Annotated in this window: 52 protein-coding genes (2 of these 52 only partly in view); 25 read left to right on the forward strand and 27 right to left on the reverse strand. The window is 58.3% G+C overall.

Annotated elements, in window-relative coordinates; genetic code table 11:
* The 5 genes from JAO29_RS00945 to JAO29_RS00965 form a co-directional block, all read left to right on the forward strand.
* A protein-coding gene (locus JAO29_RS00945) for a patatin-like phospholipase family protein (RefSeq protein ID WP_334266293.1) crosses the window boundary here: on the forward strand, positions 1–1818 show its 3' portion. It extends 432 nt beyond the left edge of the window; only the last 1818 of its 2250 coding nucleotides appear in the window; its start codon lies beyond the left edge, outside the window; the stop codon is at positions 1816–1818.
* Between the two features lie 62 nt (positions 1819–1880).
* Positions 1881–2912 (forward strand): threonine ammonia-lyase, encoded by a 1032-nt coding sequence (locus JAO29_RS00950; RefSeq protein ID WP_334266294.1) that lies wholly within the window; start codon positions 1881–1883, stop codon positions 2910–2912.
* Between the two features lie 56 nt (positions 2913–2968).
* The gene (locus JAO29_RS00955; RefSeq protein WP_334266295.1) at positions 2969–3979 is read left to right on the forward strand and encodes a tetratricopeptide repeat protein; all 1011 of its coding nucleotides are present in this window, start codon (positions 2969–2971) and stop codon (positions 3977–3979) included.
* Complete coding sequence (locus JAO29_RS00960) at positions 3960–4433, forward strand: GNAT family N-acetyltransferase (RefSeq protein WP_334266296.1); 474 nt, start codon at positions 3960–3962, stop codon at positions 4431–4433. Before JAO29_RS00955 ends, JAO29_RS00960 begins: the two co-directional genes overlap by 20 nt.
* Positions 4434–4476: 43 nt before the next feature.
* Positions 4477–5358 (forward strand): undecaprenyl-diphosphate phosphatase, encoded by an 882-nt coding sequence (locus JAO29_RS00965; protein WP_334266297.1) that lies wholly within the window; start codon positions 4477–4479, stop codon positions 5356–5358.
* Positions 5359–5417: 59 nt separating this feature from the next.
* Here the strand turns inward: JAO29_RS00965 and JAO29_RS00970 are convergent, their stop codons facing one another.
* The gene (locus tag JAO29_RS00970; protein ID WP_334266298.1) at positions 5418–5876 is read right to left on the reverse strand and encodes a PA2169 family four-helix-bundle protein; all 459 of its coding nucleotides are present in this window, start codon (positions 5874–5876) and stop codon (positions 5418–5420) included.
* Between the two features lie 355 nt (positions 5877–6231).
* Between JAO29_RS00970 and JAO29_RS00975 the strand changes: the two genes are divergently transcribed.
* Complete coding sequence (locus tag JAO29_RS00975) at positions 6232–8862, forward strand: DNA translocase FtsK (RefSeq protein ID WP_334266299.1); 2631 nt, start codon at positions 6232–6234, stop codon at positions 8860–8862.
* 9 nt (positions 8863–8871) lie between these two features.
* On the opposite strand, the gene JAO29_RS00980 is transcribed toward JAO29_RS00975, so the two are convergent.
* Positions 8872–10164, reverse strand: a complete 1293-nt coding sequence (locus JAO29_RS00980; protein WP_334266300.1) for a hypothetical protein — start codon at positions 10162–10164, stop codon at positions 8872–8874.
* Positions 10161–12269, reverse strand: a complete 2109-nt coding sequence (locus JAO29_RS00985) for a DUF2339 domain-containing protein (RefSeq protein WP_334266301.1) — start codon at positions 12267–12269, stop codon at positions 10161–10163. The genes JAO29_RS00980 and JAO29_RS00985 overlap by 4 nt, the downstream gene beginning before the upstream one ends.
* Before the next feature lie 66 nt (positions 12270–12335).
* Between JAO29_RS00985 and JAO29_RS00990 the strand changes: the two genes are divergently transcribed.
* The 3 genes from JAO29_RS00990 to JAO29_RS01000 are packed head-to-tail and all read left to right on the forward strand — an operon-like array spanning position 12336 to position 14878.
* Complete coding sequence (locus JAO29_RS00990; RefSeq protein ID WP_334266302.1) at positions 12336–13112, forward strand: Hpt domain-containing response regulator; 777 nt, start codon at positions 12336–12338, stop codon at positions 13110–13112.
* On the forward strand, positions 13109–13816 hold the full coding sequence (locus JAO29_RS00995; protein ID WP_334266303.1) for a response regulator transcription factor: 708 nt from the start codon (positions 13109–13111) through the stop codon (positions 13814–13816). The genes JAO29_RS00990 and JAO29_RS00995 overlap by 4 nt, the downstream gene beginning before the upstream one ends.
* Positions 13817–13852: 36 nt before the next feature.
* Complete coding sequence (locus JAO29_RS01000) at positions 13853–14878, forward strand: YpdA family putative bacillithiol disulfide reductase (RefSeq protein WP_334266304.1); 1026 nt, start codon at positions 13853–13855, stop codon at positions 14876–14878.
* A gap of 19 nt (positions 14879–14897) precedes the next feature.
* Here JAO29_RS01000 and JAO29_RS01005 read toward each other — a convergent pair whose 3' ends face one another.
* The gene (locus JAO29_RS01005; protein ID WP_334266305.1) at positions 14898–15767 is read right to left on the reverse strand and encodes an ABC transporter permease; all 870 of its coding nucleotides are present in this window, start codon (positions 15765–15767) and stop codon (positions 14898–14900) included.
* Positions 15768–15781: 14 nt separating this feature from the next.
* Complete coding sequence (locus tag JAO29_RS01010; RefSeq protein ID WP_334266306.1) at positions 15782–16723, reverse strand: ATP-binding cassette domain-containing protein; 942 nt, start codon at positions 16721–16723, stop codon at positions 15782–15784.
* A 254-nt stretch (positions 16724–16977) separates the two neighbouring features.
* Here JAO29_RS01010 and JAO29_RS01015 point away from each other — a divergent pair, with 254 nt between their 5' ends.
* Complete coding sequence (locus JAO29_RS01015; RefSeq protein ID WP_334266307.1) at positions 16978–17199, forward strand: hypothetical protein; 222 nt, start codon at positions 16978–16980, stop codon at positions 17197–17199.
* Positions 17200–17252: 53 nt separating this feature from the next.
* Here the strand turns inward: JAO29_RS01015 and JAO29_RS01020 are convergent, their stop codons facing one another.
* From JAO29_RS01020 to JAO29_RS01030, 3 genes are all read right to left on the reverse strand, one after another.
* A complete protein-coding gene (locus JAO29_RS01020) occupies positions 17253–18026 on the reverse strand; it encodes an SDR family NAD(P)-dependent oxidoreductase (RefSeq protein WP_334266308.1) in 774 nt (257 codons plus the stop codon).
* Positions 18027–18097: 71 nt separating this feature from the next.
* Complete coding sequence (locus JAO29_RS01025) at positions 18098–19738, reverse strand: OmpA family protein (protein WP_334266309.1); 1641 nt, start codon at positions 19736–19738, stop codon at positions 18098–18100.
* A 221-nt stretch (positions 19739–19959) separates the two neighbouring features.
* Entirely contained in the window at positions 19960–20694 is a 735-nt protein-coding gene (locus JAO29_RS01030) for a GvpL/GvpF family gas vesicle protein (RefSeq protein ID WP_334266310.1), read from the reverse strand.
* A 453-nt stretch (positions 20695–21147) separates the two neighbouring features.
* Here JAO29_RS01030 and JAO29_RS01035 point away from each other — a divergent pair, with 453 nt between their 5' ends.
* The gene (locus JAO29_RS01035) at positions 21148–22365 is read left to right on the forward strand and encodes a DUF481 domain-containing protein (protein WP_334266311.1); all 1218 of its coding nucleotides are present in this window, start codon (positions 21148–21150) and stop codon (positions 22363–22365) included.
* Between the two features lie 101 nt (positions 22366–22466).
* Here JAO29_RS01035 and JAO29_RS01040 read toward each other — a convergent pair whose 3' ends face one another.
* A complete protein-coding gene (locus tag JAO29_RS01040) occupies positions 22467–23015 on the reverse strand; it encodes a c-type cytochrome (protein ID WP_334266312.1) in 549 nt (182 codons plus the stop codon).
* A gap of 161 nt (positions 23016–23176) precedes the next feature.
* On the opposite strand from JAO29_RS01040, the gene JAO29_RS01045 reads away from it, so the two are divergent.
* A complete protein-coding gene (locus tag JAO29_RS01045) occupies positions 23177–23860 on the forward strand; it encodes an outer membrane protein (protein WP_334266313.1) in 684 nt (227 codons plus the stop codon).
* A 40-nt stretch (positions 23861–23900) separates the two neighbouring features.
* Here the strand turns inward: JAO29_RS01045 and JAO29_RS01050 are convergent, their stop codons facing one another.
* Together JAO29_RS01050 and JAO29_RS01055 are read right to left on the reverse strand one after the other, a co-directional pair.
* Positions 23901–25301: an aspartate ammonia-lyase gene (locus JAO29_RS01050; RefSeq protein WP_334266314.1), complete on the reverse strand. Its 1401-nt coding sequence runs from the start codon at positions 25299–25301 to the stop codon at positions 23901–23903.
* 44 nt (positions 25302–25345) lie between these two features.
* Entirely contained in the window at positions 25346–25792 is a 447-nt protein-coding gene (locus JAO29_RS01055; protein ID WP_334266315.1) for a hypothetical protein, read from the reverse strand.
* Positions 25793–25845: 53 nt separating this feature from the next.
* Between JAO29_RS01055 and JAO29_RS01060 the strand changes: the two genes are divergently transcribed.
* Positions 25846–27381 carry a fumarate hydratase gene (locus JAO29_RS01060; RefSeq protein ID WP_334266316.1) on the forward strand — a complete coding sequence of 512 codons (1536 nt, stop codon included), beginning with the start codon at positions 25846–25848 and terminating at the stop codon, positions 27379–27381.
* Between the two features lie 381 nt (positions 27382–27762).
* On the forward strand, positions 27763–29421 hold the full coding sequence (locus tag JAO29_RS01065) for a hypothetical protein (protein ID WP_334266317.1): 1659 nt from the start codon (positions 27763–27765) through the stop codon (positions 29419–29421).
* A gap of 277 nt (positions 29422–29698) precedes the next feature.
* On the opposite strand, the gene JAO29_RS01070 is transcribed toward JAO29_RS01065, so the two are convergent.
* Entirely contained in the window at positions 29699–30472 is a 774-nt protein-coding gene (locus JAO29_RS01070; protein ID WP_334266318.1) for a biopolymer transporter Tol, read from the reverse strand.
* Between the two features lie 284 nt (positions 30473–30756).
* Between JAO29_RS01070 and JAO29_RS01075 the strand changes: the two genes are divergently transcribed.
* Entirely contained in the window at positions 30757–32346 is a 1590-nt protein-coding gene (locus tag JAO29_RS01075; protein WP_334266319.1) for a hypothetical protein, read from the forward strand.
* A 114-nt stretch (positions 32347–32460) separates the two neighbouring features.
* On the opposite strand, the gene JAO29_RS01080 is transcribed toward JAO29_RS01075, so the two are convergent.
* From JAO29_RS01080 to JAO29_RS01090, 3 genes are all read right to left on the reverse strand, one after another.
* Positions 32461–33408 carry an amidohydrolase family protein gene (locus JAO29_RS01080; RefSeq protein WP_334266320.1) on the reverse strand — a complete coding sequence of 316 codons (948 nt, stop codon included), beginning with the start codon at positions 33406–33408 and terminating at the stop codon, positions 32461–32463.
* A 113-nt stretch (positions 33409–33521) separates the two neighbouring features.
* Positions 33522–34223: a CDP-diacylglycerol--glycerol-3-phosphate 3-phosphatidyltransferase gene (gene pgsA, locus JAO29_RS01085; protein ID WP_334266321.1), complete on the reverse strand. Its 702-nt coding sequence runs from the start codon at positions 34221–34223 to the stop codon at positions 33522–33524.
* A gap of 122 nt (positions 34224–34345) precedes the next feature.
* Positions 34346–34978 (reverse strand): hypothetical protein, encoded by a 633-nt coding sequence (locus JAO29_RS01090; protein WP_334266322.1) that lies wholly within the window; start codon positions 34976–34978, stop codon positions 34346–34348.
* 94 nt (positions 34979–35072) lie between these two features.
* Here JAO29_RS01090 and JAO29_RS01095 point away from each other — a divergent pair, with 94 nt between their 5' ends.
* Positions 35073–36524, forward strand: coding sequence for an Ig-like domain-containing protein (locus JAO29_RS01095; RefSeq protein WP_334266323.1), 1452 nt, complete (start codon positions 35073–35075; stop codon positions 36522–36524).
* Between the two features lie 221 nt (positions 36525–36745).
* Here the strand turns inward: JAO29_RS01095 and JAO29_RS01100 are convergent, their stop codons facing one another.
* Positions 36746–37150: a (R)-mandelonitrile lyase gene (locus JAO29_RS01100; RefSeq protein ID WP_334266324.1), complete on the reverse strand. Its 405-nt coding sequence runs from the start codon at positions 37148–37150 to the stop codon at positions 36746–36748.
* Between the two features lie 27 nt (positions 37151–37177).
* Entirely contained in the window at positions 37178–38491 is a 1314-nt protein-coding gene (locus JAO29_RS01105; protein ID WP_334266325.1) for a Glu/Leu/Phe/Val family dehydrogenase, read from the reverse strand.
* Positions 38492–38832: 341 nt separating this feature from the next.
* On the opposite strand from JAO29_RS01105, the gene trpE reads away from it, so the two are divergent.
* Positions 38833–40368 carry an anthranilate synthase component I gene (gene trpE, locus JAO29_RS01110; RefSeq protein ID WP_334266326.1) on the forward strand — a complete coding sequence of 512 codons (1536 nt, stop codon included), beginning with the start codon at positions 38833–38835 and terminating at the stop codon, positions 40366–40368.
* A gap of 193 nt (positions 40369–40561) precedes the next feature.
* Here trpE and JAO29_RS01115 read toward each other — a convergent pair whose 3' ends face one another.
* On the reverse strand, positions 40562–40849 hold the full coding sequence (locus tag JAO29_RS01115; RefSeq protein WP_334266327.1) for a hypothetical protein: 288 nt from the start codon (positions 40847–40849) through the stop codon (positions 40562–40564).
* Between the two features lie 71 nt (positions 40850–40920).
* On the opposite strand from JAO29_RS01115, the gene JAO29_RS01120 reads away from it, so the two are divergent.
* From JAO29_RS01120 to JAO29_RS01145, 6 genes are all read left to right on the forward strand, one after another.
* The gene (locus tag JAO29_RS01120) at positions 40921–41508 is read left to right on the forward strand and encodes an anthranilate synthase component II (protein ID WP_334266329.1); all 588 of its coding nucleotides are present in this window, start codon (positions 40921–40923) and stop codon (positions 41506–41508) included.
* An 8-nt stretch (positions 41509–41516) separates the two neighbouring features.
* Positions 41517–42593 (forward strand): nuclease, encoded by a 1077-nt coding sequence (locus JAO29_RS01125; protein ID WP_334266330.1) that lies wholly within the window; start codon positions 41517–41519, stop codon positions 42591–42593.
* Positions 42594–42720: 127 nt separating this feature from the next.
* The gene (efp, locus tag JAO29_RS01130; RefSeq protein WP_334266331.1) at positions 42721–43281 is read left to right on the forward strand and encodes an elongation factor P; all 561 of its coding nucleotides are present in this window, start codon (positions 42721–42723) and stop codon (positions 43279–43281) included.
* Positions 43282–43389: 108 nt separating this feature from the next.
* Positions 43390–43671, forward strand: coding sequence for an acylphosphatase (locus JAO29_RS01135; RefSeq protein ID WP_334266332.1), 282 nt, complete (start codon positions 43390–43392; stop codon positions 43669–43671).
* A gap of 7 nt (positions 43672–43678) precedes the next feature.
* Positions 43679–44224 (forward strand): adenine phosphoribosyltransferase, encoded by a 546-nt coding sequence (locus tag JAO29_RS01140; protein ID WP_334266333.1) that lies wholly within the window; start codon positions 43679–43681, stop codon positions 44222–44224.
* A 123-nt stretch (positions 44225–44347) separates the two neighbouring features.
* Entirely contained in the window at positions 44348–45388 is a 1041-nt protein-coding gene (locus JAO29_RS01145) for an NAD(P)-dependent alcohol dehydrogenase (RefSeq protein WP_334266334.1), read from the forward strand.
* A gap of 2 nt (positions 45389–45390) precedes the next feature.
* Here JAO29_RS01145 and JAO29_RS01150 read toward each other — a convergent pair whose 3' ends face one another.
* The 7 genes from JAO29_RS01150 to JAO29_RS01180 form a co-directional block, all read right to left on the reverse strand.
* Positions 45391–45687 carry a hypothetical protein gene (locus tag JAO29_RS01150; protein WP_334266335.1) on the reverse strand — a complete coding sequence of 99 codons (297 nt, stop codon included), beginning with the start codon at positions 45685–45687 and terminating at the stop codon, positions 45391–45393.
* A 12-nt stretch (positions 45688–45699) separates the two neighbouring features.
* On the reverse strand, positions 45700–46905 hold the full coding sequence (locus JAO29_RS01155; RefSeq protein WP_334266336.1) for a lactonase family protein: 1206 nt from the start codon (positions 46903–46905) through the stop codon (positions 45700–45702).
* 5 nt (positions 46906–46910) lie between these two features.
* Complete coding sequence (locus tag JAO29_RS01160) at positions 46911–47324, reverse strand: hypothetical protein (RefSeq protein ID WP_334266337.1); 414 nt, start codon at positions 47322–47324, stop codon at positions 46911–46913.
* A 104-nt stretch (positions 47325–47428) separates the two neighbouring features.
* Positions 47429–48799, reverse strand: a complete 1371-nt coding sequence (gene glmM / locus JAO29_RS01165) for a phosphoglucosamine mutase (RefSeq protein ID WP_334266338.1) — start codon at positions 48797–48799, stop codon at positions 47429–47431.
* On the reverse strand, positions 48796–50349 hold the full coding sequence (xseA, locus tag JAO29_RS01170; protein WP_334266339.1) for an exodeoxyribonuclease VII large subunit: 1554 nt from the start codon (positions 50347–50349) through the stop codon (positions 48796–48798). Before xseA ends, glmM begins: the two co-directional genes overlap by 4 nt.
* 104 nt (positions 50350–50453) lie before the next feature.
* The gene (locus JAO29_RS01175) at positions 50454–50678 is read right to left on the reverse strand and encodes a DUF2905 domain-containing protein (protein ID WP_334266340.1); all 225 of its coding nucleotides are present in this window, start codon (positions 50676–50678) and stop codon (positions 50454–50456) included.
* Between the two features lie 12 nt (positions 50679–50690).
* Positions 50691–51098 (reverse strand): response regulator, encoded by a 408-nt coding sequence (locus tag JAO29_RS01180; RefSeq protein ID WP_334266341.1) that lies wholly within the window; start codon positions 51096–51098, stop codon positions 50691–50693.
* 85 nt (positions 51099–51183) lie between these two features.
* On the opposite strand from JAO29_RS01180, the gene JAO29_RS01185 reads away from it, so the two are divergent.
* Positions 51184–52389: a potassium channel family protein gene (locus tag JAO29_RS01185; RefSeq protein ID WP_334266342.1), complete on the forward strand. Its 1206-nt coding sequence runs from the start codon at positions 51184–51186 to the stop codon at positions 52387–52389.
* Between the two features lie 6 nt (positions 52390–52395).
* Here the strand turns inward: JAO29_RS01185 and JAO29_RS01190 are convergent, their stop codons facing one another.
* Positions 52396–53130, reverse strand: a complete 735-nt coding sequence (locus tag JAO29_RS01190; RefSeq protein ID WP_334266343.1) for a tetratricopeptide repeat protein — start codon at positions 53128–53130, stop codon at positions 52396–52398.
* A gap of 330 nt (positions 53131–53460) precedes the next feature.
* On the opposite strand from JAO29_RS01190, the gene JAO29_RS01195 reads away from it, so the two are divergent.
* A complete protein-coding gene (locus JAO29_RS01195) occupies positions 53461–54699 on the forward strand; it encodes a GGDEF domain-containing protein (protein WP_334266344.1) in 1239 nt (412 codons plus the stop codon).
* On the opposite strand, the gene polA is transcribed toward JAO29_RS01195, so the two are convergent.
* Positions 54692–57449: the 3' portion of a DNA polymerase I gene (polA, locus tag JAO29_RS01200; protein WP_334266345.1), read on the reverse strand. Its footprint extends 251 nt past the window's final position; 2758 of the gene's 3009 nt are visible here — the last part of the coding sequence; its start codon lies off the right edge, out of view; it ends in the stop codon at positions 54692–54694. The two genes, JAO29_RS01195 and polA, sit on opposite strands and share 8 nt — an antisense overlap.

The raw sequence follows: 57449 nt of genomic DNA on the forward strand, positions 1-57449 counted from the left end.
CTGATTCATGGCATTACGTTGCCGACGGCGCTAAATTCCGGAGCCGCCGTAGGCCTGCTTTTCGACCGCGTAGTTTTGCCCTATTGGGATCTAAAGACCTTCGATGACCTTCCAATTCCCTTCCGGTGTGTCGCGACAGAACTGAATACAGGCCAGCCGCATGTCTTCGAGGATGGATCGCTCTCACAGGCGCTTCGAGCGACCATGTCGATTCCCGGGCTGTTCTCTCCAGTGCACCACGGCAATGACGTTTACTCGGACGGGGGCGCTGTCGACAATCTGCCCGTGGATGTAGCACGGGAGATGGGTGCACAGGTGGTGATCTCGTCTTATCTGAATGCGGGTCCAGTCCACAAAGACGTGCTCACTTCCCTGACCGGAGTGGTGGGACGGAATGTGTCCATCATGGTGGCGAGCAATGAGATCGAGAGTCTGAAGAACTCAGATGTCGTTGTATCGTCCGACGTCAGTAAAGTCGGCACGCTCGATTTTGAGAAGAACGAGGAGATCATTCCCCTCGGTTACAAAGCCGCAGGGCTGGAGTCGCAGGATCTGGAGAAGTACGCGCTAAACGATGCCGACTGGGCTGCTTATATGGCGGAGCGGGAGGCGCGCAGAAAGACCCAGGTTCCGGCCCCGCAGTTTGTCGAGGTTTATGGGGTCGGAGGCACGCAACAGACCGATATCCATGCTCATTTTCAGGAGTACATCGGTAAGCCAATCGACATTCCGAGTCTCCAGAAGAGCATCGCAGACCTCCAGGGAACCGGACTTTACTCCACGATCAACTACAACCTGACGGAGAAGGACGGCAAAGTCGGCCTGTTGATCCGACCGCGAAACAAGACATGGGGCCCTCCGTTCATGAATCTCGGAGTGCCGATTCTAGCCAACGATGCGAATAATGTGGCGCTGGGCATCGGGGTGCGCGCGACCTTCTTCAATGCGGTCGGTCCGGGATCTGAGATTCGACTGAATGGGCAGCTGGGACAACCGGCAGGTCTAAATGCCGAGTTGTTCAAGCCACTGAAGGCCGGTTCCCGTGCCTTCGTTGCGCCCCATGCCTACCTCTTGCGACAGACGAATCCATATTATGTGGGCAACCAGCAGCTCGAGCAGTATCGGGAGAATCGGAACGGACTGGGCGTCGATCTGGGTTATATCTTCAATGCGCGGACGGAGTTACGGGTGGGCGAAGATGTTCAGTGGTACAACGAACACCGGACCATCGGCACCGATGAGCAGCGGGAGTTCAGCCTTGTACCGCTTGTTAGCAGGGTGAGCTTTCAATACTTGGGCCAGAACGATTACATGGTTCCCACCGCTGGAAGTATGGCATCCGTGACGTACCACTACTCCACAAAGCGACCGAATGATGCGGGCGGCCTGTCACAGATGTCGGGCCGTCTCGAGAAGTTCATTCCGATCAAAAGTCGAGGCGTGCTGTTTGGCACGGCCGAGGGAGGAACCAGCTTCGGGGCCGATAATCTCGGTCTTGCTGGTCTGACCCTGGGGGGACCACTGCGCCTGAGTGCGTATGCAAGAAATGAGCTGCTTGGAACGGACTATTTCCTGGGCCAAGTGGGTTATCTCCACCTTCTGGCAAGGCTGAATCCGCTCTTTGCAGATGCCATCTACGCTGGCGGCCTGTACGAGATTGGCAAGATGTATGGCGGAAACCCGCAGACACCCGAAACCCCTAACGACGTGGCGGGCACGGTTGTCATCAAGACGCTGATCGGCCCTGTAGCCGGCGGTCTGAGCATAGGAGACAGCGGTCATCGGCGCTGGTTCTTAGGAGTGGGACGCGTCTTCTAACTCCGGAGAATCGCCCTGCGTGGGCGGTGCATTCGTGGAGGGTCCATTTATGATGGCCTTCTATGAGCGAGTTTGTGACGCTGAGCGAGATACGGGAAGCCAAAGACAGGATTGGCGGGGTTGCAGTTCGGACACCGCTGTACCGCGTTGAGAGAGCGCGACTGAAGATGCTCGAATTGCCCGAGCCGGAGTTCGACCTCTATATCAAGGCAGAAAACGAGCAGCCGATCGGCAGCTTCAAACTGCGCGGCGCCTACAACATGGTTTCGCAGCTTTCGCCTGAGGCAAGATCGCGAGGCGTGATTACCTACTCGAGCGGAAACCACGCGCAGGGAGTGGCCTATGCTGCGCGTGAGGTGGGCAGCAAGGCAGTCATCGTTATGCCATCCAATGCACCTGAGGTGAAGAAGGTTGCTACAAAGGCGCTTGGCGCGGAGATTGTCGAGGTTGGCCCCGCGTCGTCCGAGCGCCGCCTGAAGGCGGAAGAGCTTGTCGCCGAGTACGGGTACAACATGATTCCTCCTTACGATGCGCTGCAGATTATCGCGGGACAGGCGACATGTGGGCTCGAGATTGTGGAACAGCTGCCGGATGTCGACCTGGTGCTATCGCCAGTCAGCGGTGGAGGCCTGCTGAGCGGAGTCGCGAGTGCGGTGAAGCTGGCAGCCGAGGCAGGTCTGGCTTCGCCGAATGTGAAGGTGTGGGGCGTCGAGCCGGAGCTGGCCGCGGATGCCAGAGAGAGTTTCTATTCGAAGAAGCTGGTTGAGTGGCCGGCAGAGAAGACGGTGCGCACCATTGGCGATGGTCTTCGGACCCAGAGCATGGGCGTGCTGAACTTCGAACATGTGCTGCGGTACGTCGATGGAATCGTTACCGTAAGCGAGGAGGAGATCTTTGCAGCGATGCGCGCGATCCTGATGGCGACGAAGCTGGTGGCGGAGCCCAGCGGAGCCGTTACTCTCGCGGCGGCGCTGTTCCACGCGAGAGAGCTTCCGCCCGCGCGCAAGGTTGTCGTCATCCTGAGCGGAGGAAACCTGGAACCTGCTCTGCGAGAACGGCTGGAGGCCGAGATGACACCTTCGCATGACGCTTGAAGCGAACGAAATGCTTCCAGCACGGCGAGGGTGCCGTCTAATCTGATATGTCGAATATGCGAATCAACTGGTTGCGTTGGCTAAGTGCGGGTGCGGCAGTGGTGTTGCTGTCATCAGGTGCGTTGGCGCAGAAGCCGAAGAACGGTGCCGGATACGATCTTGCAGCTCGGGCGACAGTCCTGCACGAGGCTAGCGTCTATGTGGCGGCGGATGCGAACTCGCAGCGACTCTCCATGGTCGAGCCAGGACACGAGGTTGTGATTGTGGAGCGCAGTACTCCTTGGGTTAAGGTCTTTGCGAATACGGATGTCCAGGAAGATCCGGAGGACAAACCCGAGTTCGGAGATGAGTCCGCTCCTACGCCTGCATCAGGATGGATCCGCGACAAGGGCGTCGTGGGACCGACGACGCCAAGCGGCGACACGATTCTTTATGGAGCTGCCGCCGATCTCGAAGATGCTGCCAGCCGGCCGAATGCGCCGAAGAACGCAGCAATGGAGGCGCATCTGCTCTATCGCCGCGTCTCCGATTACTTTCCTCAATCGAGTCTCGCGCCAGAGGCCGCATGGCGCTCGGCCGATATCCGCTGGCAGCTGGAGAAGCGCGATATCAGCTCCCTTCCCTCGGCCAAGGAGCAGGACGCTTCTCTCCGTCCCACCATCTTCGAGGGTGAGATGAAGAAGATTCTGAAGAACTACCCCGGGTCGAAGTATGCCGCGATGGCTGCCTATGAGATGTTGGACAACAAGATCTGTGGCGACTGGCAGGGTCTGCCGAAATGTCCTGAAAAGGAAGCTGAGCTCTATGAGAAGTATGCGCGCCAGTTTCCCGATGGTCCCCGAACCGCCCAGGCTCTTTATAACGCCATCTATCGTGAAGCTACGGTTGTGACCATGTATACGGTCCAGGACGAGAAGAAGAAGGCCGACTCGGCTGCTTCAAAGACACAGGAGCTGGCGACGGAGATGAAGGCCAAGTTCCCGCAAACGGACTTTACGGCTCGCGCAATCAGCATCGCCTACAAAGTCAATCAAGGGATTCCCCTCTATGGCAATGATCGCGATTGATGGGCAGGAGATCGTCACACGTCCAATTGCGATGGAAGACGCCGAGGCAGTTGCGGCGCTAAGCGGCCAGCTCGGATACGAGGTTTCAGCCGAGACGATGAGAGAGCGGATAGCTCGTCTGCTTCCGCTTCCGGCGAACCACCTGGCTCTGGTCGCCACGGTGCAGGACAGGGTAGTCGGCTGGATCGAAGCTGAGGAGGTCAAGCACCTGCAATCGGAACCTCATGCCCTGATTACGGGATTGGTGGTAAAGGACGACGTTCGCTCGCTTGGCATAGGCAAGAGGCTGTGCGGTGAGGTTGAGCAATGGAGCCAGGAGAGAGGCATCTCCGTGGTCCGGGTGACCTCCCGGATGACTCGCGAGGGGGCGCACCGTTTCTATCTGCGGGAGGGTTTCGTCCAGACGAAGACCTCTGCCGTGTTTGAAAAGATACTCCTGAACGAGACGGAGTAAAGGTCTTAACAGAATCCTAAGTTTGAACATGTAGCATGAGACCATGCCGATTTTGAAGGTTATTGTGCTCGCCATTGTGCAGGGACTCGCCGAGCTTCTGCCGGTCTCGAGCTCTGCTCACGTCGTGGTAGCGGAGAAGCTGATGGGCCTGGATCCATCCTCTCCCCAGATGACTATGCTGCTGGTGATGCTGCACACAGGCACGATGTTTGCCGTGATCGCCTACTTTTGGAAGCAGTGGAAGCGGACATATTTTTCAAGCGGCGATGCCTTCAAACGCTTCCTGATTCGCATTGTCTGGGCGACTCTTCTTACAGGAATTATTGGCGTGATCGTAAAGACCGCGATCGAGAAGACGATGTTCCACGGAGCTCCCAAGGCGGAGATTGAAGAGCTGTTCGGAAGGCTGGATCTGATTGCGCCTGCGCTTCTCGCTGCGGGAGTGCTGATAATCATCGCCGGGCTTCGGGAACGTAAGGGACCACCACCTCAGCAGGTGTACGGCAACAGCGTGACGATGGGACAGGCGGGGTGGATGGGAGCAGTTCAGGGCCTGTGCCTTCCCTTCCGTGGATTCTCAAGGTCAGGAGCGACGATCTCCACAGGGATGCTTGCTGACGCCAGCAAGGACCGTGCGGAGCGATTCAGCTTCGCGCTTGCTGTCGTGTTGACTCCGCCAGTGGTGCTACGTGAGGCGATGCGCCTCCTGAAGGCTTCGCATGAGGCGGCGGCGACAGGAGCGGCTATCGACCTGCAATCCAGTGTGGCAACGAGCCTGATCGGCATGGTGCTCGCATTCTTCGCGGGACTGGTGGCTCTCAGATGGTTGAGCGCCTGGCTGGAAGAAGGACGCTGGTATCTGTTCGGTATCTATTGCCTGCTGGCATCCGCTGTAGTGTTTTACCTCCACCACCTTGGCTATTAAAGGTTGAAGGGCGAGTTTCGAACTCGCCCTTCAACACCATCTCTGATCGCATCGAAGTCTTAGTTTTGCTGATTCCGATGGCTCTTTACGTAATCGTGTGCCGTTAAGATGTGGGCCTGCTGTTCTGCCAGAGTCTGGCGTACTGGTAGGGGTAGATCCTGTTTGAGAACGTCGGCATAGGCTTCTTTGGCAGCGTCCTCCCCGTCTTCGGCGGCGGCCAGCAGGCTGTGATCTCCACCGCCCAGCTTTGCCTTCAGGTCGCTCCATACACGATGAAGCGTGCCGGCAGTCGTGCCCGACTCTTTGATGTCGTGAAAACCGTTTTGATGAAGGACCTCTTCGAGGTCTCCACGGAAGCGCGCCCGCTTCAGCGACTCAGCGAGGAAATAGCGCTTGAGGGTCTCGTCTTTGAGGTGATCTCCGATATCGGCGAAGCCTTTTTGGCCGTCGATAAGAATGTTAATGACAGACATCAGAGCAAGATGCAGTTCGTTCCGCTTGCCGGCGTCCGTGGGCATGCAAACCTCTTTCTTTGGATTAGGGTTCCAGTGGAGCAGGGTCCGCCGGCTGTCAGCGATTCTCCTTCGCCGGCGGCAAGCAGGAGAAATCGCGAAAACCCCACTCCCCTGCTCACTGGATAACTAAGGGCCGCCGGAGATATCCCGGCGGTATGTTGAACAGATAGATGCAGGTTTGTGGCCCCGGTTTGCATCCGGATACCTCGAGTCAGTTTTTCGTTTTGGTGCGCGTCGCGGTCGACCGTGTCTGGGATAATCGAAGTTGCTCTGGTGATTCAAGCCTCGGTAGCCAACAGCTACGACCGGCCGGCACGGAGGCTCGGCCGCCGGCGTGAGAGAGGCTGTGCAACTCCCCATGAAGACGCTTAGACTTGTTTCGACCCCGACCCGTAATCGCCGTCTGAATGAAGTCATTGGACTTACGGTCCTGGTGGCTGCGAGTCTGCTCTGTCTTGCCCTCGTAAGCTATACACCGACAGATCGCTCCTTCAATACAGTTGGTAGCTATATAACGGGAAGACCCGCTCATAACTGGACAGGAATTGCGGGCGCCTATGTCTCAGACGCGATGCTGCAGGCGATCGGCGTAGCCGCTTTTCTTCTGCCACTCGTGCTTGCTCGTCTTGGAATCTGCTGGATGATGTCCAGACCAGCCGGATCTCCAGTCGCCAAAGCTGTCGGTCTGGCTATGTGGGTGGTCTTTGGGCCAGCGGCGATTGCGCTGCTGCCGGGCCATCTGCTCTGGCGGGGGACGCTCCCGATTGAAGGCACCAGCGGACGCCTTCTGGCGGACATGCTCGTGGCCTATCTCAACCTGCCTGGGGCTTCGATTGTCCTCGCGCTTATGGTCGCTCTTTCGCTTTATCTCGCGACTACTTTTACCTTCAACACGGCCCGGGAATGGACCACGATGCGCTTCGGCTTCGCACAGCGGATGTGGGACCGCTGGGTGCGTTGGCGTGAGAGCCGCCAGGGCGAGGATCTGCCTGCGGAGCAGTACGGCAGCAAGCGGGAACGCGCAGAGCTTCGTGCGAGGCGAGAGCGTGAGCTGGCAGAACGGAAGGCTCATGAGGCTGAAGCACGCAAGAGCGCGTCGAGCTCGACTTTGCTTGGAGGCCTCTTCGGATGGCTGAGCCGAAGAAAGAGAACGGCTGTTGTGGCCGAGCCGGAAGAACCCCTGGCAACTGCGGAATCTTCCGTGTGGGGCGCTATGCCGCGAACCATGGTCGATGCGCCCCCGGTGACGGCAATCAGCACAGCAACAGCAGCGGCGGCACCCTATACCGAAGAGCTTGCCAAAGCTGCGACCGCGCTTCGAGCGATCGACGATGTCTCCAATTTTGACTACGAGAGGGTGAAGCCGGAGCCCCCGGCGCACGCCGATCCAGCGCCGGTGAGGAAGCGGATCGAAGAAGTTCCAGCGGCAGCACCGGCTTCGCATACACCCTCCGAGAGCGGAATCTCATTCGGCAAGCGGGCCGATGCCGATATCAAGGCGGTCGCCATTACGCCGAAGAGTGTACGCGGCTATAAACTTCCACCTTCTTCCCTGCTACACCGCAGTGAGGAACAGTCGACCATTCGAGAGGACGCTCTGCGTGAAGAAGCTCGCGTGCTGGTCGAGAAGTGTGCCGAGTTCGACGTCGATGGACAGGTGACCCACATCAACCCAGGACCCGTCGTGACCACGTTCGAGTTCAAGCCGGATGCCGGGGTCAAGTACTCGCGCGTGACGGGTCTGGCTGATGACCTCTGCCTAGCGATGGCCGCCGAGAGCATTCTGATCGAGCGGATGGCCGGGAAATCGACCGTCGGAATCCAGGTGCCGAACTCCACACGCGAGACGATCTGGCTGCGCGATGTGGTGGAGTGTGAGAGCTTCGCGCAGTCGAAGTCAAAACTTCCGATTGCCCTGGGCAAGGACATCAATGGGCGCATCGTGACGGGCGACCTAGCCGCAATGCCACACGTTCTGATCGCGGGTTCGACCGGCTCCGGTAAGTCGGTTGCGATCAATGCCATGATTATGAGCGTCCTGTTCAAATCGACTCCTGAACAGGTTCGCATGATCCTTGTGGATCCGAAGCGGGTAGAGCTGGGGATGTACGAAGGCATCCCGCATCTCTTTACACCTATCATCACTGAAGCCAAGCTCGCGGCCAATGCATTGCGCAACGCAGTTCGCGAGATGGAACGCCGCCTGAAGCTGCTGGCTGCGAATCACGTTCGCAACATCGACCAGTTCAACAAACTCTTCGAGAGTGGCAGCGGACATCTGTTCGAGGATGTAAACCAGGAGCCACTGCCCTACATCATGATCATCATTGATGAGCTGGCCGACCTGATGATGCTGGATCGAGCCAACGTGGAAGAGGCCATTACGCGACTCGCCCAGATGGCGCGCGCGGTTGGCATTCACCTGGTTCTGGCGACGCAGCGGCCATCGGTCGACGTGATCACGGGCCTTATCAAGGCCAACGTTCCGACACGTATGAGCTTCCGTCTGGCAACCAAGGTAGACTCCCGCACGATCATCGACTCCAATGGCGCTGAGAGTCTACTGGGGCGGGGCGACATGTTGTATCTACCTCCCGGAACCAGCCGGGTCCAGCGAGTCCATGCCCCCTTCGTAACGGAAAAGGAGATTTCAGCCGTCACCGATTTCTGGAAGGCTCAGGGCGAGGCGGAATACGTGGAGGGCTTCCTTGAGGGTCCGAAGGACGAGGCTGGCCGGGATCTCGATGGAAGCTCGGATGGAGAGGCAGACGATCCCATGTACGATGATGCAGTTCGTCTCGTCTTTGAGTTCGGGAAGGCCTCGACATCGCTTCTCCAGCGGAGGCTGCGGATTGGCTACGGCCGTGCCGCTCACCTGATCGATATGATGTACAACGACGGTCTGGTAGGCCCGGCGGATGGTTCCAAGCCACGAGAGCTGCTGAAGTCCGCGAACTGGCTGAAGGAAGCTGACGCTGCGATGCGGTAGAGCTACACCTCAACGCGGGAGATGCCTGGACGAGCGGATCGCAACGACTGCAAGGATGCAAACGACGGCCAGAAACGCTACCCATACCAGCTCCGGATGTCGTTCCGTAAGAGATCGCGTATCGGGGCGATGCGTGTAGGCCGGATTCCTTTGCTCAGGACCTACGCGGGCGGGCGCGCTCTGGTTTGTGAACTGGATCGTGCGAGCAAAATCGTACTCGGGCGCGGCAAGGGTTGAGTCTCCGTAGAAGAGTGTCAGGGAATCCATCGAGGTGGCGTTGAAGCAGAGCCTTCGCTGGCGCATCTGCAGCTCTACCGCAACGATGGGCAGCGGCTGGTCGTCCCCATTGTTGACGGTCACCTCTACCTCGGCCGAGCTCTGCAGATTAGATCCGAGCGTGGCCGGTACGCTGAGCTGCTGCTGATTGATCTCCGTTCCAGCCTGCGTCAGGCGCACCCGGAATATATTTCCGGAGAGTACCTCTCCCGCCGAAGCCGGCATGCCGGAGGCGTGATCGCTGATGACCACGTTACGACTGAAGTTATCTCTATACCCCGAGCTCAGAACGAAGTAGACCCGTTCGATTGGGACATGTTTCGGAAGTGCGAAACGGGCAACCGTTTGACGTCCACGCTGGCTGACGGAGCGCGTTTCCACAGCAGGCACAAAGACGGTCTGAGCCTCGCGGCTGGGCGGAACAGATGCTCCTCGCACTATGCGAGGTGAGAGTTGAAGACGGCGCACTCCAGGAGCAGGTGAGATTCTGAGTTCTACATGCAGATAGGGGAAGGTGGACTCCTGCAAGGGCAACGTGGTGCTGCGGGAGAGATGCTGAGAGGTGAGATCGAAGAGAGTAAATTCGCCGAGCCAGGTTCCGGAGATCTTACCGGGCTGATCAACTCCTGTCACCGTTGCCACTGCCACATAGTCGGTGGCAGCGAGATCCAGCACGACCGCAGTATAAGGACGGCGAGGCATAACAAGGTCGAAGCTGACCAGGTGTTCCCTGATTCCAAGATTCAAGACACGTGCCGGTTCGGCATCGGGCTGAACAGGCTCGCTGAGCGTGATGGCGTAAGGAACCTCTCGCGGGGCTGCCGTCTGCGCGAACAATCTGAGGTCTCGGAGTGATCCCGCCGCATGCGCGAAGGTCGCGGCGTCCAGTACCGCACAGTTTTGCCCCACTGCCGTTGGCACAATTGCGCGCTGATACAGAAAATACTGCCGCTGCGCCGTGACGGTCGTTGCTGGATTCGCACCAGCCTGCCAGAACAGCAGAAGGAGGAGAGAGATCAGTTTCACCGGCTGTTTCCTATGTCTTCCGATCCTCGTTGTGGATTCTGTTCCTTCAAGGCGAGCCAGTCTTTCTGATACGCGAAACTTACCGTCATCAGAAGGACACCCAGACCCAAGAAGCTGACAACGCGGTATCCCTGGCTCAGGTTACGCATGTCGTAGAGAAAGGTTTTGCCGATGCTAAACACCAGAAGGATCAAAGCCTGCCAGCGAATGAAGGAGCTACGCTTCCAGAAGCCTGCCGCAAGAAGAACCGCTCCGTATGCCATTAAGAATGCAGAGACGGCGAGTGCCCGCTGAAGCTCCGAGTCGAGATTTGCCAGCGTCGCTGGCCAGAGAGATCTGATCTCGCGAACGCCTGTCAGAATCGCAACCAGGTTAGCTGGTATTACCGAGCCTCCGGAAAGCTGCAGCCAAACCAAGCTCGCCCGATCTGTCAAAGCGACGCGCAAACAAATCCAGGCCATCCCCGAAAGAGTTGCCAGACCCAGCAGAGCCATCGCGAAGTCAGTGTTCCAAAACGGGGTACTACTTCGTGCGCTCATGGTTGACGCAATCTCGCGCAGGCTGATGAGGACAGCGAGCGCATCGAGCGCAAGTGCGGCTGCCAGCGCAAATCGTGCCCAAACATCCTGACCGGGATTGGTCTGTTTCGCCCGCCATGCGAGCCAAAAGGCTAGCGAGAAGGCTACAGCGGCGCTGATTGCAGTAGCGAGGTTGCGGTTAAACAGTGTTGCCCTAGTCCCAGTGTCATACCAGAATGGCAGTGCGAAGACACTGGAGAGCCCCAGGACCAACGAACCCGCCGCAAGCCAGAGCAGGACCTTGCCGGATTCAGAGGACGACAGCGCCGCTTCGACGGAGGTGTCACGCGAAAGGGAGATGCGAACCGCGACCCAGAGGAGGGCTACTCCTTCCATCAGCCAGCCGACCGTTATCCAATGGCCACTCGCCTTAAGCGGTATGGCGATGGTGAGGAAGACGACCGCAAGCGAGAGGTGAATCGCAGCAGGGGTGGCAGATTGTGGAAGCCGGGCGATTAATAGATAGATCGCGGCGAAGATGAGCATAAGCCACGGCAGGAACCAATGACGACCCGAGTCCTGCATCACGGAGTACATCGCGAGGGAGCCGAATGCTGCATCCCCAAGAGGAAGGATGACGGAACGAAAGGAACGTGCGAAACGCCCGGGCAGATATTGAGAGGCAGCCTCGTTGCCACGGGTCTCAAGTGGGACGGTTGCAAACAGCAAGAAGAATAGCCCCACGAACACTGATGTGATCGAGAAGGCCGACTCCTCATAGAAGCTGGCATACCAGAAGATGAAATACAGGACGGTTGCCGGGAATGCGCCTGCAAGCAGTCGGTACCACGGCTTTATTCGCGCCAGCGCGACCGTCGCTGCATCGATGGCCAGGAGATAGGTGAAGAGAAAGACTTCATGGTTGCCGCCACTTGAAAGCAGCAACGGCGTTGCCAGACCACCAGCCAGGGCGTAAGCAGCAAGAAGCTCAGCATCCTGTGCCCAAGCCATATAGGCATTCCAGGCAGTAACGAGAATCATCCCTCCCAACGCAGCCGAGGGCGGTAACAGATGGTAAAGCTGTTGCGCCGCCCACAAGGTCAGATAAAGCACACCCGAGCCAATCGCCTTCAGCGAAAAGGAGAAGACAGGGAATCCCCTGCGCCGGAAATGTTCTGACCAGAGCACGACCCCGGCTCCTGCGATGAGCCCGATCAGAACCCGGCCAATCGGACCGATCCACTGGTTATCAATCGCCAGCTTCAGAAACCAAGTGACACCGATCATCAATGCGATGATGCCGATGCGATTGAAGACCTGCGCTCCCAACCTATTTTCCAGTGACAGCGACGGGGCAGCTATCTCCTCTGTGACTGGTTGAGTCTCCACCAGCGGAGGTTCGAGCCGTGGAGGAGGCGCCGGACGTTCAGGGCGGGTCTTGGGTTCGCGAATCGCGCCTGTTGACCGCATATCGGCCAGCTCTCGCTCCAGCGCTTCAACACGAGCGGTAAGCAGCCGCAACTCTGATGCGACGGAACTCTCGTCCTTACTACTCTCATTCGGCTGCCCGAGGTGCTCCAAGCCCATGGCAACTACTCTACTGCGTGCGCCGGTCGAGTGGCATGGAAAACTCGCAGTTGATAATCTTCACGCATGGCAGAGCAACCTTCCCGTCGAATTCTCATCGTCGATGACGAGGCGATGATCCGCGAACTGCTGGAACTTCTGCTGGCACGAAGCGGCTATATCACTGATCAGGCGGAGTCCCCCGAGGACGCGCTGAAACTCCTCGAACAGACGAGCGAGCCGCCAACTTCCATGCTCATTGATATACAGATGCCTGGGATCTCCGGAGGCGCCCTTGCGAACCGGATTCGTTCCGTATGCGGCAGCAACATGCGGCTGATTGCCATGAGCGCCAGCGAGCCCGAGGAGACCCAGCTGAAGCAATTCGATGCCTTCCTCAGAAAACCGTTCAACGAAGACGAGCTCAACAAGGTCCTCAAGGGCGACAGAGTTGTTGTTTCGGAGCCGGCGCTCAAGCCACACACTACCCCAGTTCTGAATCCAACGATTTATCAGAAATTAGCTGGATCCATGAGCCGAGAGAATCTCGATCAGCTGTACCAACTCTGCCTAAGCGACTGCCGACGGCGGATGGATCTCCTTCATCAGGCATTCAAGAGGAGTGACGAGGTGGAATACAGAAGCCAGGGGCATGCAATTCGGGGTAGCTGCGGGATGGTTGGAGCGGCAGAGATGGAGTCGCTCGCATGGTCTATCGAGAAGGAAGGTTTCGCAGCTGATTCCATGGATACACTCAAAGATTTGATGTCCGCCTGCCAACGCCTTGAAGGTATATTGGGCGAACGCAGAGTTTCCATCAACGATGACGACTATATAAGAGGGGGCGAGGAGAAGACGGTATGAAGGAGTCCGAAAAGACGCTTGTTGAGAGATCAAACGGAAATTCGCGGATTCGAGTCGTCATTGCGGACGATCACCCGGTCGTTCGGTTTGGAGTCCGCAACATGGTTGAGCACGATTCAGCGTTCGAGATTGTCGGCGAGGCGGAAGACGGAGATGTGGCCATCACCGAGACGCTGGAACTCGAGCCGGACATCCTGCTTCTGGATCTGCTGATGCCACGGCTTCCAGGCCTGGAGGCGATGCGCGCCATCATGGACCGCTCGCCGCGAGTGAAGATCATCCTCTTGACCAGCACCATCTCAACGCAGCAGATTATCGAGGCCCTGCAGATTGGCGCGCGCGGAATTATCCTCAAGGACTCTGTAGCCGGAGACCTCACAAAGGCGATGCGAGCCGTCCAGTCAGGTGACTACTGGATTGGCGGAGAGCGAGTGATGAACCTGGTCGCGGCTCTCAATGACCTGGTCAAGAGAGCGGCTGCCGCCCCTGAGAAGAAGACCTACGGTCTGACTCCTCGCGAGCTTAATGTCGTCACCTGCATTGTGGAAGGCTGCAGCAACAAAGACGTCGCCAAGCAGTTCTCTATCAGCGAGGAGACCGTGAAGCGCCATCTTTCGAACATCTTCGACAAAACCGGCGTGTCAACGCGCCTGGAGCTGGCATTGTTCGCCATCGCACATAAACTCGTCAGCCTGGATGCCTAGCTCGAACGCGTCGATCTACTTCAGTAAGATAAGTACATGAGCGAGCAACCTGTCCCTACTGAAACGATCGTCGATCTGGCGGTCATTGGCGCTGGCCCGACCGGTATGGCTTGTGCTATCGAAGCCCAGCGAGCAGGATTCAGTGCGATTCTGATCGATAAAGGCTGTCTGTGCAATTCGCTCTTCCACTATCCGTCCAACATGACATTCTTTACCACTCCGGAGTTGCTGGAGATCGGAGACATCCCCTTCCCCAGCCCCAACCAGAAGCCTAACCGGGACGAGGCGCTGGAGTATTACCGCAAGGTTGCGGAGCACTATCAGCTCGACATCCGCGCCTACCAGACTGTAAAGCAAGTCACCGGGAGCGACGGGAACTTCACGGTTCACACACTGGACCGCTTTGACCGTCCGCTGGCGCATAGGGCACGCAAGCTGGTCATCGCAACCGGCTACTATGATCTGCCGAACTATCTGAATGTTCCCGGCGAAGAGCTGAACAAGGTCTCCCACTACTACCATGATCCTCATCCCTACTTCGACATGGATGTCCTCGTCATCGGAGGCAAAAACTCAGCTGCGATTGCGGCGCTCGATCTGTGGCGACATGGAGCGAAGGTCACTCTGGTTCATCGCGGGGCAGAGATGCATCGCCATGTGAAGTACTGGATCCTTCCGGACATCAACAATCGGATCAAAAATGGTGAGATTACGGCCTATCTCTCCAGCGCAGTCGCTCGTATCAATGAAGACACGGTGACCTTGGCAACCCCTGAAGGGGAGCGTACGCTGCCAAATCAGTTTGTATTTGCGCTTACCGGCTACCAGCCCGACTTCAGCTTTCTCGAGGGTCTTGGCGTTCGGCTGGATGAGAAGAACGATCGCTGCCCCGCATGCGATCCACAGACTCTGGAGAGCAATGTGCCCGGGATCTATCTCGCCGGTGTAGTCATCGCCGGCGAGCGTACGAACGAGATCTTCATCGAGAATGGCCGTTTCCATGGCAAGCAGATCGCAAACGATCTCGTGTCCAGGAATGTCTCGGCTGTGGCGTTCGATTAGCGGTAGGCCTGCTGGAACGCTACCCAATTACTCTGCGCAGGAATCCACGAATCCCAAGCCAGGTCAGCAGCAGCAGGAAGAACACCAGCATGCCGAGAATCAGGAATGGATTCATGTGCGGCAGCGTCGGTGTAAGCGCAGAACGCAGGCCTTCGCTCATATAGACGATCGGGTTCACCAGCACACCAATCTGCAGCCAGCGGATCTGGCCCAGCGCAGTCCAGGGATAGTAGACACAGCCCAGGAAGGTGATCGGCATAACGACGACGCCGAAGATGAGGCCAATCTGTTTAGGTTCGACGGTCGTCCCGATCGTCAGACCGAGTGCGCCGGAGGTGACGGAGGCCAGAATCAGAATCACGATCAGATAAGGCCAGTTGTTGACGTGTGCTACCACCGGCGTCGAAGGGATGTAGTATGCCAGCGGGAACACGACGATGGCAGCAATGATGCTTTGCATCGCGGAGAACAGAATCTTCTCGATCGCCACAGCCGGGACAGGCAGCGGGCACATCACGCGATCATCGATCTCTCGGGTAATTCCAAACTCCTGTGCCAGCGGAAGCGCCACCGCCGCGATGCCACTGAACATAATGGCGACGGCCATCAGCCCTGGCAACAGGATCGTGCTGAAATTATTACCCATCGCCGCAGCGGTGGGGTTCATCGAAGCGCCTCCGCTCATATGCGGCATGATGAAGGTGAAGACGAAGAGGAAGAGCATCGGGTTCATGCAGACGCGAATCACAAACGGAAAGATCTCCCGTCGCAGAACGTGCAGGTCGCGCAGAAACAGTCCAAGGAAGGCGCGCAGATACTGCATCTTTACAGACCCGCCCGCAGTGACGGGAGAGGGCGCTTCAGTTTCGATGGTAGCCAGCTGGGTCATAGGGAGATCTCAGATTACTCGCGAAGCTCTCGTCCGGTTAGACGGATAAAGACCGTCTCCAGACTAGGCTCTGTGATGGTAAGGTCGCGGAGACCATAGGGGTTCGCAGCATGAACGACCTCCGACAGCAGCCCTTCGGTCCCTTCGGCGAAGATACGCAATCCCTTCTGTGTAGTCTCTACACTGGCAATGCCGGGCTGCCGCTCAAGCTTTTGAAGAAGTTCGGGAGCGTTCTGCAGGCTGCGGAGATCCAGTTCATAGATCCGTTGCGCACCGACAGAGTTTTTCAGGGCTGACGGCGTATCTTCCACCAGAATCTTGCCATGATCGATGATGGCAACGCGATCACAAAGCTCATCCGCCTCTTCCATATAGTGGGTCGTCAGCACCACCGTAATCCCCTCTTCCCGCAGGTTCTTCACCGCCTCCCACATCGCAATCCGGCTCTGCGGGTCGAGTCCGGCGCTCGGTTCGTCGAGAAAGAGCACCTTTGGATGATGTGCAATCGCCCGGGCGATCTGCACACGCTGCGCGAGGCCGCCGGAGAGTTGCGAAGGATAGGCCTGGGCGCGCTCGGTCAGGTGAAACTGCTCCAGAAGTCTTTCCGTACGCTTATGAGCGTCGAGGCGGGAGAATCCGAAGTAGAGGCAGTGGAAGTGGATGTTCTCGTAGATGGTGCAAGCACGGTCGAGAGTGTTGTATTGGGGAACAACTCCGATGCATCGTCTTGCCTGCGACGGCGACTTCACAACGTCGATACCTGCAATCCGAACGGTTCCGGCCGTCGGGAGTGCGCGAGTGGTGCAGATACTGATGGTCGTGGTCTTGCCCGCGCCATTGGGGCCCAGAAATCCATAGAGCGCCCCTTCGCGTACGGAAAGGTCGATTCCATCGACAGCCACAACCCGCTGCTTGCTGTCGTAGACCTTTCTTAGACCTTCTATTTCAACAATCAAGGCATCCTCCGCCGTAAGCACCTGTCGCGCTAGTTGAAGTGTAGGCCCTCTCTTGACGTGTTGGAGTGAGGCCCAGCCGATTCCCAGATGCCTGCCTCAAGCCGCGACGACACCAGATTGTACTCGGAAAGGCAAAGGGCTCTTTGTCACCCTTTCCAGAGATGCCCGGTCGTGCTTGGATGTTGCAAAACCAGCGGGAACTTTACCGATCGGCGTAGAATATACCAATGTCGCGTGGATGGGAGAGTAAATCCGTGGAAGAACAGCAGGCAGAAGCCGCCGCTCCAAAGCCGGAAGCCCGGGACAACAGTGCAGAGATTGCCGAGCGCAAGCGCCGCGTACAAGCGCTCGAAATGCAGCGCGAACGCATTCTCTCCGAGCGCACGTCGAGTCCACATCGTCGCTCTGCCCTGACCTATGCTTTGGCGGATATTGAGGAGAAGCTCGCCGAGCTCGGCTGGACTGTGCATATGTAACCTGCACCAGCCCTGCCGACTCGCCGGTAAAGCCCGCCGCTTCTCGCGCGCGATCAGCCGTGGCGATGAAATACCACTGAGTTTGCCTGGTCGATCGTAGTCATCACGACCGTGTGGATATTTACATGTGGCGGGCGCGATGCCGCCCACACGATTGCATCCGCAACATCTTCCGGCTTGAGCGGTGTAATGTTCTGGTAGACCTTCGCTGCTCTCTCTTTGTCCCCTCGAAAACGAATCTCGCTGAATTCGGTCTCAACCATGCCTGGATCGATAGAAGTCACTCTGACGGCTGTTCCCATTAGATCAATCTTCAATCCTTCACTGATGGCTTTTTCCGCCGCCTTGGTCGCGCAGTACACCGCACCGTTGGCGTATGTCATATAGCCAGCAGTCGACCCCATGTTCACAACGTGACCGCTCCCGCGCTCAACCATGCCAGGGACGATCGCACGAGTGACATAGAGAAGACCCTTCACATTTGTATCGATCATCTCTTCCCAGTTTTGCGGATCGTCCTCGTAGACCTTCATCAGGCCGCGGCTGAGGCCGGCGTTGTTCACCAGCACATCGATCGCCCTCCACTCCTCAGGCAAGGCCTTCAGCGTCTGCTCCACCGCACTCCGCTGGCTGACGTCCAGGCTGAAGGTATGAACTCCGGCCGCACCGGCTTCCGTCAACTCCGTTTCAAGGTCTTTCAGCCGATCTTCACGACGAGCACAGACCGCGACCCGTGCTCCCTCTCGTGCGAACGCAATCGCCGTCGCGCGCCCAATGCCGGAGCTCGCCCCAGTCACCAATACCGTTTTTCCACTTAGATATCCCATATCTATCCTTTATAAACAAAAGGCCGGGGAGTGGATAAGCTCCCCGGCATTGTTCGAGCGTTAGCCTGAAGTTAGGGCTGCGGTGGATTCGAGACTCCTCGGGAACCCGGAGCCGGTTCTGGAGCGGGAGCAGGAGCAGGAGTCGTATCTGCATCCGGTCCCTGTTGCTGCACGCCGATAGCCTCTCCCGAGACCACCAACTGCACGCGCCGGTTCAGCGCACGGCCTTTTGCCGTATTGTTGTCGGCTACGGGCTTGGCCATCCCATAGCCCGTAGCAACAATGTTGTTTGCCGATACACCCTGCGTCACAAGGAAGTCCCTTACGGCGCCAGCACGATTCTCCGAGAGCTTCTGGTTGAACTCCGGGCTGCCGGTGCTATCCGTATAGCCCTCAACCTGGAGCTTGAGACCGGGATACGCCTGAAGGATTCCCGCAACCTTTGCCAGGCTTATCTGCGTAGCGGGTTTCAGAGTGTATTTGCCCGTATCGAACAGAACATCCGACATGTTTACGATCAGGCCGCGAGCTGTCTCGCTGGTTGCCAGGACGCTATTGAGCTGGGCCAGCAGACGCTCTCGGGCCTCCTTGGCGGTGTCGGCGTTCTTCTGCGCCATATTGGCCTGGGCCTGAGCCTGCGCCGCCTGCGCTTGAGCCTGGGCTGCAGCGGCCTCGGCGCGGGCACGCTCTGCATCGGCCTGAGCCTGGGCTGCTCGTGCTCTCTCTGCATCCAGCGCCGACTGTTGTGCCTGCAGTTGCGCCTGCTGCTGCGCCATCTCTGCGTTGTGCTGCCGTTCCGCCGCCTGCCGACGAAGCGTTACCAGCCGCGCATCTTCAGCCCGCTGGACCGCCTGCCGAGCATAAGTAATGCCCATCTTTGTGTCGCGCTTTTTGCCCGAGAGGATGTCGGTGGCATTTTTCAGATCCAGCATGGCTTCGCCGTAAATATCCTTCGCGTATTTATCGGCGCCTGCCTGCTGCGCGATTCGCAGCGCATTGTTCGCCTCATACAACTCCAGAGGCATGTGCTCGTCCCGTGTGATCGGATCGATCACCGAGTTGGCGCCGCCCGTCTCCGCGTAGGTTCCTCGCGGCAGCAGCATGTAATGTGCGTTAACCTTCTCGAGCACGCCGTTTGTCTTGTCCTGGATGATCTGATTTTCCAGCACCACAAGATCACTGGGTTGCGTGACCGAAAAGTAAGGCTCGGCTGTAACCACCAGACCAAAAGATTGCAGTGCCGTCGTCACCGTAATGTTGTTTTTCGTCCCAGCGGGCAGAATCTCGCCAAGATTATTAGGACGTCCATCCGGCGTGATCGCCCACAACACGTAGGTAAGGTATTCGCGGCCGAAGCCATTGGCCGGAGTCAGACCTTCGAACCGGGCGTCGATCGTGATGCCCCCACGTTCGCTTGTAACTTTGGCTTCCCCCTTGGCCATAGGGAGCAAGGGCGTTCCCTTGAAAGCGATTCTGGTCGACCCGCTGCGATGCAGGTAGTTCACCGCATCCAGATCGCGTTGCACGACTTTGACCCGATAGAGATAAACGCCTTCCGACGATTTCGTAATCTTGTTGTCATCCGGAGGAGCCTGCTGCGCCATAGGATTGGGCTCCTGGGCGCGTAACTGAACTCCACGAACCTCTATGAAACCAATAGCAGCAAATATGAGAGCAGCAACCAGGGCCGCTCCAGACTTCGTCTTCGACATTTACGTTCTCCTTCGATCAAAGGCAGTCTACAAAGCGAACGTCTCCATATCTTCTTTCGGAGCGGCGCCTGCTGGTCTTTCCTTTTATGTTGCGATGCCCGACCGGAGAAAAAAGTAGTCTGCTGAACGCTTTGCCGGTTGCCACGAGGCTGTCTGCAAAAACAAGAAGGAGCGAATCTCACACCTCGCAGGATGAGATTCGCTCCTTTTTGCCGGCTGTACTAAGCCGAGTGCTGATGGCCGTTTGGGCGGTGAACAAAGTGGTAAGGGGGCCAGGGACCAGAGAGCTGCATCTGGCATTCCTTCATCTGCTGCATAGCCGAAGTGTACTTGTTCTGATAACGCTCGATCGTCTTGTTGTCGATCAGGTGGGCGATATCCAGAAGCATCTTGCCGGATTCCATCCGTTTGCACGTAATCTCTTCGGCGAGCGGGAGGAACATGCGATGCATCTGTACGGAAAGAGCGCGCGCCTTGGACTGACGCTCTCTCTGCCGGCTGGCGCTCTCGCGAAGACTGGTCAGGTATTGCTGGCCCACAGTCATATCGCGCAGAGTGTTTCCCGGACATGTGTCATCAACCAGAACCTTCAGGTGCATCTCCGCCTTACCCCGTAGCCGTTCTACATTGGCCAGGAAGTGGCGTTGATTGGAACGGACGGAGCGCCGCAGAGCATCGTCATCCTCAAACGTGGTTCCGAAGCGAAAAGGTAGGACCGTGGAATGCTTAAAGCAGTCAGCGATCACGCGTGCGTGGTCTTTTTGGGATTGCTGATCAATCCGGGCGCTATCTTCAGCATTATGCTCCGAAACGATCACTGCAAGATCACTGGCTGGAAAGAGAAACGTCTGATTTCCAAACAGACCCGTAACTCCGGCCAGCGGCATCGGACGACGATGCCTACAAAGCTCCGGAAAGGCCTGTCTTTCTGCAATGCAATAGGCGTACCATGCCATCGTTTTTTACCTTCCCATGACGCACGCAGGGCTTGAACCACCCCTGCAGGCAGTTGGTTATGTAATTCATACTGAAACGAAAGGTTTCGACAAGCTGTTCATTTACGACGCTTTCGCCTCCTGCACTTTGCGCGATAAGCGCACTGTACCGAAGCCGAAACGGATAGTAAGCCGATGGAACAACGGTTGGCAAGCGTTTTTACCTGAAAAAATGCACCGAAAGCCGAGCACATGCATCTTTGGCAACCTGCAAGCGTCTCGTTCCGTTCACTTTTCAACAATAAAGAGGGCTGAGCCGTCCATCGAACGGCTTCCTGGCTGGCAACTTCTATTTACCGTCCGATCCTTCGCCCTGGAACAACCTGTGAGCCGTAAGATGCTTCCAATCCAAACAGTTACCCCATTCAACCCGACAATGGTCCCCCTAACTCTATTGCAACCAAAGTAGGAAGAATGAAGCTATCCCTAAATCTCGAGCTCGTCCTTCGCCGTCTGCGCCCGTTGCGCCCGTTCCTGGCGATCAGCCTGTTGGCAGCCCTCCCCCCTGTCGCCGTTCACGCGCAGGACAAACCAGCAACGCCAGCCCCGGACGTCATCATCTTCAAGAACGGCGACCAACTCAGCGGCAAGCTGGAACGTGGTGTGGGAGACAGTGTTGTCTTCAAAAGCGATGTGGCGGGCGAAGTCACCGTATCGATGGATAAGGTGAAAGAGCTCAGATCCAGCAGCAACTTTGTCATTCTGCGCAAAGACGAGAAGATCACCCACGCTCCGAAGCAGGCTACGAATATCACGATCGAGAACGGCGAGGTCAAACAGACCACCCCCACCGGAGCCCCTGAGACCGTAGCCGGAAAAGATGTGGGCTACATCGTCGACGGGGAGACCTATAACCAAGAGCTGAACGGTCATCCGGGTTTCTTCAGCGGATGGGATGGCTCCGTGACCGGCGGCGCTACGGTCCTGCAGTCAAGTTCCTATGGACAGACTTACACCGCCGCCGTCTCCTTGATACGTGCCATACCCTCTGTCGCTTATCTTCCGCCCAGAACCCGCACCACATTCAACCTGCTTGAGACCTATGGGAAGTTGACGCAACCGGTCATTCCGAATCCGACAAACCTGCCGGCATCGGAGGCGAAAACCAGCATCTTCCATACGGATTTCGAGCACGATAAGTACATCACGCCGCGTTTCTACATGCTGGGCAACCTGTCCTACGATCATAACTTCTCACAAGGCCTGAACTTCCAGCAGATCTACGGTGTTGGTGCCGGTTACACCGTCTTCCAGACCGCGGTCCATCAGCTGGACCTGAAGGCCGATATCCACTACGAGCAGCAGAAATTCATTCAGCCCATCCAGCCTGCTCCTCCTGCGGTGCAGTTTCCGCTCACCCCCGACCAGAACCTGATCGGTTCAACCTTCGGCGAAGCCTACCGGCGCGCGCTTCCCGGTAAGATTCAGTTGACCCACAGCGGCACCTACATTCAATCCTGGAATAACACGAATGCATGGTCCGCGATCGGTTCTCTCGGCCTGGCTCTTCCGGTCTACCATCGGTTCAGCCTCAGCGTGAATCTGCTCGATAACTACCTGAACAATCCGGCACTTGGATACAACAAGAACAGCCTGCAGTTCGTCACGGGAGTTACTTACAACTTCCACTAAACGACCGGATAGCAAAGAATGGGCGGTCTGGATCAGATTTCCGGACCGCCTTTTCTTTGGGATCTTCTGATTCTGGAGTCAAATACCAGGACCGAACGACCTTACTTCCCTCTCAGGATGTGCTCTACCGGGTCAGGCATATCTTTATCGGCATTCTTCAGAAGAAGGCTGACCTGCCACATCTCGGTATCGGAAAGGACATGCTTGAAAGCCGGCATTCCGGTAAGCCGTATTCCATTGGACACTCGCCAGTACGTCTCTCCCGGGTCGTCATCGCTTACACCGACCACCCCTTTGCTGCCATGCTTCTTCCAGAGTTGCGGAGCTGAAGGATACATGTATCTTGCATAGGGGACGTCGTGTCCCGGGGTGCCGTGGCATTCCGCACACTGTGTCCGATAGATCTTGGCGCCTGATTCGAAGACATCTTCACTGATCCCGAACGGCGGGTCCTTCTTCTCGCTCTCGATCCGACTATGGAGCGGAATCCGGACAATCTGCTTCTCCATCAGAAAAGGGGCGTCGGCGACCGCGACCGGAAGACTGCCGAAACGCATGTAGGCATACCCTGCCGCCACCACGGCCAAAACGCCCAGGAGAAATCCCAACACCAGCTTGCCGAAACCGCCGCCTCCACCCTTTTTAGCCAATTTGATGTCCTTTCCACGCCTTAAAACGAGAGGGAAGCCCTGCTCTGTCCGTCGAACGGATGTTGCGGATGTTCTAATAAGAGTTGGCCGCAGTTCGACTTCCGGCGGCGCGCCGCAGTTCCACCATAGCAAGAGCTCAGCTTGTGCAGGAGTAATCGTTGATGTTCGGTTTCAGGTTTAGTGTGAAGTTTGCGGCAGCCGCTTTGGCCGCCGTGTTCGTTGCAGGCGGAGCGGCCCCTCTTCAGGCCCAGTTTTCGCGCAGGCGTGAGACGAATGCGAATCGTAGAGCCCGCATCGAACGTACCATTCAGGACACCTATTCCCACCAGTGGGAGCTTGGAGGCGGCGGCGGTTATCTTCGCTTTCGTTCCGGAGAACTCCTGCAGAAGAATAATGAAGTGACCTTCTGGATGTCGGCAACCCGCTTCATGACCCCGAAGTTCGGTATCACGGGAGACGTTCGCGGAGCCTACGGCCACGCCAAGGTCGGCAACACGATCTACAACATCAAGAACCCGCAGATCTCGCAGTACACCTTCATGGCCGGTCCGCTCTACCGCTTCTACACCGGCGAAAAGGCCGCGGTGAGCGTCTTCGGCACCGGGGGTGCCGGAATCGGCAAATTCGATAGTGGATCCAAAGGCATCCCCGCAGAGAACCTTGGCCTGTGGCCGTCAGAGACTCGCGCGGTGTTTTCCGTCGGAGCCAACCTGGATTACAACTTCTACCCGAATCTTGCAGTCCGCATCACGCCAACCTATCTGGGCTCCACCTGGGGTGGAACGATTCAGAACAATATCGGCGTAAACATGGGTGTTGTCTACCGCTTCGGACGCATCAAGTAGGCTTCGTAGCTTAGATTGGAAACACGACCGAACCGCAGCCTCAAGAGATCTTGGCATGCGGTTCGGTCATGTTTTTGGGGTCTAGAATCTCGGCTATCTGTTCTTCACTGAGCAGCTTCTTCTTTCGCGCCAGATCGACGATCGAGCGGCCCGAGGCAACCGACTCCTTCACCAGCTCCGCGGCCTTGCGATAGCCAATATAAGGATTCAGCGCAGTCGCGAGCGCAATCGTGCTGGAGGCGTAAAACGCATTGCGTTCCTTGTTCGCCGTGATACCCCGAATGCAGTAAAGATCGAGCTGGCGCAAGGTATTGGTAAGGACAGTGATGGACTGCAAGGTCGCGTGCGCCATGGCAGGCATCATCACGTTCAACTCCAACTGGCCTGCCTGCACCGCCATCGCCACCGCAGTGTCGTTGCCGACGACCTGGAAGGCCACCATCGCCGTCAGCTCTGCAAGCACGGGATTCACCTTGCCGGGCATGATGCTCGACCCGGGCTGCAGACTGGGCAAGTGAATCTCGTTGAAGCCGGTATTCGGGCCGGAGGAGAGCAGCCTGAGATCATTGGAGATGCGGATCATCTCCAGCGCTAAACCCCGTAGTGCTCCAGAGATGTCAGCCATGGGAGCGCACGACTGCATTGCGTAACGCAGATCGTAAGCCGGATGTAGCTCCAGCCCTGACAGCTTTGCGAGCCTTGCCACGGCCTTGAATCGGTAGTCAGGATGAGTATTGAGGCCGGTTCCGACCGCTGAACCTCCAAGACCGAGTGCGTGTAGCGTGACGGCGTTGCGCCGGATGCTGGCGGAAGCCTCTTTGATGGCCACCGAGTAGGCGGCGAACTCCTGACCAAGCGTGATCGGCACGGCATCCTGCATGTGGGTGCGTCCGGCTTTGAGGATGTCCTTGAACTCCTCGGCTTTGGCGGAAAAGCTTCCGGCGAGTGATTCAAGTACAGGGTAAAGCTCCTCGAGAGCGAGCAACGCGCTGAGACGCATCGCTGTCGGAAAGACATCGTTTGTCGATTGCCCGTAGTTCACATGGTCGTTCGGGTGAACTTTCTTATAGCTCCCTAGCTCCTCCCCGAGGATCTGGTTGGCGCGATTCGCCAGCACCTCGTTGGTGTTCATGTGCAGGCTCACGCCCGCTCCCGCCTGAAAGACATCCACCATGAAGTGCTCATGATGCCTGCCGTCGAGAACCTCCTGCGCGGCCTCGACGATGGCTCTACCCTGCTCCTCTGTAATCAGGCCCAGCTCGGTATTGGCCTCTGCCGCCGCAAGCTTGATCATCGCGAGGGCACGGATCAGGAAAGGGCTGGCCTTCAGTCCGCTGATGGGGAAGTTTCCGACCGCGCGGGTGGTCTGGGCTCCATAGAGCGCCTCGGCCGGGACCTCGACCGGGCCTAAAGAATCGCTTTCGTTTCGCAGCTTTGACATCGCTCAGTCTCCTGCAAATTGGATGTCGCAACATTGCGCAAGGCTTACAAGCTAAACCTCAGAAATGCATGGGTGCCCACCTCGTCATTCATTCTCATCAGTTCTGACACGAAATCATCAACCGCCGCAGCCTCAATCGCTGAATGCATCGTGACGATTTGACCGGTTCCTCGTAGAGTGCCTGCTAATAAGGTGAGTGTTATCGCCATGTGGCCTGCGCGATCAACCATATATAACCGCACGGTGGCGCCCCCGGATCCATTGTTATCGAGATCGCCTATTTCGACGTCACGAGCATCGGCCGATGCAGTCGGGAAGCTCCTTAATCCTTCTGCAAGCTCTTTCAGAGCACCATAGGAGAGGTACATATCGGCAGTTCCGGCAAATTCGCCATTCGACGCGGACACTCGCGCTTCAACGATATCGTTATCTCTCCAGATCAGTTTGATCAGTAGTCCTCGCTTCATCATGCCCTTTCGATAAACGCGCATCTGCGCCAAAGTCCACGACAACGATACTTGGAAAACTCTAAAATGATGGTGCCATGGCCACCATCAAGCAATCCGACTTCATCCAGTCTGTCGCCGATGCCCTTCAGTACATCAGCTACTACCACCCTGAGGATTTCATCACCAACCTGACCCGCGCCTGGGAGCTCGAGCAGTCGCCTGCGGCCAAGGACGCGATGGCACAGATTCTGATCAACTCGCGCATGTGCGCCGAGGGTCACCGTCCCGTCTGCCAGGATACCGGCATCGTGACGGCGTTCGTGAAGGTCGGGATGGAGGCGCGCTGGGACAATGACGGCCAGCCTCTCAAGACCGTGCAGCAGATGGTTGACGAAGGTGTGCGCCGCGCTTACATGCTTCCGGACAACAAGCTGCGGGCCAGCATCCTGGCCGATCCAGCATTTTCGCGGAAGAACACCGGCGACAACACGCCGGCGGTCGTCTCGGTCGAGATGGTCGAGGGCGGCGATGTTGACGTGACGGTCGCGGCCAAGGGCGGCGGCTCGGAGGCGAAGTCGAAGTTCGTGATGCTGAATCCGTCGGATTCGATCATCGACTGGGTGGTGAAGACGGTTCCGACGATGGGCGCCGGCTGGTGCCCGCCGGGGATGCTGGGCATCGGGATCGGCGGGACGGCGGAGAAGGCGATGGTGATGGCGAAAGAGTCCCTGATGGACCCGATCGACATGCAGGAGTTGATCGCGCGCGGACCGCAGAACAAACTCGAGGAACTGCGGATCGAGCTCTACAACCGGATCAACCAGCTCGGCATTGGAGCGCAGGGCCTGGGCGGCCTGACGACCGTGCTCGATATCAAGATAAAGGACTACCCGACGCACGCGGCGAATCTTCCAGTGGCGATGATTCCGAACTGCGCGGCGACGCGGCATGCTCACTTCCATCTCGATGGATCAGGTCCAGTGGCACTGGAGGCTCCGTCGCTCGATGCCTGGCCGGAGCTGACCTACGACGCATCGAGCGCCCGGCGGGTCGACCTGAACACGGTTACCCGCGAAGAGGTGAAGACGTGGAAGCCCGGTGAGGTTCTGCTGCTGAACGGCAAGCTGCTGACGGGCCGCGACGCCGCTCATAAACGCATGACTGACATGCTGAACCGCGGCGAGAAGCTTCCGGTCGACTTCACCAACCGCTTTATCTACTACGTCGGCCCGGTGGACGCGGTACGCGACGAGGCAGTCGGCCCGGCGGGCCCGACGACGGCGACCCGGATGGACAAGTTCACTCGGCAGATGCTGGAGCAGACTGGCTTGCTGGGCATGGTCGGGAAGGCCGAGCGGGGTCAGATGGCGATCGACGCCATCGAGGAGTTCGACGCCGTTTACCTGATGGCCGTCGGTGGTGCAGCCTATCTCGTGTCGAAGGCGATCAGGAGCTCCAAGTTGCTGGGCTTCGGTGATCTGGGCATGGAGGCAATCTACGAGTTCGAGGTGGTCGACATGCCGGTGACGGTGGCGGTCGACTCGAAGGGCGTCAGCGTCCACAAGACCGGTCCCGTGGAGTGGAAGGCCAGGATCGCGGGGGAGCTGGGCGGGGTTCCGATCCTGCAGTAACCCCCCCGTACATTTTTGGGCAAAATCTTCAAAGCATTAGATTTAGGTCTGGACCTCGCCCGCATCTTCAGACTATGAGACCAGAACCTGCTTACCCGCCTTGCGGAAAGAACGCTCCTCAGTTGGGAGCGTTTTGCTTTAAACGGTCAAATCCAGAATAACAAGGTGAGGCCGGTGAATCGGCAATTCTATATGACTGAATCAGCAGCTTTTAGGAGGCACAGCGGATTGACAGACTTATCGGCAGGCCGTGATTTCCTTCAGGCCTGAATCCGCCGAGTCCTTCTCAAGGGAACTCGGATTGAGCAGGCGCGGAGGACGGAACTGGACGTACTGCGGGGTTGAAGGCCGGGGGGAGATTGCCTGATATAAGGTGGGAGAATGCGTTCAAAGCTGGACCCCTGGAAGACAGCGACTCTCGTCTGCGCGGCTCTTGCAGCGATTTTCCTGATACCAAAGCTATTTCTGACGGTGCCTTCGATCTCCGCTTCTTATGCGTTCGGGTATAACAACCGCGTCGGCACACTCGTTTTACTGGCAGTCCTATTTCTCGGCACCTTTTTGTTCCGAACAGATTTTGTAATGCCGTCACAAGACTCCGTTATTCCGAAGTCGCTGATACAGCGCTGGATGGTGATCTTCGCAGTCGGCTGGGCTGCCATGACCGCATTCGATCATGGATTCGGAGGCTTTGGGGAATCCGCCTACCTGATCGATCGATTGAACCTGGTTGCGAAGGGCGCTGTTCCTTACCGGGACTTCGAGTTTGCCTACGGACCAGCGTTTCTCTACCTCCCAAGAATCTTCATGCTCTTCCACCTCAGCGCAGAGTACAGCTACGCGATCTTCTGGTTGCTGACGCTGCTGACAGGGGTCTGGCTTCTCTCGCAGACACTAACGATGATCCGGTTTCCGTCTGCGCACAAAGCCGATATCTTTACGCTGCTCTGCACCTTCGCACTTATTTCGGTGCTGACGACGGGGACGAACTATACGTTATTTCGGTTTATGCCGGGACCATACCTCGCCCTGATCGTAGACCGGAGCTACGGGACGGGTTCCGGGCGAAGCAGAGTTGCTCCCTTCGCTGCAATTCTGCTGGCGACGATGATCCTGCTGTCGATCTCGCCCGAGATCGGCCTTGCCTTCATTATGGGATGCGTGGCTTACTGCGTGCTGCTTGAAGCCGACTGGTCCATCGGAATCGCATTGCAGTATGTCGGCCTGCTGGCATCGCTCGCGGTGGTGCTCTATGGTGCAAGCAGACTGGGCATGTTCTACACGCTAAAGATGTTCTCGGGAGGAGCGTATAACTTTCCGATCCTCCCGGCAGGACACCTCCTCCTGTTCTTCTTCATGTGCATGCTGGTGGCGTTATATGTCGCGGAGGCTTTACGAGCAAAGCAGGGGGACCGAAGCCTGCTGTTTGTGATCGCTGCGTCGGCAGGAACGCTCTTCGCGGCTCTGGGCCGCTGCGACCCCGGGCACGTTGGATTTGCCGCTGCAGGGATCGTCCTTGCAGCCTCCCTTCTCGCCTCGGACGCGCCTCTCTGGAAGACGTATCGAGCCTGTTTCATCGCCTTCTTCCTGATACTGCCGACGGTGTCGGGCGTGTGGCTTTACAAGGGTCTGCTGCGAACTGCTGTATCCGCTGATCGGCATCTTCAAGCGATGAGCTTTCCACAGAAGATCAAAGCTCCTTTTGCGTACAGCCCAAATCACCTGGGGATGTCGCAGGCGGGAGTGGATGAGGGGTACTTCGACGGTGTGGTTAATGTCTTCACACCAGATGCGGTGAATCGGAAGATCACGGAGATCTCGGACTCTCCTTCTCTGCTGATTCCAGAGGATTTCAAAAAGCGCTGCACCTTCAATCCGATGGGCGAAAGAAAGCTGATCGAATTGCTGTTCGTGCTTCCATACTTCGCGCATCCGAAGCACGTTCCTGAAACGCTGGAGCCTCTTTGCACGTACATCGAGGATCATTACAACAAGTCCAAGAGCGTCGGTTACGAATACGATGTGTGGACGGCCAAGTAGTTGTGAGGAGCGAAGCAAAGATTACCGCGATCGATAAAATCTCGACACTCTAATCTCTGAGTAATAGGCAGAGCAGGGATCACTGCGGTTTATCGCTTGCGGAGTATGCGGGAGAGTGCATCGTGCCGGAGGAGCTTCCGAGGACGTTCGAGAGCGCGCCCGTATCTCAGCGGCTGATGCGGTGCGTTTAACATTGCGGTTCGCGCGCTGCGCGAATGGCACACTCGTGCGATGGAGCCCCAGGAATGGGCACCCGCCCCCGGCTTTGTGAATCTGGCTAGCGGACCTGCCCGGCGGAGTTTACGAGGTTGACGTTGGAGAGGACGGCGGTGTCGGAAGTCGCGGGCAGGTGCGAGGTGAAGCCGATGCCCACGTAGAAGGGTCCGTCGAAGTGGAGGCGGATGGGAGGGCCGAACTGGTGGAGCGGCTCGCCTTCGACCGAGATGTAGAGTGCGATCTCATCACCGCGCTTTTCGAGACCGATGCGTTTGGGATGGAGGGTGGTCAGGCCGTTGGAACTGGAGGGAAGGCCGACGGCGGAGAGGCGGTACTCGTAGTCGCGCAAGCTGGCTCCGCGGGTGAGGCGGGCAGCAAGGTGAACCATGCCGGTGCCGTGCTGCCCGGCCATTGCCTCAGGTGCGTCGTCGTCGAGGTTCTGGCGGATGATGAGAACGGCCTTGCGGTCGTTGTAGCCGTTCGGGTTTGGAAAAGAGACGTCGGCAGCAAGTGAAAGGTCTCCTGACATCCTCTTCCAGAGGAAACGGAACTCGTCGCGCGAGTACCAGATGTTGTAGCCGGCGGAGTGGATGGTGTACTGCTTCGTCGCTGGATCGTAGCTGGCAGAGCCAGGGACGAGAGCGGAACCGACGTCGGCTTCTCCGTCGAAGATGCCGATGCGATTGTTGAAGATCTTGCTGGGGCGGTGGAAGTCAGCGGGAGGTGGGACTTGTTTATGGGTAGGCGAGCCGGGCTGGGCCCAGTCGGGAACCTCAGGGGTCTGCTGGGCGTGGAGGGTCACAGTGGCCAGTGCGAGGATGAGGAGGGTTTTCATGGCAGGAGAACTTTAGCAAAGAGAATTGCGCAGAAGGTGCGAAGAAAAGCGGACCTCAGCGGCTAAACCCACTTTCTTTGTGGACTGGGTGGCAGGCTGAAGCCATCCCTGTGACGCTGCGGTTCGCGCAATGCGGGCATGGCCCACTCACGATGAAGCCTGCATAATGGACCCGCGGCACACGGCAATCAACAAAGTCTTCGATTTGACTCGATAGTCGCCTATCGATATAGTCGGATTCCGACACTAAGCTGAACATATATGCGGCTGGAAACGAGGGATGTATGGAATTCATCCGACGTAGATTTCACGCTTGTGGGAGCGTCATCGTCTTTTTGTTTGGCCTTACCGCGCATCCGCAGATGACGACTGCGCAATACGACAATGCGCGAACTGGTGCAAACCTGAAGGAAGAAACGCTGACGCCACAAAACGTCAATCAGAGACAGTTTGGAAGACTCTTCACGTTGAAGGTGGACGGAGATATCTATGCTCAGCCGCTCTTTCTGGCGAACGTTCAAATTCCTGGAAAGGGCCGACACGACGTCGTGTTTATTGTGACAGAACACGACAGCGTCTATGCCTTCGACGCATACGGCAAGCCTTCAACGCCGCTATGGCATGTAAGTTTTGTGAAGGATGGCGTGACTACGGTTCCCGCCAGGGATGTCTCCTGTCCATTTACGCAGCCGGAGGTTGGAATTACCTCGACCCCGGTGATCGATACAAAGACCGGGACTCTTTATGTGCTGGCTCGCACAAAGAAGACGAGCCTCCCTGCTGACGAGCAGTATCGTCAACATCTTCATGCGCTCGCGGTGACTTCCGGCAGCGAAAGATCTGGCGGCCCCGTAGAGATAGAAGCTTCGATGGATGGAAACGGCACGGGCACCAAGGGTGGAAGCATGGCGTTTGAACCGTTGCGGGAGAATCCACGAGCCGCTTTACTGCTATCGAACGGCCTGGTGTATCTCACCTGGGGCTCATCCTGCGATGTGGGACCCTATCACGGCTGGGTGATGGCGTACGATGCCAGGAGCCTGAAGCAGAGGGCGGTCTTCAATACGTCTCCCGATGCGGATGACAGCGGAATATGGGCGAGCGACACGGGCCCGGCAGCGGACAAGGATGGGAATATCTTCGTTGCGACGGGTAATGGGCAGTTCGATGTAGCGAGTGGGGGGAGGGACTACGGAGATACTCTCCTCAAACTTCGTACTGATGGCCGAACCCTGAAACCGGCTGACTATTTCACGCCTTTCAACGCCCGCGAACTCGATGCCAAGGATCATGATCTTGGTTCGGGCGGGCCTATGCTGTTACCGGATCAGTCGGGAGAGCATCCGCACCTTGCAGTGATCGGTGGAAAAGGCCCCATGATTTACGTGGTGGATCGCGACAACCTTGGTCATTTTCATCCAGGAAGCAACAGCCATGCGGTGCAGACGATTTCAATCTCACGCGGCATCTACGGATCGATGGCGTATTGGAACCACAATGTCTATGTCCTCAGTGATCACGACTCACTTCGCGATTTCGAGGTAAAAGACGGAAAGCTCATCTTCAAAGCCGCCAGCAGCTTCAAATTGGAGGATCACGCCGCAACGCCGACGGTATCTGCGAATGGCAGTAAGAACGGGATTGTCTGGGTGATGAGTTCGAAAGGCTGGGCTTCGCCTGACAGGCGAGCGGTTCTTTATGCTGCGGACGCTTCAGATATCTCTCATCTGCTCTATGCCAGTAATCAAAATTCCGCTCGTGACAGCGCCGGCTATGCCCTTCGTTTCGCGATCCCCACGATTGTGAGTGGGCATGTGTATGTTGGCACAAAAGGCGAGGTGGATGTTTACGGCCTGCTTCCTGCGAAACAATAACTATTCCCGCCTACGGCGCGGCTGAAGTCGTGGCCTTAACCGGCGGGTTGGCGCTTCGAGCGAATGGTGCACTCATGCAATAAGAGCGCACGAATGGGGCAGCCGGGGCCCGCTTCAGTGCAGATAAGATGGCGTATTGGTATCGATGATCTGGAACTCCTGCGGGGTGAGGGGGAGAGCCTTATACGCGCGGACTGTCTCGCGCGGAGTGAGCCCGCCACCGTAGGAACTGTCGGATCCCCAGAGGATGCGGTGGACACCGACCTGCCGAATGCGCGTGGCGATGAGATCCTTCTTTTCTTCCCAGTGACCGAATCCTGCGACGCCGGAGATATCGAAGTAGACATGTTGCATTCTCGGATTATGTTTCTGGATAGCCTCGATGAAGACCGAGAGGGCCTGATCGGTGGTGGGATCATCGTATGTTCCTGAGCCTGCCAGATGGGCTATTTGTATCGTGGCGTGCGGAGCAGCGGGCAGAAGCTCGGTAAGAAAGACGTGGGCTTCTTTTGCTCCATACGGACGTTTGCGTGTGACTGACGGGTGCAGGTGGATCACTATGGCCATATGGTGTCGATCGGCAGCGGCGAAGATGCGGCGTAGCTGCTGGACGTGCTGCGGATTGTCGAGATCGACGTCGGAGTTGCCGAAGTGCATCTTGAGGCCGGTCCGGAGGATCGGGTCGTGTGCGCAACGGTCGATCTCCCGGAGCGCGTAGTCTTTGAGAGGATTCACGCTACAGAAGGCCCAGAGACGCCCTGGGAATTGCGCCACCTGCTGAGCGGTCCAGTCATTTTCGGCGCGGATCTTCGTGTACTCGTCCTGAATGGGTGGAAGATTGGGATTGCTGTACTGATAGGCGAGTGAGAGGATCACCGCGCGGCGGATGCCTGCAGCATTGAGGAGAGATATAAGGTCGGCCGCGGAGAAGGGCTCAACCTGAGGAGCGCGCAGGTGGGAGGCCGGGCTGAAGAGATGCTGATGGAAGTCAGTAGCCGGTTGCGATCGCGCAAGTGGCGCAGCGAATAGAAGTGTGGCAACGAGAATGATGGCGGTTCTCATGGCAGAGAACTTTAGCAGAGCTAGTTTGCGGGGAATCTACCTCCACGGCTGAAGCCTTCAAGGCTAAGGCAGCTATCCTGCTGCGCGAGATCTGCCGTGGGTCACGCAGAATGTCAGCCGATGCGAGAGTGGTGTTCGGGGCTGGGTTGGGAGGGTTTGGCTTTGCGACTGAGGACGACGCGGCGGCGCTGGCGCTCGCTGGCGTGGTCGATCTTCTTCCAGAAGCCTACGAAGTAGTCGACGGCGGAGATGATCGAGACGATCGTCATCCAGTAGATCGCCGTGAGGGCGATAAAGTGCACACCGATGACGAAGCCGCCGTGGAAGCCGGGGAACCAGAGCCAGTAGTCCCAGCGGTGGGCGAGGACGGCGGCGACGACCGAGACGATCTGGAGGACGGTCTTGAGCTTACCAATCTCCGAGGCCTCGATGGTGAAGCCTTCGTTGGCTGCGATGGAGCGGAGGCCGGAGACGAGGAACTCGCGCCCGATGACGAGGACGGCGATCCAAGGAGGAACGATTCGCGGATTGTAGGCAACCAGAACGATGTAAGCTGCAGAAATCAGGAGCTTATCGGCCAGAGGGTCGAGGAGCATGCCCATGGTGGTGATCTGACCGCGCCTGCGGGCGAGATAGCCGTCTACGCCGTCGGTGATGGAGGCGAGGATGAAGACGATGGAGGCGATGATCTCCTGCTCGCCGCCGATAAGGCCTGGCTGGCCGTGACCGTGGAGGGGGAAGGAGGGCGAGAGGATCCAGATGAGCAGCGGGATGGCTGCGATACGGCTCATCGTGATGGAGTTAGGAAGATTCATCGCACGGTCTTCGAGGGCGCGCCTGGGCGGAATCGCGCCGGGGCGGTCAATGCATCAATTCTGCCACAGCAGAGAGGAAGGCTGCGCGGGGAAGGCAGGGACAGACCATGGGAATGTAGCGGCTAAGGATGGTTCGCGGCGGCTTTTTCGGCGGCGGCGACGGCTTTCCGGAACTGGGCGACGGCAGGGACGAGATGGGGCTGGAGAGCGTCGTGAGCTACGTATCGCCAGGCGGGAGGAGCTGCGAGGGGACGGGCTACGCTACCGTCGTAGACGGCGAAGGAGTCGTCCATCGATCCGATCTCGGTCTGGGTGATGGGTGACTGGCCGGCGGGACCGGGGGTGGGCCCCATTCCCGGATTTGTGGGCGGCTGCCCCTGACGGCCGCCGATCTGCATGCCGTTGTCGGTCGGGTTAATGGCTCCCACGCGATCGTTCTGTCGAGCGTCAGGGATGGTCTCGCTGACGGGGCGTCTCTGGCCGCGGCGCACGACGATGATGAGATCTGCGGGCTGGCCGGCGACCATGGGCTCGAAGCGGCCCCAGTTGAGCAGAGCTGTCTCGACGTCTTTGCGCGCGATCTCGTTGGCCCGGGGATCCTCGGGGTCGATTCCGGATTCGGGGTCGATGACCACGGCGACGGTCTTCGCGGTGAGGACGTAGGCGGGAAGGACGTTCTTCGATTTGCCTTTTGCGATGGCAAAGGGGACGAGGAGCAAGAGTGCAGTGAAGATTGCGACGGATCGAGTGCGCATTTCCCGCCTCCGGAAGACTGCGATGGAATTCTACTCCGATGGCTGTTCTTTGGCGGGAGTGTGCCGATAAGAGACACGTCTGCCCAAGAACTCTATGTCAATCCGCAAGCTGGCTGTGACGATTACAACGTTTTTTCTGCTTCCGATCGCTGCGGGGGCGGTGGCGAAGGTTCCGACTACGGTTGCGCTGAGTGTCACAACTCCGCTGTCCGTGTTCTACGGCGAGTCGATTGATGGCCTCGCGCAGGTGACGGCGAGCGATGGCACAACGGGGACGGGGAGCGTGACCTTCTATGACGGAACGACGAGCTTCTGCGTGCTGTCGCTGGTGAACGGAGCAGATTGTCCGGAGGGAACGGAGAAGGGATTCGCAGCGGGAACGCATGTATTTACGGCGGCATATTCCGGCGACGAGACACATGCGGCCGCGACATCGAATGCGGTAACGGTGATCGTAAAACAGGACACGACGACGACGGCGCTTGCGGCCTCTGCCGGCGCGGTGGGGGTGGGGGGCCAGGTGGTCTACACGGCCTCGGTTGCGGGGTCTCACGGTCCGGTTGCGGGGATGGTGACGTTTCTCGATGGCACGGTTTCGATGGGATCGGCGGCGCTGAGCGGAAGCGGGACTGCGGCACTGTCGGTGCTGATGCTGGTGAGCGGCGACCATGCCATCACAGCGCGATACGAGGGAGACGGGAACTCCATGGGATCGGTCAGTGCGTCCGTCCATGAGACGGTTGCCGGGAGCTTAGCTGCCACCGCCACCACGCTTACGGCAAATGAGAGTTCGGCGGTGGCGGGAGAGAGCGTGACCTTCTCTGCCAACGTCTCGACGTCTAGAGGCGGAGCGGCGCCGAGCGGAGTGGTGACGTTCAACGAAGGGAATATGACGCTGGGATCGGGAAGGGTGCAGGCAGGCGTGGCGAGTTGGAGTACGTCCGGACTGACTGCAGGAACCCACCGTATCGTGGCGGATTATGCCGGGGATAGTCTGACGGGGCCGAGCGTATCTGCTCCGTTGACTGTCGTGGTGAGTAGCCAACAGGCTTCGGGTGGAGTGGCGCTAGGTACCACGACGGCAACAGTGGCGGCGGGGGATACGGTGAGTATACCGGTGACGGTAAACGGGAGTGCAGGGATGGCGAAGGCTGCCAGTCTGAGCTGCAGCGGTCTGCCCGAGGAGGCTTCGTGCCTGTATGTGGCCTCAGCCTCGGGCGGAGCGGCGAGCGGTGGGACGGCGACGCTGCGGATTTCGACCTCGGCGCCGCGGGACTGTGCATCGTCGACCCCCTACGGAGTACCGGCGAAGGGCGAGTTGCTGCCCCTGGGTCTGCTGGTGATGGTGGCAAGTCGACGACGGCGGGTTCTGAAGGGACTGATGTCGGCGGTGTTTGCGATGGCGCTGATGGGCGGGATGACGGGATGCGGAACGGGGAACTGTACCGACCTGGGGACCAGGCCGGGAACCTACACGATCACAGTGACAGGGAGCGTGGGCGGCGTACAGGTTTCGCAGAAGGTGAAGCTGGTGGTCACGCCTTAGGGAGGGACCTCAGCGGCTGAAGCCGCCTGCGCATAATCGATGGGTCGCACAGCTGGAGCCGTGCCCCCGGGAAGCGGCTCGAGCTTCCATCGAGGACACCCTTCGTGCAGCGAAGCGCTGGTATGAATGCTGTCCTTGGCTTCGCTTCGATGGCCTATACACGAAGGACACTCATGCTAGGTGCTTCTGGTATGAGTGGAGGCTTTAGCTTCTCAAAAGAGCTAGTGCGAGGTCGGCAGATATTGGTCTTCGCTTACCTGTTCCAGCCAATCGACAGGTTTGCCGTTGAGCTGTTCCTGAACGGCGATGTGAGTCATGGCGTTAGTGGGAGTTGCGCCATGCCAATGCTTCTCGCCGGGTCCGAACCAGATGATGTCTCCGGGCTGTATCTCTTCGATGGGACCTCCCCAGCGCTGCACCAGACCGCAACCCGAGGTCACGATGAGTGTCTGGCCGAGGGGATGCGTGTGCCAGGCGGTTCGGGCTCCGGGCTCGAAGGTGACGCTGGCTCCCTGGACGCGGGCAGGATCAGGCGCCTGAAACAGAGGATCGATGCGGACCGTACCTGTGAACCAGTCGGCCGGTCCTTTGACAGGGGCCTGCGTGCCGTTACGTTTGATTTCCATTTATCGTTCTCTCTCTTTCAATGTTTATCAAGCATAGATGCCGCGCTGACGAGTGGTGTAGGCGACACGGTCAATCGCGAGCATGTAGGCGGCAATACGGTTGTTGACCTCGTGGTTGCGGGCGTAGCTGATGACGTCGCGAAAGCTCTCGCTCATGATGTGGTCGAGACGCTGGTTGACTTCGGACTCGGTCCAGAAGTAGCCCATGCGGTCCTGCACCCACTCGAAGTAGCTGGTGGTGACGCCTCCGGCGTTGGCCAGGATGTCGGGGATGACGAACACTTTCTTGGCGGCGAGGATGTCATCTGCGACGGGAGTGGTGGGTCCGTTGGCGCCTTCGCAGAGGATTCTGCAACGCAGTTTGGCGGCGTTGCGGCTGGTGATGACGTTCTCGGTCGCGGCAGGCAGAAGGATCTCGCACTCATAGGTGAGCAGCTCGTCCTTGTCGGCGGCCTGGGCTCCGGGGAAGCCGTTGATGCTGCGGGTGCGCTTGCGGTGCTCGGCGAGTGCGTGGATGTCGATGCCTTGGGGGTTATACAAACCGCCGTCGTATTCGGCGATGCCGATGATGGTGTAGCCCTTTTCGGCGAGCAGGCGGGCGGAGTTGTATCCGACGTTGCCGAAGCCCTGCACGATAACTCGGCAGCCTTCGACGGGCATGTCGAGGGCCTTGAGGGCCTCGTCGCAGACGACGGAGAGACCGCGGCCGGTGGCGGCGGTACGTCCGCGTGAGCCTCCGAGATTGACGGGCTTGCCGGTGACGACGGCATTGACGGTCTGACGCATGTGCATGGAGTAGGTGTCCATGATCCAGGCCATGGTCTGCTCATCAGTGCCCATGTCGGGGGCGGGGACGTCTTTTTCAGGTCCGAGGAACTCGATAATCTCGGCGGTGTAGCGGCGGGTGATGCGCTCGAGCTCGCCCTGCGAGAGTGTTTTGGGATCGCAGATGACTCCTCCCTTGGCCCCGCCGAAGGGGATGTTGACGACGGCGCACTTCCAGGTCATCCAGGAGGCAAGGGCACGGACCTCGTCGAGAGAGACATCGGGGGAGTAGCGGATGCCGCCCTTACCGGGGCCTCGGGCGACGGAGTGCTGGACACGGTAGCCGGTGAAGACCTCAATGCTTCCGTCGTCCATGCTGACGGGAAAGTGAACGATGATCTCGCGGGAGGGTTGACGAAGAACCTTCCAAAGTCCGGAGTCGAGATTGAGTTTTTTTGCGGCAAAGTCGAATCGAGCGGCCTGGGCCTCCCAGGGATTGGTCTCCTGCTCGAGGGTGAGGGTCTGCATGGTGGTTTCCTTTTGCTCTGTAGCTGGTATCAGCTGTTCTCCGGCCATTGTTTTTGCCTCCGTGATTGAGATGGAAAGGCATACAGCTGTGACCAGGTCGGTGGGTGGCCAAGCCTGCTGAGTATAGGACGCGGATGACGGGGTTTCAATGCGCCGAAAGCCGGCGGCGTATCGCGTTCGATATGGTCGGCAGGGCCGAAGTGGTACTTCGAGCGATGCCGTGGAGCTTCGGGGCGGCTCCACGCGGGAACCGCAGATCCTTCGACTTCGCTGCGCTTCGCTCAGGATGACACGCCTAGAGAGTGGGGGAATCCTGAGCAGCGGACAGGCGATGAAGCGATATCCCGGACGCCAGGTGATTCTCGGGCACGGGTATGATGGAGGCAGTCATGCCTGTTTCCAGCACAAATTCCCTTTCCTCGGAGCGCGATTTCCTGCGGCTTGGCCGCTCGCATACGCTGATCCCGGTCTACAGGACCGTAGCAGCCGATCTGGAGACGCCGGTCTCGGCGTTTCTGCGGATTGCGGCGGAGGAGCCCGAGGCTTTCCTGCTGGAGTCGGTTGAGGGTGGCGAGCATGTGGGCCGGTATACCTTCATCGGGATTGAGCCGTACAAGAAGATGGTGGCGCGTGGGAACGACATCACCGTCTCCGAGGGCAAGCGGGAGCGGCGGTTTACGGGAGACATCTTTCAGGAGTTGAAAAAGGCGCTGAGCGGACACACGCCGGCGAAGCTTGCCGGTCTGCCTCCATTTACCGCAGGTGCTGTCGGATTCTTCGCCTATGACGTGGTGCGGCAGATTGAGAAGCTCCCTTCGACCGCGAAGGATGAGCTGGGAGTTCCCGATGCCTGCCTGATGTTCTTCGACCAGGTCCTGGCGTTCGATCATGTGAAGAAAGAGATTCACCTGATGGTGACGGCGGATCTTCAGCGCGAGTCGCTTCAGGGTGCCTATGCCAAAGCGGTGCGCAGGTTGAACCGGCTGGAAAAAAGGCTGATGAGTTCCCTGCCCGCATTCAAAAAGAAAAAACCGGCGGAGAAGCTGAAGCTGACTCCACGGACCACGAAGGCGAAGTTCCTGAAAGCGGTCGAAAAGACAAAGGAGTACATCGCGGCGGGAGACGTCTTCCAATGTGTGTTGTCGCAGCGATTCGACTGCGAGCCCGACGTGGAGGCCTTCGAGATCTATCGCGCACTCCGCATTGTGAATCCGTCACCCTATATGTATTTCCTGCGATTCGGCCTGGAGGAGACCCACGCCTCAAAGGCGAGACGTGGGGCAGCCAAATCGTCTGTCCACCACATTGTGGGTTCGTCGCCGGAGCTGCTGGTCCGGGTGCATGGCCGCGAGGTGGAGTACAGGCCAATTGCAGGAACGCGGCCGCGAAGCGCCGATGAGGTGGAGGATCGCCGGATCGAAGAGGAGCTTCGGGCCGACGAGAAGGAACGCGCCGAACACATTATGCTGGTGGACCTGGGGCGCAACGACGTTGGGCGCGTGAGTGAGTTTGGTTCCGTGCGGGTGAAGGATCTGATGTTCGTGGAGCGGTACAGCCACGTGATGCACCTGGTGAGCGCGCTCGAAGGAAAGCTTCGCGAGGGGCTGGAGCCGATCGATGCGTTCCGCGCCTGCTTTCCTGCCGGAACCCTGAGCGGCGCCCCGAAGGTTCGGGCGATGGAGATTATCGAGGAGATGGAGCCTGCACGGCGTGGAGTCTACGGCGGAAGCATCTTCTACGCCGACTTCAGCGGCAATCTGGATTCATGCATCGCGATCCGCACGCTCTACATGGACGGGCCTCATGGGCATATCCAGGCGGGCGCTGGAATTGTGGCGGACTCGGTTCCGGAGAAGGAGTTCGAAGAGTGCCGGAATAAGGCGCAGGCGGTGGTTCGTGCCATAGAGAGGGCGCGCGGACTGTAAACGCTCGAGCGGATCGTTTCTACAGGTACGGCAATGGCCATAGAACGGGCGCGGGACTGCAGGTTTTGAGAAGAGTTCCGGCGGTGGGTTGGCAACGCTGAAGCGGTGCCCTTATCACTTGGAGAATTTAAAAGACAAGGCTCGACTGTTTCGGTCGAGCCTTGTCTTTTCGAACCGTCGAGTTTTATTTTGCCTATTCAGGCGATACGTCTCTCAGATCCCTTTTTGACCCTGCGGCGAGAGTAGAAGGGTACTTCTCTTCCGAGTGCAGGACCCAGAGCACTCCCCCGATCACCTGAGCGGCCGCAATGGCGCGGGTGAGATTCGGGTGTTCCTCGAGTGACTGCATAAGGTTCTGCCACGGTTTGGGGCCGTACTGCCAAGCGCGCGAATCGCGACGGGGGTGAACCAGCCCCATGACGCCGTCGCCGATGATGGCCATGGCTGTGAAGTGCTTCCAACGGCTGAAGTCGAATTGCATGAACGTTCTCCCACCCTATAAGAGCAACGACGAGGTAAGTTCGTTGCCCGCGGCGTAGAATCGGAATAGCCATGGTCTTCGTTCTCGACAACTACGATTCCTTCACCTACAACCTGGTGCAGTACATGGGCGAGCTGGGCGCCGAGATGGTAGTCAAGCGCAATGACGAGCTGACTGCGGAGGAGGTCGAGGCTCTCAAGCCGGACCGCATCCTGATCTCACCCGGACCCTGCACGCCACAGGATGCGGGCATCAGCATAGACCTGATTCGCCACTTCTCCAGACTGGAGCGCAGAGTTCCTATTCTTGGAGTGTGCCTGGGGCACCAGGCGATCGGTGCGGCCTTTGGAGGCGATGTGGTGCGTGCTCCGAAGCTGATGCATGGCAAGACCAGCGAGGTAGATCACGACGGAAGGACGATCTTCGCGGGACTTCCATCGAGGATGACCTGTACGCGCTACCACTCGCTGATCGTGAGCCCGAAGGGACTGCCGGAGGAGCTGGAGGTTTCGGCTCGAACGACGGATGCTGTGACAGGTGAAGAGACGATTATGGGCCTGAGACATCGCGAGCTCCCCATTGAGGGCGTCCAGTTTCATCCGGAGAGTGTGCTGACCTCGCACGGTAAAGAGATTATTGCGAACTTCCTAAAGATGTAGGTGGGCACGTGAAGACAGGTCGGCAGAGGTTGACGATTGGGCTGGCGTTCGCCCTTGCCGCGCCTGCGGCCTGGGGCCAGCAGAAGATTGGATCGGTCGGAGCAGAGGATGCGACAGTGGCGGGTGCGCTGGAGGTCGCCAACGGTCGCATCGAGCTGGTGGGAGCTTCGACGGTTACGGCCCGCGACCATACGGCAGAGGTAAAGCTGCAACGTGGCGGGGCGATCCGGGTGTGCTCGACCAGCGGTTTGCATGTGACGGCAGGCAAGGGAGCGGTGGAGCCTCCGCTGATGCTGTCGCTGGACCGCGGCGCGATCGAGATTGCGACACGTGTCTCTGCGAGCGATGTGGTGATAACGCCGGACCTGAGGTTCACGATGAGTGCGCCGGGGGCGGTGGATCTTCGGTTACGGGTCGCGAGAAATGGCGACACGTGCGTGGAGAATCGCGGTGCTGCGGCACCGGCAGTGAACGTTGCGGACCAGTTTGGCGAGTCGAGCTATGTGGTGAAGGCCGGCCAGCATGTGCTGTTTGAGCATGGAAGCCTGAAAGAGGTCGTCGACCAGGAGAGCGAACCGTGCGGATGTCCGGCAGAGCCGGTCGTTTCGGTAGCGGATGCTGGAGTGAGCGGTCCTGCGGTGGCGACTCCCGGGAGTGCGGTGGCAGCGACGACGGTAGCGGAACAGCATCCATTTCCGGCAGCCCAGAGCGCGGGTCTGGCGCCGGTGAGCGGCCCTCCGCAGGCTCCTGCGGGCACGGTGCACGCACAGGTTTCGACGACGCTGAGTTACGGCGGTAATGCCAGCGCCGGTTCCGGCGGGACTGAGGATGGATCTGGAAGCGGCACTGCGGGCGGAACTGAGCGCGGATCGTCGCCTGGAGTTCCAGCTGAAGGTGTTGCGGCGAAGGTTCCCGATGACAAGGCAGCGGTCGTGGCTCCTGCTCCGGCTGCTGCGGAAGAGGCCCCTGCAAAGAGTGCAGCAACGACAAAGGCTGAAGCTCCCCCACCCCCTGAAGCTCCTTCGCCGAATGATCTGATTCATTCGATTGGAAGGTTCTTCAAGAGGCTGTTTGGCGGCCGCTAGGACAGATGGAGTCAGGCGCTGCGATACAATAGATAGAGACTCGGGTTGATCGGACGCCAGGGCTGGCGCTGCCGCCGAGCAAACTCTCAAAACAAGCTGAAGATTCAGCCAAGATCAGGGGTTTTCAATGTCGATTCCCGCAACGCAGATGCGACCGGGCATGGTTATCAAGTTTAAGGACGACCTTCACCTCGTTTTTTCGGTGGAGCACCGCACGCCAGGCAATCTCCGCGCCTTTATCCAGGCAAAGCTTCGGAACATTCGTACCGGCGCTATGTTTGTCGAGCGCTTCCGTTCGCCTGACCCAATCGATCGGGTAATCGTGGACGAAGTGAAGATGGAGTACCTGTACAGCGACGGGGACGACTACTACTTCATGGACATGGAGACGTTCGAGCAGACTCATCTGAAGCGCGAGACGCTGGGGGATGCCGTGGATTATCTGCTGCCGAACCTTACGATTGCCGTAAGCTTTCACGACGGTAAGGCTGTTGGCATCGAGCTGCCGAATGTGGTCGAGATGACGGTCATGGAGACGGAGCCAGGCATCAAGTCGGCGACGGCGTCTTCCGTGACGAAGCCTGCGAAGCTGGAGACAGGTCTGGTCGTCCAGGTTCCTCCGTTCATCAATGAAGGCGAGAAGATTCGCGTGGATACTGCTGAAGGCGCGTACATGAGCCGCGCGTAACACAAGTTGAATCGAGACTGAGATGGGGCGGAGCGCAGGCTCTGCCCCTTTGCCTTGCGGGGTGTCGGCTTGCGTGGTGTGGGAACGCTCTGCGAAACTGAAGGCTCCATGGTGCGTTATTACCTCGTCAAAGGCCGGGTTCAGGGTGTGGGTTTCCGCTGGTTCGTGCATCGCGAGGCGGCGGAGCTTGGCTTGCGTGGATGGGTTCGCAATACTGAGACAGGTCATGTTGAGGTGGTCGCCTCCGGTGATGCGGAGAGGCTGGCTGAGCTCAAGTCCTCCCTGAAAAAGGGATCGCGGGGTAGCCGCGTGGACGCCGTCCTCGAAGAGCAGCTGGCTGACAGTGAAGATGAGAAGCTGGGACCGTTTGTAATCGAAGGAGCCTGGTAGGAGAAGAATGCAGAACGCGAATCTGATTAATTGTGAGCCGTTGAAGGCTCTTGTGCGAACGGTACCCGACTTCCCCAAGCCGGGAATTCTGTTTTACGACATTACGACGCTCCTTAAAGACAAGACCGGTTTTGCGCAGCTGATCGATGCCTTCGCAGCGTATTACATCGGCCAGGATATCGATCTTGTGCTGGGCATCGAAGCGCGTGGATTTATCTTCGGCCCTGCACTGGCTTATCGTCTGAATGCGGGATTCGTTCCCGTGCGAAAGCCGAAGAAGCTTCCCGCCGAGACGGCACGCGTGAGCTATGACCTGGAGTATGGAACCGATTCGCTCGAGATCCATCTTGATGCGATCAAGCCACGCCAACGCGTGATCATCGTCGATGACCTGCTGGCAACCGGCGGCACGATGCAGGCGACGGTACAGCTGGTGCGGCAGATGGGCGGAGAGATTGCCGGACTTGGATTTGCGGTGGAGCTGGACTTCCTCAAGGGAAGAGAGAAGTTTCCAGAGTACGACGTATTGAGTCTGCTGCACTACAACGAGTAAGGCGCAGAATCGGAACCGGCTGGCCAGAAGGCTCGCCGGTTTGTTCCATGTGCGTTGTGACTGCGTCATTCGTGAGTTTGACGCATCCAATCAACAGCCCTCCCATGAATTGGAGAAATAGGAATGATTGCAACAAATGGTTACGCCGTACAGGCGGCGACGACGCCTCTTGCGCCTTTTGCTTATGAACATCGCGAACCGAGTGAAAAGGATGTTCTGATCGATGTGGATTTTTGCGGCATCTGTCACTCGGATATTCACCAGGCGAGAGACGAGTGGGGTAATGCCCTCTATCCGATGGTTCCGGGGCACGAGGTCATCGGCAAAGTAGCGCGGGTAGGCGCAAAGGTAACGAAGTTCAAGGCGGGAGATCTGGTTGGCGTAGGCTGCATGGTCGACTCGTGCCGTGAATGTGGTTCGTGCAAGGACGGCGAGGAACAGTACTGCGAGCGAGGCGAGACCGTCTTTACGTATAACTCGCGCGGTAAGGATGGCCGTCTCACCTTCGGTGGGTATGGCAATCACGTTGTCGTGGACGAGGATTTTGTACTGTCCATTCCCGCTAATCTTGACCCTGCCGCCTCTGCACCGCTGTTGTGCGCCGGAATCACGACTTACTCGCCCCTGAAGCACTGGAACGTCGGCCCCGGTAAAAAGGTCGGCATCGTGGGTCTCGGAGGACTGGGACACATGGGCCTGAAGTTTTCGCATGCGTTTGGCGCGAAGACGGTGCTGTTCACAACATCGGCGTCAAAGATCGAAGATGCGAAGAAGCTGGGAGCCGATGAGGTGATCCTCACGAAAGAAGAGGGCTGGACCGGAGAACATGCCGGAACCTTCGATTTCATTCTGGATTGCGTCTCAGCGGACCATGACATCAATTCCTACCTGTCGCTGCTGAAGCGAGATGGAACCTTGTGCCTGGTTGGGGCTCCGGAGAATCCGCTGGCGGTTTCAGCCTTCTCGATTCTGGGAAGGAAGAACTTCTCGGGTTCGATGATTGGCGGCATCGCCGAGACGCAGGAGATGCTGAACTTCTGCGGCAAGCACAACATCGTCTCGGATATCGAGATGACGACGTTCGGAGAGGTAAACGAGGCCTGGGAGCGCGTCCTGAAGAGCGACGTAAAGTACCGGTTCGTGCTGGATCTGAAGACTCTGTAAACCTACAGGATAGGTTTCACAGCTTTACATCGGGCCCGGAGAGGCGGAGGTAATCCGCAGAGACTCTCCGGGCCCGATGTAGTTTTGCGACGGAACCAGTTCTCCATGCTGCTTGCAAGTCGATCCAGTGGCACACGATTCCCGACTTCCAATAGGCCGTCAGCGACGGGAAGCGTGTCGTCGAAGACCGCGTCGTTGGTGAAGTTCCGCATGGCGAAGCTGTCTATCCAGCGAATGGGACAAGGATGGGCCATCCCTTCGGTATCGATGCGTTCGATAGAGAGCCGATGGGCAAACATGCGAAGAGGCCCTCAGGCGAAGAGAGTAAACAGGGGAGAGTCGACCGGTACAGTCTGCGCGGGGCCGGCGAGTTTGCCTGTTCCCTGATCGCGGCGAAAAACCGTGATGGAAGCCGAGTCCTGATTGCCACAGAGGATCCAGTTGAAGGTTGGATCGAAGGTGAAGTGCCGGGGAGTTTTGCCCCCGCAGGAGATGCGTTGAACCTCTTTAAGAGTGCCCTTCTCGGCGATGGAGAAGACGACGAGGGTATCTTCTCCGCGATTGCTGGCGTAGAGGAAGTTTCCATCCGGTGAGATCATCACCTCTGCGGCGGTGTTTTTGTCAGCCGGGAAGCCCTGGGCGATGGTCTTGACCGGGCTGTTGGTGTTGACCAGGAACGCCTGCGAATGGGTCACCGAATGCGTCGTGGTCCAGAGGAGATGGTCGAGCGTTGAGTCGAGCTCATTGATGAGATAGACCCACCTGCCATTGGGATGAAACGCGATATGCCGTGGGCCGGAGCCGGGGCGAAGGCTGGTCAGCAGAGGATCCGAGGGAGTCAGTTTCGCCGTGCCAGGATCGATTCGAAACACGCTCAGGGCATCGTTTCCGAGATCGTTGACGATGAGAAAGCGGTCGTCCGGCGAGACGAAGACCGAGTGCGGATGGGGGCCGTCCTGACGTACAGGAACCGGACCATGGTGGCCAAACTTCGGATCCTTGTAGTCGAAGGTATCTACTGGTTGGGAGAGGGACCCATCCGGCTGGATGACGTAGGAAGCGATCGTTCCCCCGAAGTAGTTGGCTACGAACGCAGCGTGGCCGGTGGAATCGACCGAGATATAGGCGGGACCGGCGCCAGCTGACGTTACCTTGCTTTTCTCGGTCAGGATTCCGGTTGCCGTATCCAGATCGAAGGTGGTGACGGTCGCCGAGGGGTCAGGCACAGCGTTTACGGCAAAGAGAGAGCGCTTCCCCGCTCGCAGGGGCGAAAGAGCGAGATAGGAAGGCCGCAAGGTTTGCGCAGCCAATACGGGCACGCTGAGCTGCCCGGTGGAGGAGTTGAAGTTTGCCTGGTAGATTCCCTTGCTGACTCCCCTGGCAGTGTCAGTTCCGATGTAGACGCGCGGGGGAGCAGGAGGAAGAGGCTTCTTCTTATGAAAGGGCGATCTTAAATGCTGAGTGGAAGCAGCGTAGGCCGGGAAAAGAAAAAGGAAGCGCCGGCGTGTCGTCGTCATGGCAGCTAGGCTGGCTCTCCTGGAAGGTGGATTGCCATCTCATCTTCGGCCCGGACATTCTCATTGATGATCGGCAGACTGGGCAGCTGAGAGGTATGACCCACCTCCCGGACGACGTGATCGGCCTGCTCCAGGGCTTCATCCACCGTCATTGTGTACATCTCCCGACCGTTGTCGTAGCCGGACTCAATGGCTTGCTTGAGATAGCGGCCTGCAATCTGCGCGGCGAGATAGTCGGTGATGACGTAGCCGGTGCGGTGCTTGTGTTCGACCCAGGCGAGATTGGGAATAGCAATCCAGACCGGCCGCTTGTTGACGCCGAAGCGAATATCCGTGGCATCGGCGTGGCGCGTGGCAATGGCGACGACAGTTCCCTTCCACTGGCAGTGGAGTTCCTCGCCGGTCCAGCGATCTGTCACTTTGAAATCTTCATACATGGTTAGTCCTAGCTTAGTTCAGTGACTCGGAGACGGGCAAGGTCGCAGTCTGCAGCCATGCCTGATGATCGTCGAGGAATATCGGTTTATATCCCAAGTTCTGTACGGATTGCGCCAGCGATGGTGTCAGCGTGACGACGCATGACTGGTTCGGATTCGGCCTCGATCATGACCCGGGCGAGGGCCTCCGTGCCTGAGTAGCGGATGACGACGCGGCCAGTTTCGGCCAGCTCGGACTCTGCAGCGGCGATTGCGGCCACGACCGCCGGGATGGTTTCGAGCGGCTTCTTCTCGCGGACCTTGACGTTGACAATGACCTGGGGGAAGACCTTGAGATCGGCCACCAGCTCGGAGAGGCTTTTGCCACTGCGCTGAACGATATCGAGCAGCAGCAGCGCAGTGAGGAGGCCGTCTCCGGTCGTTGAACGACCCGAGAAGATGATGTGGCCCGACTGCTCGCCACCGAGTGCGGCGTTGGTGGAAAGCATCTGTTCGAGCACATATTTGTCGCCCACCGCAGCGCGAAGCATCTGGATTCCACTGCGTTTGAGCGCAGCCTCGAGTCCCATGTTCGACATGGTGGTTGCCACCACGGTGGAGTTGGTAAGCAGATCGCGGGCTTGAAGATCACGGGCTGCGAGCAGGAGAACGGCGTCTCCGTTGACGACACGGCCGTGCTCATCGGCAAAGAGCGCGCGATCGGCGTCACCATCGAAGGTGATTCCGAGATCTGCCTTTTGATGACGTACCTGGGCGGCAACGATCTCAGGATGGAGCGCGCCGCAGTTTTCGTTGATGTTGCGACCATCCGGTGAGGCGTGGGTGATGATGACCTCTGCCCCGCCAATCAGGGCAAAGAGTTCCGGGGCGACGGCCGAGGCGGCTCCGTTTGCACAGTCGATCAGGATACGGCGATTGTCGAGCGAAAGGCCGGGAACGGAGGCCAGCAGGAACCGAACATAGTCCGCCCGATCAGCCTCATTGACGGGAGGAGCACTCGGTGAGGCCAGCGTTGTATCGTTCGGAACGGCAGCGGAAGTCGAGCTCTCGATGCGCTTAAAGATCTCTTCTTCAATTGCCAGCTCGGTCGCATCAGGAAGCTTAAAGCCATCCGGGCCAAAAACCTTGATTCCATTGTCCTGCCACGGATTATGCGAGGCCGAGATCACGATTCCTGCAGCAAACCCATGAGCACGAGTAAGATAGGCGATCGCGGGGGTGGTGATGACTCCTGCGCTCTCTACGGTGGCACCACCAGCGAGCAGACCGGAGGTCAGCTGGGCGGCGATCGCTGGACCCGACTCGCGGGTGTCCATCCCGAACAGCACGCGCGGAGAGGCTGAGTCGGCTGAAAGGGTGTGTGCCAGAGCAAGGCCGATAGCATGGACACTGGCCGCATCGAGCGGATACTGTCCTGCAATAGAGCGGATGCCATCGGTTCCAAAGAGCTTCTTCATGAGTTGCTGTTCTCCGTTGAATCGGTTGCGGTGACCTTTGCCGAAAGCGTTCCTGAGGCAAGACGGGCCCGAATTTCCTGACCGGGTGCGGTTTCGCTGGAAGACCTCAGGAGCATTCCGTTTTCAGCGTAAACGAGAGCATATCCTCGGGCGAGGACACGCAAAGGTGAGAGGGCCTGCAGCCTTGCCGAGGCGGCGTCGAGACGGCCCTGGCGACGAGAGACCGCCTCTCGCATGGCGCGGTCGAGGTGTACGGTTCCCCGGTCAACGCGGCGATGGGATGTGGCCAGCCGGAGCCCGATGTCCTGGCGGCGAAGGCGCTCCTGGAGCGCGCGAAGCTTCTCGCCTCGCTGGCGGAGTGTCCGGGCAGAAGAGCGGTCCAGCCGCAGCAACAGTTCGTCCATTCGTTGCCCACGACGGTTGATGGAATCGTAGACACGCCGCAGCACGACAGGAGCCGAGAGACCTGTGTAGCGCTGACGCGCCTCAAGCAGATGAAGGCGCATGGCGCGACGAACGCGGACAGAGAGCTGGTCGACGCGGTCTTCGATGCGGTGCTGAGCCGCGGTAATTAGCTCCGCGGCGGCGGACGGTGTCGCCGCGCGAAGATCGGCGACGAAGTCCGCGATGGTGAAGTCAGTTTCGTGGCCGATTGCGGAGACGACGGGCAGCTCAGACGATGCGATGATGCGGGCCAGAGCTTCGTCATTGAAACAGGCCAGATCCTCCATCGACCCTCCGCCGCGAGCGATGAGGATGAGATCTGCAAGTCCGGGATTTCGATTAAAGAAACGAACTCCCGCGGCGACAGAGGAGGGGCTGGACGGGCCCTGCATGACCGCGGGGTACACGAGCAGGTTGAGTCGGGCGTGACGGCGCCGGATGACCGTAACGATATCGCGGATGACGGCGCCAGCGGGAGAGGTCACGATGCCAATGCAATGCGGAAAGGCAGGCAGAGCGCGCTTTCTGGATGCGTCGAAGAGTCCTTCGGCCATAAGGCGGCCTTTTAGCTGCTCGAAGGCAAGCTGAAGTGAACCGGCACCGCGGGGTTCCATCGTCTCGGCGATCAACTGAAGCTGACCGCGGGACTCGTAGATGGAGACGCGTCCGCGCACCAGAACGGCCAGGCCATCCATAGGCCGAAAACGGAGGAGCTGCGCCTGGCGACGGAAGAGTACTACGGGCAGCTGCGCGTCGGCATCTTTGAGGGTGAGATAGATGTGTCCGGAGGGGGCGGGACGGCAGTTGGAGATCTCTCCCTCGACCCAGATGTCGGTATGGGTCGCCTCGATTTGTTTGCGGATGCTGGCGACGAGGTTCGCGACGGCCCAGATGCGCCGCTCCGGGATAGCAGTGGAGACCGTCTCAGAAGATTCCAGTGGAGGTGTGGGCTCTTCGACCGTTGCCGGCGTACCTGGCGTAAAGAGGAGACTGGTCTGACCTGTGGCTGGTTGTTCCGATTCTCGTCCCGCGCGGCTGGAGCGAAGACCGCCTCGGCCTGCACGAAGGCTGGCGAGCGAGGGCGAATTTTGCTCCCGGGAAGACATATAGAGCTGAGTCTAGCAGCCGGGACTGAGAGAAGTCAGGCAGGAGTGGTCGGCTCACGGGTCATCCGGGTGGGTAGAAACGGTGAAAGAGGCGGAAAAATCTTCTACCGACGAAAGTGTCCGAAAAGCCAGAAAAGAAGGCTTAGAACAACGCTGATGAGGACCGAGCTGGCGAGCGGAAAAGAGACGGCCCAGCCCTTCCCTCTCCAGGAGAAGTCGCCGGGGAGCCGCCCCAGGGGGAGATTCAGGCGCGAAGAGATCACGAAGAAGATCCCTACCACGACAAGAAGAATGCCAAGCCCGATAAGGATGCGTCCCAGGTCAGACATATCTACATTTGATCATGCGCCAGCGAAGAGGATCTGGGTAGCCTTCCGGAGAAGGTCTTCCGGGGGGCAGGGCTTGGTCAGAAGGCCTACAGGGCCGCGGATGCGGTCCGTACACTCCTTGATATGTTTGAGGTTGCCGTAGGACCCGGTGAGCACCAGGATCCGGCAAGCTGGCATCTCCTGAACGATGTCCTGCATCAGCGACAGTCCGTCCCGCCCGGGCATAGAGATATCGCAGAGCAGGAGATGTGGACGGAACTCCCGCGCGTATTCCAGCCCATCGTCTGCGGAGTAGCGGGCCTGGGCGTCAAAGCCGCTTCTCTCGAAGATGACGCTTAGTGTATCGGCTACCAGGTGATCGTCATCTACTATCAATACCCGGCGGGGAGACGGATTTATGGTTTTATTTCTCGGAAGCACATAGCTTGTAGAAGCATTTCAAGTGCCAGACCTGCCTAATACCCTCTTGCCAACGTTTCGCGACATGCTGTTCAGGAAGTAGAACTTGCATATTCTTGCACTTATAGGCGGCATTCTCTGTTGCTCCACGGTCTTCCTGGACGCCTTTCAGACGATCATTCTGCCGCGAAGGGCCACGGGCCGATTTCGAATTACTCGAATATTTTTGATTGCCACCTGGAGCCCGTGGAAGACGATTGCGGAGTGGAGCAGCTCAGCGAATCGACGCGAGAACATCTACAGCGTCTACGGTCCACTTTCTCTCATTCTTCTGCTGCTCTTATGGGCGATGCTTCTGATCTTTGGTTTCGGACTCTTCTACTTCGCCCTGGGCACGCCCTTCACCGATGTCATGGGAGTACAGAGCTCGGTGGGACTTTCGAAGTTCCGCACAGCGCTTTATGTAAGCGGCACAACCATGTTCACCCTCGGGCTTGGCGATGTCGTTCCCCACAGCCTGGAAGCAAGAACGCTGATCATCTTCGAGTCCGGAGTTGGACTGGGATTCGTGGCCCTGGTGATTGGCTACCTGCCGGTACTTTACCAGTCGTTCTCACGGCGAGAGGTGAGTATTGCGCTGCTGGATGCGCGTGCGGGCTCTCCGCCTACCGCGGCTGAGCTACTACGGAGACATAGCTTCGAGGGCAGCGAAGAGGCTCTGATCGCATTGCTGGCAGAATGGGAACGATGGTCGGCTGAGATTCTGGAGTCTCATATCTCCTATCCGATTCTCTGCTATTACCGGTCGCAGCACGATAACCAGAGCTGGCTTTCAGCCCTGGTATCCATTCTGGACTCGTGCGCTCTTCTGATCTCGGTACTGGAGGGACCTGCATCCAGGCAGGCGCAGCTTACGTTTGTCATGGCGCGTCATGCCTTAATTGACCTGGGGAATGTATTTCACATTCAGGAGCAGAAAGTATGGACCGATCAGGCGACGCGTGAGCGACTGCCCGATGAAGACTTCAACAGGCTCTGCAATGTACTTGGCGAGGTTAAGCTTCGGCTGTGCGGAGATAAGGCGTCGGCAGAAAGACTGCACACAATCCGTAGTCTCTATGAGCCATACGCCGGGGCGCTGTCGGATTACCTAAAGATGCCGCTTCCTGCGTGGGTTCCGATTGTGAAAGAGAAGGATCAGTGGAGGCTACTCTCAAAGCTGCGTGCAGAGGCGGAGACAAGGCGGTCTGAGGGTCTACCTGTCGATCGCTCTGCTGCTGCCGCATTCTTACGAGACGACCACGATCACTAATCAGCCTTAGGGAGCAGCAGGCGATGGAGTGGCGGAGGGATTCAGCTTCTGAGCTGCAATCATTCCGGCGGGGCCCTTGGCGTCTTTGTCCTTCAGCTGGGCGTAGACTTTTTTCGCCAGCTCCGGCTTGTTTTCAGACTCATAGAGGTCCGCGAGCTGAAGCTGCGCTGTTCCGGCAGGGACCGAATTGGTGGGATGAGCCGTCAGGTCGTTGTAGACCTCAACTGCCTGCGCATCGCGATTAGTCTTGCGATAGAGCTGCGCGAGTGCGAGCTTGGCGAGGGAGGAGAGATCGCCGTTCCAGCTCCCGGCGACGTCCTTCAAGGTGCTTTCCGCCTGGGAGTTCTCGCCGGCCTCCATATAGGTGAGCCCTGCGAAGTAGCGAGCGAGTTTGCCGCTCGAAGTCATGCCGTAGCTATCCGCAACCTTGAGAAAGAGCTGGTTGGCAGCCTTGGCGCGCTCGGCGGTGGAAGGATAGGTCTTCACACCTGGGGGGACCTGCTGGCCCGGAGACGCAAGCGGCGCCTGGTAGGCCTGCATTGCCTCTCCGAAGGCTGTGGTGGCCTGCTCACTGCGGTGATTGAAGATAAAAGCGCCGACTGCGAGGATGACGATGAGTGCTGCAACGATGGCACTGACAACGACCAGAGTGCGGCGGTTCTCGGTGGCCCAATCCAGGCCATGTTGAGCAGTATCCGCGAGTTGATCGTGCTTGAGTGCTTGGCGAGTCTGTTGGTCCACGGGGTCGGATCTTCCTTTAAACTTGCAGTGGCAATTCCGTATGGAGCGAACCGCTCCGAAACAAAGCTTAAGTTTACCAGCAAGCAAAGATTCTTTCGGCCAGAGATAGTCGACAAATAATTCCCTTTGCTAAAAGTGCGATGGGTGGGAAAATTTTCTCTCCGTCAATAGAGCAATTTTCCCGGTTCTGCAGCTCCAGATAAGCGTCTAATCTATTGAAAGACGAAGGTTTTGCAGGCCGGCACACATCGCTGGAGGATGTCCCCGGAGGAGAAGAGAGCGCCCCGACAGTTTCCTTGTGTGCCACCGCCTATGCCGAATAATTCGCCAGTGCAGAGTGAGGTTGTGAACCGGCAGATCCAGAGACTTTCCGGTCTGCGGTTCATGTGGCTTACCTTCCCAAAAGATCTTGAAGAGCGCTTCGAGCAGGAGACCCTGAAGCGGAGATCGAGACGCCTGTGGCTCGAAGGGCTGATCGCGATCCTATTGTTCGATCTCTTCCTGATTGCCGACTACTACGGGTCGCCCGACCGGTTCCGAAGAGCTTTCGTTCTCCGGCTGCTGGTCGTCACCCCAATCTGCCTGCTGGTAAACGCCAGCGTCCTACGGCAGCCAAAACGGATCTTCCGCGAGTCGAGCATTGCGATCGGCGCCTGCCTGGCAGGATTGTGTCAGCTCTATCTGGAGTTCGACCGCAGCCGAGTGGCCTCAGCCTATGTCCAGATGACCGTGTTGGCCGTCGTCCTGTTCGTAAACACGGTGATGCGACTGCGAATGCCGTATGCACTCGCGACGACGGTAACCATGCTCTGCGGCGACGTGGTCTTCCTGTGGAGGGATCGGATGCTGGAGCCGGGCGACAAGATCTTCGGCCTGGGACTGGTCCTAGGAGTGATGGCGATCACGCTTGTAGGGAACTACGGGAGCTGCCGTGAGGAACGGCTGAACTATCTCCTTCACCTCCGGGGGGAACTTCTTGTTGCCGATCTCAACCGGCTGAACGCCCAGCTGCTTCGAAGGTCCGAGAGCGATGCCCTGACGGGTCTTGCAAATCGGAGATCTTTCGATACGCAGTACAGGGAACTCTGGAAGAATTCACTCCAAACCGGTACGGCATTGTCTGTCGTCGTCGTTGATGTGGACCACTTCAAACGCCTGAATGACCGCTATGGCCATCTGTATGGAGATGAAGTGCTGAAGCGGATCGGGTCGCTTTTGCAGCAGGCTCTTCGCGTCAAGGATGACTACGCAGCTCGGTTTGGCGGCGAAGAGTTCGTCATTCTTCTACCCAGAACGCCAGAGAGCGCTGCGATGATGGTCGCAGAACGGCTACGGAGGATGGTGGAGCTGGCTGGATTTCCGGCGCTTGATCCTTCGCAAGGTCCATACGATATGAGCATCCGGGCCACCGTCAGCTGTGGAGTGGCCTGCGCGTACCCCACGCTACGCGACAAGCCGGAACAGCTTCTCGATGCGGCTGACAGGGCTCTCTACCAGGCGAAAGCCCAGGGACGCAATATGGTGGTCGGGGCTGCTCCGACTTCCGAATCTTCCCGAACTCTTATTTGATATCGCGCCAGTTCCTGCCGACACCAATTTCGGCCACAATGGGGACGGAAAATTCTGCAGCGCTCTCCATCTCATGCTTCACAAGCTGCTGAAGCTCCTCTGCCTCATCTGGAAGCACATCGAAGAGGAGCTCGTCGTGAACCTGAAGAGTCATACGGGAATGGAGTTTACGGCGAGCGATCTCCGCATCGATACGCAACATCGCCAGCTTGATAAGATCCGCTGCCGTTCCCTGGAGTGGCGTATTGACGGCGGTGCGTTCGGCAAAGCCGCGCATGTTGGGATTGCGGGATTGAATGTCAGGGATGGGCCGAACTCTCCCGAAGAAGGTGCGGACTGCCTGCTCGCGACGCACAGTCTCAAGGACCTGTTCGATGAATTGCTTCACGCCCTTGTATCGATCAAAGTAACGCTCAATGTATTCGCGGGCGGTCTTCTGATCGATACCGAGCTGCGCGGCCAAACCGAACGGCGAAATACCGTAAACAATTCCGAAGTTGACGGCTTTTGCGCGACTGCGGGTTTCTTTGTCCATCGTCGCAGCATCGACGCCGAAGACCTCGGAGGCGGTAAGAGTGTGGATGTCCTTGCCGGTGCGGTAGGCGTCGAGCAGCAGTGGATCCTGAGAAAAATGTGCCATCAGGCGCAGTTCTATCTGTGAGTAGTCGGCCGACATCAAGACGTTCCCAGGCGCGGCGATGAAGGCTGCCCGTATCTCGCGCCCTATCGAGGTGCGAATGGGAATGTTCTGGAGATTTGGATTGGTCGAAGAGAGGCGGCCTGTTGCGGTTCCCACCTGATTGAATGTGGTATGGATGCGCCCCTGGGAGTCAGCCAGGACGGGTAACGCATCCAAGTAGGTCCCCCTGAGCTTCTGAAGCTGGCGATGCTCGATCACGAGAGCGGCGATGGGATGCGACTCCGCAAGCTCTTCCAGTACATCCTGCGCAGTAGAGACGACCTTTCCCTTTCCATACTTCATCGGTTTGGGGAGGAGCATTTTATTGAAGAGCACATCCCCGAGCTGTTTTGGTGAGTTGATATTGAAGCGATGGCCGGAGTCGGCGTAGATCTTCTCGGCAAGATTGTCGATCTCGATGGCTAGACGGGAAGACATCTTGCGAAGAAACTCCGGATCGATGCGAACTCCGACGCGTTCCATCTGCAGGAGGACAGGTACCAGCGGCAGATCTATCGTCTCGTAGACGTGTTGGAGCGGCGAAACAGAAGACTCTGCAAAGAGCGCTCCCTCTTCCGATGAGGACCCGGCGGGAGAAGGCGTCGCAAAGAGCATCTCGGAGGTAACCGCGCCTCCAAGCGAAGGATGATCTGCGGGAATGTGATGCTGTGTCGGAGCATAGGCAGACACCTGCTCGCCCAGTGTCGTGGAGAGGCGGACGATTGCCGCTGCAGCCTCTACCAGTCGGTTGGAATCATTAGGATTTACTTTGGTCGGCTGATGATGCAGCGCGCGGCTGGTGCTACGGGCTGCGATATCGGGAAGGGTGTGCGAGCCATGGGTCGGATTGACCAGATAGCTCAGCAGCATCACGTCGTTTCGCAGACCCTGCAGCTTAAGATTGTGCGGTTCGAGTGCGCGAAGGACCGCCTTAAGGTCGTGGACATCCTTGGGCAAAGAAGGATCCGTGAGTGCTTCTTTGATCTCGGGCTGATCGAGCGAGACTTCGATGGCAAACTGATCGTTGACGGCGAGACCGAGCCGGCAGGCGGGATCCTCCGGCGGTTTCGGAGCAATAAAGTCTCTCGGGTCGGGCGCTGCCACTTCGAAGAGGGACATGTTTTCAGCAGGCGAGGGCTCGGATTCAGGAATATCCTCAGAAGCCTCTACGGAGATCTCTTCGGCGATCGCCTGCGAATCTTCAAATATTGCGACTGCAAGGCCGCGAGCACGTTTGGTAGCAGGATTGATGGTTCTCGCCTCCGCGAGAAGGTGCTTGATCTGAACCGCGGTGGGCTTGAGTTCATAAGTGATGACAGCGTTCTCCGGCTCAGGCGCAAGGTCTTTGAGCAGAGTGGTGAATTCGAGCTCGGAGAAGAGAGCACGGCATGCAGCGAGATCCGGAGCCTGTGTGCGCATGGCCTCGATCGAATATTCGATGGGGACGTTGGTGTGGATCGTGACGAGTTCTTTGGAGAGAAGAATGTTGTCTCGGTTGTTTGCGAGAGATTCACGATAGGTCTTGCGCTTGATGGAGTCCGGCGCCTTTATGGCAGTCTCAATGGCGGCTTCAACCGTGCCGAACTGCTGTATCAGCTCGACCGATCCTTTGTCTCCGATGCCCGGTGCTCCAGGAATATTGTCGATGGAATCTCCGCGAAGAGCCATGACATCGATGACCCGCTCCGGAGGTATGCCGAGATTAGCTTCGACTCCGGCAGGATCGAGAATGAGGTTATCTTTGGTCGGATTGAGAATGGAGACCTGGTCGTTGACCAGCTGCATCATGTCCTTGTCGGACGAGACAACATAAACGTGATGACCGAGGGCAGCAAGCTTGCAGGAGAGGGTACCGATAACGTCGTCTGCCTCGAAGCCTTCGTAGAAGAGGATAGGGATGCGGAAAGCCTCAAGCGCGCGACGGATATAGGGCTGCTGCTGGATCAGGTCAGGGGGCGTCTCTGCGCGATTCGCCTTGTAGCCGCCGTATTCCGTGATTTCGAACTGCTGCGTCTTGATATTGAACTTCCTGACATCCTTGAGCTGCGCCGCCATCTCGTTGCGGTGAACG

Origin of the sequence: Edaphobacter sp. HDX4, from assembly GCF_036877565.1 — a bacterium.
GTDB lineage: Bacteria > Acidobacteriota > Terriglobia > Terriglobales > Acidobacteriaceae > Edaphobacter.

What these genes read in the sequence shown, in the direction of transcription:
- JAO29_RS00950 (WP_334266294.1), top strand. Translation starts at nt 1,881, where the DNA reads ATGAGCGAGTTTGTGACGCTGAGCGAGATACGGGAAGCCAAAGACAGG.
- JAO29_RS00955 (WP_334266295.1), top strand. Translation starts at nt 2,969, where the DNA reads ATGCGAATCAACTGGTTGCGTTGGCTAAGTGCGGGTGCGGCAGTGGTG.
- JAO29_RS00960 (WP_334266296.1), top strand. Translation starts at nt 3,960, where the DNA reads ATGGCAATGATCGCGATTGATGGGCAGGAGATCGTCACACGTCCAATT.
- JAO29_RS00965 (WP_334266297.1), top strand. Translation starts at nt 4,477, where the DNA reads ATGCCGATTTTGAAGGTTATTGTGCTCGCCATTGTGCAGGGACTCGCC.
- JAO29_RS00970 (WP_334266298.1), bottom strand. Translation starts at nt 5,876, where the DNA reads ATGCCCACGGACGCCGGCAAGCGGAACGAACTGCATCTTGCTCTGATG.
- JAO29_RS00975 (WP_334266299.1), top strand. Translation starts at nt 6,232, where the DNA reads ATGAAGACGCTTAGACTTGTTTCGACCCCGACCCGTAATCGCCGTCTG.
- JAO29_RS00985 (WP_334266301.1), bottom strand. Translation starts at nt 12,269, where the DNA reads ATGGGCTTGGAGCACCTCGGGCAGCCGAATGAGAGTAGTAAGGACGAG.
- JAO29_RS00990 (WP_334266302.1), top strand. Translation starts at nt 12,336, where the DNA reads ATGGCAGAGCAACCTTCCCGTCGAATTCTCATCGTCGATGACGAGGCG.
- JAO29_RS00995 (WP_334266303.1), top strand. Translation starts at nt 13,109, where the DNA reads ATGAAGGAGTCCGAAAAGACGCTTGTTGAGAGATCAAACGGAAATTCG.
- JAO29_RS01000 (WP_334266304.1), top strand. Translation starts at nt 13,853, where the DNA reads ATGAGCGAGCAACCTGTCCCTACTGAAACGATCGTCGATCTGGCGGTC.
- JAO29_RS01005 (WP_334266305.1), bottom strand. Translation starts at nt 15,767, where the DNA reads ATGACCCAGCTGGCTACCATCGAAACTGAAGCGCCCTCTCCCGTCACT.
- JAO29_RS01020 (WP_334266308.1), bottom strand. Translation starts at nt 18,026, where the DNA reads ATGGGATATCTAAGTGGAAAAACGGTATTGGTGACTGGGGCGAGCTCC.
- JAO29_RS01025 (WP_334266309.1), bottom strand. Translation starts at nt 19,738, where the DNA reads ATGTCGAAGACGAAGTCTGGAGCGGCCCTGGTTGCTGCTCTCATATTT.
- JAO29_RS01030 (WP_334266310.1), bottom strand. Translation starts at nt 20,694, where the DNA reads ATGGCATGGTACGCCTATTGCATTGCAGAAAGACAGGCCTTTCCGGAG.
- JAO29_RS01035 (WP_334266311.1), top strand. Translation starts at nt 21,148, where the DNA reads ATGAAGCTATCCCTAAATCTCGAGCTCGTCCTTCGCCGTCTGCGCCCG.
- JAO29_RS01045 (WP_334266313.1), top strand. Translation starts at nt 23,177, where the DNA reads ATGTTCGGTTTCAGGTTTAGTGTGAAGTTTGCGGCAGCCGCTTTGGCC.
- JAO29_RS01050 (WP_334266314.1), bottom strand. Translation starts at nt 25,301, where the DNA reads ATGTCAAAGCTGCGAAACGAAAGCGATTCTTTAGGCCCGGTCGAGGTC.
- JAO29_RS01055 (WP_334266315.1), bottom strand. Translation starts at nt 25,792, where the DNA reads ATGCGCGTTTATCGAAAGGGCATGATGAAGCGAGGACTACTGATCAAA.
- JAO29_RS01060 (WP_334266316.1), top strand. Translation starts at nt 25,846, where the DNA reads ATGGCCACCATCAAGCAATCCGACTTCATCCAGTCTGTCGCCGATGCC.
- JAO29_RS01065 (WP_334266317.1), top strand. Translation starts at nt 27,763, where the DNA reads ATGCGTTCAAAGCTGGACCCCTGGAAGACAGCGACTCTCGTCTGCGCG.
- JAO29_RS01070 (WP_334266318.1), bottom strand. Translation starts at nt 30,472, where the DNA reads ATGAAAACCCTCCTCATCCTCGCACTGGCCACTGTGACCCTCCACGCC.
- JAO29_RS01075 (WP_334266319.1), top strand. Translation starts at nt 30,757, where the DNA reads ATGGAATTCATCCGACGTAGATTTCACGCTTGTGGGAGCGTCATCGTC.
- JAO29_RS01080 (WP_334266320.1), bottom strand. Translation starts at nt 33,408, where the DNA reads ATGAGAACCGCCATCATTCTCGTTGCCACACTTCTATTCGCTGCGCCA.
- pgsA (WP_334266321.1), bottom strand. Translation starts at nt 34,223, where the DNA reads ATGAATCTTCCTAACTCCATCACGATGAGCCGTATCGCAGCCATCCCG.
- JAO29_RS01090 (WP_334266322.1), bottom strand. Translation starts at nt 34,978, where the DNA reads ATGCGCACTCGATCCGTCGCAATCTTCACTGCACTCTTGCTCCTCGTC.
- JAO29_RS01095 (WP_334266323.1), top strand. Translation starts at nt 35,073, where the DNA reads ATGTCAATCCGCAAGCTGGCTGTGACGATTACAACGTTTTTTCTGCTT.
- JAO29_RS01100 (WP_334266324.1), bottom strand. Translation starts at nt 37,150, where the DNA reads ATGGAAATCAAACGTAACGGCACGCAGGCCCCTGTCAAAGGACCGGCC.
- JAO29_RS01105 (WP_334266325.1), bottom strand. Translation starts at nt 38,491, where the DNA reads ATGGCCGGAGAACAGCTGATACCAGCTACAGAGCAAAAGGAAACCACC.
- trpE (WP_334266326.1), top strand. Translation starts at nt 38,833, where the DNA reads ATGCCTGTTTCCAGCACAAATTCCCTTTCCTCGGAGCGCGATTTCCTG.
- JAO29_RS01115 (WP_334266327.1), bottom strand. Translation starts at nt 40,849, where the DNA reads ATGCAATTCGACTTCAGCCGTTGGAAGCACTTCACAGCCATGGCCATC.
- JAO29_RS01120 (WP_334266329.1), top strand. Translation starts at nt 40,921, where the DNA reads ATGGTCTTCGTTCTCGACAACTACGATTCCTTCACCTACAACCTGGTG.
- efp (WP_334266331.1), top strand. Translation starts at nt 42,721, where the DNA reads ATGTCGATTCCCGCAACGCAGATGCGACCGGGCATGGTTATCAAGTTT.
- JAO29_RS01135 (WP_334266332.1), top strand. Translation starts at nt 43,390, where the DNA reads ATGGTGCGTTATTACCTCGTCAAAGGCCGGGTTCAGGGTGTGGGTTTC.
- JAO29_RS01140 (WP_334266333.1), top strand. Translation starts at nt 43,679, where the DNA reads ATGCAGAACGCGAATCTGATTAATTGTGAGCCGTTGAAGGCTCTTGTG.
- JAO29_RS01145 (WP_334266334.1), top strand. Translation starts at nt 44,348, where the DNA reads ATGATTGCAACAAATGGTTACGCCGTACAGGCGGCGACGACGCCTCTT.
- JAO29_RS01150 (WP_334266335.1), bottom strand. Translation starts at nt 45,687, where the DNA reads ATGTTTGCCCATCGGCTCTCTATCGAACGCATCGATACCGAAGGGATG.
- JAO29_RS01155 (WP_334266336.1), bottom strand. Translation starts at nt 46,905, where the DNA reads ATGACGACGACACGCCGGCGCTTCCTTTTTCTTTTCCCGGCCTACGCT.
- glmM (WP_334266338.1), bottom strand. Translation starts at nt 48,799, where the DNA reads ATGAAGAAGCTCTTTGGAACCGATGGCATCCGCTCTATTGCAGGACAG.
- xseA (WP_334266339.1), bottom strand. Translation starts at nt 50,349, where the DNA reads ATGTCTTCCCGGGAGCAAAATTCGCCCTCGCTCGCCAGCCTTCGTGCA.
- JAO29_RS01175 (WP_334266340.1), bottom strand. Translation starts at nt 50,678, where the DNA reads ATGTCTGACCTGGGACGCATCCTTATCGGGCTTGGCATTCTTCTTGTC.